General features: G+C 73.6%; 34 protein-coding genes and 1 pseudogene (1 of these 35 running past the window's edge). 12 read left to right on the forward strand and 23 right to left on the reverse strand.

Annotation, left to right across the window (positions count from 1 at the left end):
• The 4 genes from PV343_RS12370 to PV343_RS12385 all read left to right on the forward strand — a co-directional run.
• Window positions 1-720, forward strand: a 720-nt coding sequence (locus PV343_RS12370) for an MFS transporter (RefSeq protein WP_319146911.1), incomplete at its 5' end; no start/stop codon positions are given.
• Window positions 721-746: 26 nt separating this feature from the next.
• Window positions 747-1,772: a TolB family protein gene (locus tag PV343_RS12375; RefSeq protein ID WP_319146912.1), complete on the forward strand. Its 1,026-nt coding sequence runs from the start codon at window positions 747-749 to the stop codon at window positions 1,770-1,772.
• A gap of 155 nt (window positions 1,773-1,927) precedes the next feature.
• On the forward strand, window positions 1,928-2,599 hold the full coding sequence (locus tag PV343_RS12380) for a hypothetical protein (protein ID WP_319146913.1): 672 nt from the start codon (window positions 1,928-1,930) through the stop codon (window positions 2,597-2,599).
• A 91-nt stretch (window positions 2,600-2,690) separates the two neighbouring features.
• A complete protein-coding gene (locus tag PV343_RS12385; protein WP_319146914.1) occupies window positions 2,691-3,869 on the forward strand; it encodes a hypothetical protein in 1,179 nt (392 codons plus the stop codon).
• Between the two features lie 267 nt (window positions 3,870-4,136).
• Here the strand turns inward: PV343_RS12385 and PV343_RS12390 are convergent, their stop codons facing one another.
• A complete protein-coding gene (locus tag PV343_RS12390; protein ID WP_319146915.1) occupies window positions 4,137-4,871 on the reverse strand; it encodes a TetR/AcrR family transcriptional regulator in 735 nt (244 codons plus the stop codon).
• A gap of 59 nt (window positions 4,872-4,930) precedes the next feature.
• Between PV343_RS12390 and PV343_RS12395 the strand changes: the two genes are divergently transcribed.
• Together PV343_RS12395 and PV343_RS12400 are read left to right on the forward strand one after the other, a co-directional pair.
• Entirely contained in the window at window positions 4,931-6,583 is a 1,653-nt protein-coding gene (locus tag PV343_RS12395) for an FAD-binding oxidoreductase (RefSeq protein WP_319146916.1), read from the forward strand.
• A gap of 201 nt (window positions 6,584-6,784) precedes the next feature.
• Window positions 6,785-6,955: a hypothetical protein gene (locus tag PV343_RS12400; protein ID WP_319146917.1), complete on the forward strand. Its 171-nt coding sequence runs from the start codon at window positions 6,785-6,787 to the stop codon at window positions 6,953-6,955.
• Between the two features lie 73 nt (window positions 6,956-7,028).
• Here the strand turns inward: PV343_RS12400 and PV343_RS12405 are convergent, their stop codons facing one another.
• Window positions 7,029-7,502, reverse strand: coding sequence for a carboxymuconolactone decarboxylase family protein (locus tag PV343_RS12405; RefSeq protein ID WP_319146918.1), 474 nt, complete (start codon window positions 7,500-7,502; stop codon window positions 7,029-7,031).
• A gap of 258 nt (window positions 7,503-7,760) precedes the next feature.
• Between PV343_RS12405 and PV343_RS12410 the strand changes: the two genes are divergently transcribed.
• A complete protein-coding gene (locus tag PV343_RS12410; protein WP_319146919.1) occupies window positions 7,761-8,750 on the forward strand; it encodes a L,D-transpeptidase in 990 nt (329 codons plus the stop codon).
• Window positions 8,751-8,843: 93 nt separating this feature from the next.
• Here PV343_RS12410 and PV343_RS12415 read toward each other — a convergent pair whose 3' ends face one another.
• The 6 genes from PV343_RS12415 to PV343_RS12440 form a co-directional block, all read right to left on the reverse strand.
• The gene (locus PV343_RS12415; RefSeq protein ID WP_319146920.1) at window positions 8,844-9,464 is read right to left on the reverse strand and encodes an NUDIX domain-containing protein; all 621 of its coding nucleotides are present in this window, start codon (window positions 9,462-9,464) and stop codon (window positions 8,844-8,846) included.
• A gap of 67 nt (window positions 9,465-9,531) precedes the next feature.
• On the reverse strand, window positions 9,532-10,353 hold the full coding sequence (locus tag PV343_RS12420; RefSeq protein WP_319147084.1) for a class I SAM-dependent methyltransferase: 822 nt from the start codon (window positions 10,351-10,353) through the stop codon (window positions 9,532-9,534).
• An 84-nt stretch (window positions 10,354-10,437) separates the two neighbouring features.
• Window positions 10,438-12,414: a hypothetical protein gene (locus tag PV343_RS12425; protein WP_319146921.1), complete on the reverse strand. Its 1,977-nt coding sequence runs from the start codon at window positions 12,412-12,414 to the stop codon at window positions 10,438-10,440.
• A 206-nt stretch (window positions 12,415-12,620) separates the two neighbouring features.
• Window positions 12,621-13,073, reverse strand: a complete 453-nt coding sequence (locus PV343_RS12430) for an iron chaperone (protein WP_319146922.1) — start codon at window positions 13,071-13,073, stop codon at window positions 12,621-12,623.
• 107 nt (window positions 13,074-13,180) lie between these two features.
• On the reverse strand, window positions 13,181-13,330 hold the full coding sequence (locus PV343_RS12435; protein WP_319146923.1) for a hypothetical protein: 150 nt from the start codon (window positions 13,328-13,330) through the stop codon (window positions 13,181-13,183).
• Between the two features lie 54 nt (window positions 13,331-13,384).
• Entirely contained in the window at window positions 13,385-13,753 is a 369-nt protein-coding gene (locus tag PV343_RS12440) for a nuclear transport factor 2 family protein (protein ID WP_319146924.1), read from the reverse strand.
• 272 nt (window positions 13,754-14,025) lie between these two features.
• On the opposite strand from PV343_RS12440, the gene PV343_RS12445 reads away from it, so the two are divergent.
• On the forward strand, window positions 14,026-15,327 hold the full coding sequence (locus PV343_RS12445) for an MFS transporter (protein WP_319146925.1): 1,302 nt from the start codon (window positions 14,026-14,028) through the stop codon (window positions 15,325-15,327).
• Window positions 15,328-15,400: 73 nt separating this feature from the next.
• Here PV343_RS12445 and ddaH read toward each other — a convergent pair whose 3' ends face one another.
• From ddaH to PV343_RS12485, 8 genes are all read right to left on the reverse strand, one after another.
• The gene (ddaH, locus tag PV343_RS12450) at window positions 15,401-16,267 is read right to left on the reverse strand and encodes a dimethylargininase (RefSeq protein ID WP_365018523.1); all 867 of its coding nucleotides are present in this window, start codon (window positions 16,265-16,267) and stop codon (window positions 15,401-15,403) included.
• Between the two features lie 88 nt (window positions 16,268-16,355).
• A complete protein-coding gene (locus tag PV343_RS12455; RefSeq protein WP_319146927.1) occupies window positions 16,356-17,606 on the reverse strand; it encodes an MFS transporter in 1,251 nt (416 codons plus the stop codon).
• A 228-nt stretch (window positions 17,607-17,834) separates the two neighbouring features.
• Entirely contained in the window at window positions 17,835-19,046 is a 1,212-nt protein-coding gene (locus PV343_RS12460) for a KamA family radical SAM protein (RefSeq protein ID WP_319146928.1), read from the reverse strand.
• Between the two features lie 182 nt (window positions 19,047-19,228).
• Window positions 19,229-19,441: an MbtH family protein gene (locus tag PV343_RS12465; protein WP_319146929.1), complete on the reverse strand. Its 213-nt coding sequence runs from the start codon at window positions 19,439-19,441 to the stop codon at window positions 19,229-19,231.
• Between the two features lie 121 nt (window positions 19,442-19,562).
• Window positions 19,563-20,789 carry a cytochrome P450 gene (locus PV343_RS12470; protein ID WP_319146930.1) on the reverse strand — a complete coding sequence of 409 codons (1,227 nt, stop codon included), beginning with the start codon at window positions 20,787-20,789 and terminating at the stop codon, window positions 19,563-19,565.
• Entirely contained in the window at window positions 20,786-27,982 is a 7,197-nt protein-coding gene (locus tag PV343_RS12475) for a non-ribosomal peptide synthetase (protein ID WP_319146931.1), read from the reverse strand. The genes PV343_RS12470 and PV343_RS12475 overlap by 4 nt, the downstream gene beginning before the upstream one ends.
• Entirely contained in the window at window positions 27,979-36,060 is an 8,082-nt protein-coding gene (locus tag PV343_RS12480; protein WP_319146932.1) for a non-ribosomal peptide synthetase, read from the reverse strand. The genes PV343_RS12475 and PV343_RS12480 overlap by 4 nt, the downstream gene beginning before the upstream one ends.
• The gene (locus PV343_RS12485) at window positions 36,057-42,308 is read right to left on the reverse strand and encodes a non-ribosomal peptide synthetase (protein ID WP_319146933.1); all 6,252 of its coding nucleotides are present in this window, start codon (window positions 42,306-42,308) and stop codon (window positions 36,057-36,059) included. Before PV343_RS12485 ends, PV343_RS12480 begins: the two co-directional genes overlap by 4 nt.
• Before the next feature lie 557 nt (window positions 42,309-42,865).
• Here PV343_RS12485 and PV343_RS12490 point away from each other — a divergent pair.
• Window positions 42,866-45,598 (forward strand): LuxR C-terminal-related transcriptional regulator, encoded by a 2,733-nt coding sequence (locus PV343_RS12490; protein WP_319146934.1) that lies wholly within the window; start codon window positions 42,866-42,868, stop codon window positions 45,596-45,598.
• On the opposite strand, the gene PV343_RS12495 is transcribed toward PV343_RS12490, so the two are convergent.
• Window positions 45,592-48,222 carry a helix-turn-helix transcriptional regulator gene (locus tag PV343_RS12495; protein ID WP_319146935.1) on the reverse strand — a complete coding sequence of 877 codons (2,631 nt, stop codon included), beginning with the start codon at window positions 48,220-48,222 and terminating at the stop codon, window positions 45,592-45,594. The two genes, PV343_RS12490 and PV343_RS12495, sit on opposite strands and share 7 nt — an antisense overlap.
• Window positions 48,223-48,494: 272 nt before the next feature.
• Window positions 48,495-51,146, reverse strand: coding sequence for a helix-turn-helix transcriptional regulator (locus tag PV343_RS12500; protein ID WP_319146936.1), 2,652 nt, complete (start codon window positions 51,144-51,146; stop codon window positions 48,495-48,497).
• 525 nt (window positions 51,147-51,671) lie between these two features.
• Here PV343_RS12500 and PV343_RS12505 point away from each other — a divergent pair.
• Window positions 51,672-51,887 carry a hypothetical protein gene (locus tag PV343_RS12505; RefSeq protein ID WP_319146937.1) on the forward strand — a complete coding sequence of 72 codons (216 nt, stop codon included), beginning with the start codon at window positions 51,672-51,674 and terminating at the stop codon, window positions 51,885-51,887.
• Window positions 51,888-51,955: 68 nt separating this feature from the next.
• On the opposite strand, the pseudogene PV343_RS12510 reads toward PV343_RS12505, so the two are convergent.
• Window positions 51,956-52,186 (reverse strand): annotated as a pseudogene (locus PV343_RS12510) (LysE family translocator); the annotation flags it as partial.
• Between the two features lie 118 nt (window positions 52,187-52,304).
• The gene (locus tag PV343_RS12515; protein ID WP_319146938.1) at window positions 52,305-53,510 is read right to left on the reverse strand and encodes a diaminopropionate ammonia-lyase; all 1,206 of its coding nucleotides are present in this window, start codon (window positions 53,508-53,510) and stop codon (window positions 52,305-52,307) included.
• 117 nt (window positions 53,511-53,627) lie between these two features.
• Between PV343_RS12515 and PV343_RS12520 the strand changes: the two genes are divergently transcribed.
• The gene (locus tag PV343_RS12520) at window positions 53,628-54,548 is read left to right on the forward strand and encodes a LysR family transcriptional regulator (protein WP_319146939.1); all 921 of its coding nucleotides are present in this window, start codon (window positions 53,628-53,630) and stop codon (window positions 54,546-54,548) included.
• Window positions 54,549-54,559: 11 nt separating this feature from the next.
• Here PV343_RS12520 and PV343_RS12525 read toward each other — a convergent pair whose 3' ends face one another.
• The 3 genes from PV343_RS12525 to PV343_RS12535 all read right to left on the reverse strand — a co-directional run bounded on the left by PV343_RS12525 (window position 54,560) and on the right by PV343_RS12535 (window position 57,107).
• Entirely contained in the window at window positions 54,560-55,639 is a 1,080-nt protein-coding gene (locus tag PV343_RS12525; RefSeq protein WP_319146940.1) for a HAMP domain-containing sensor histidine kinase, read from the reverse strand.
• On the reverse strand, window positions 55,632-56,327 hold the full coding sequence (locus PV343_RS12530) for a response regulator transcription factor (protein WP_319146941.1): 696 nt from the start codon (window positions 56,325-56,327) through the stop codon (window positions 55,632-55,634). The genes PV343_RS12525 and PV343_RS12530 overlap by 8 nt, the downstream gene beginning before the upstream one ends.
• 72 nt (window positions 56,328-56,399) lie before the next feature.
• The gene (locus PV343_RS12535) at window positions 56,400-57,107 is read right to left on the reverse strand and encodes a VanZ family protein (protein ID WP_319146942.1); all 708 of its coding nucleotides are present in this window, start codon (window positions 57,105-57,107) and stop codon (window positions 56,400-56,402) included.
• 200 nt (window positions 57,108-57,307) lie between these two features.
• Here PV343_RS12535 and PV343_RS12540 point away from each other — a divergent pair, with 200 nt between their 5' ends.
• Window positions 57,308-57,671, forward strand: partial view of a hypothetical protein gene (locus tag PV343_RS12540; protein ID WP_319146943.1) — the 5' end (the start) only. It continues 533 nt past the right edge of the window; only the first 364 of its 897 coding nucleotides appear in the window; its start codon is at window positions 57,308-57,310; the stop codon falls past the right edge of the window.

Here is a 57,671-nt window from a genome sequence, read left to right on the forward strand (position 1 = left end):
CAGCCCGACAGCGCGGGCGCCCGGGGCGCCGGTCCGCGCGACGCGGGCATGCGGGACGCGCGGCCGGACGGCACAGGCGCCCAGGACGCACGGCCGGGCGGCGCGGAACTGCCGGACGGCAGGCCCCCCGTGCGCGTGCGCGAGGCGCTGGACCTGCTGCGGCTGCCGCGGCTGCGGGCGCTCGCCGGCTGTGCCGCGCTGCTCGGCCTGACCACGGTGAGCGACGCGTTCGTCTACCTGCTCCTCCAGCGCCGGGCGGGGGTCGGCGAGCAGTGGTTCACCCTGCTGCCGCTGGGCACCGCCGTCGTGTTCCTGCTGCTGGCCGTGCCCCTCGGCGCGCTCGCCGACCGGATCGGACGGCGCACCGTGTTCCTCGCCGGCCACGTCGGGCTGCTCACCGCCTACGGCCTCCTGCTGTGGGCCCCGGCCACACCGGCCCTGACCCCCGTCGTCCTCGCCCTGCACGGCACGTTCTACGCGGCGACCGACGGAGTGCTCCCGGCCGCCCTGGCCGGCCTCGTGCCCGAGCAGTTGCGCGCCACCGGCCTGGCCATCGTCGGCACCAGTCAGGCGCTGGCCCGGTTCTGCTGCTCGCTCGGCTTCGGCGCCGCCTGGACGGTGTGGGGCGACGGCCCGGCCCTGGCCGGATCGGCGATCGGCCTGCTGTGCTGCGCGACCGTCGCCGCCCTGGTGCTGCGACCGGCCGGCGGGACCCGATGACCACCACTCCAGCCCCGAGGAACCACATGACATCGCTCCGCCGCCGCCTGCTCGTACTCCTCGCGGCGGTCCTCGTACTGGCAGGCGTGGGAACCGGCGTGGTCCTGCACGCCGCCGCCCGCGCGGACCGGGCGAACCAGCCGCGGCCGGGCGGCCCCGCCGTCAGCGCGGGCACGTTCACACTCGCCCAGAAGCACCGTCTGGCCTTCGTCAACGCGGCCGCCGGCCCGCACCGCACCGCGGTGGCCTCGGTCCCGTCCGCCGACCCCGAGGGCGGGCGGATCGCCTCCGGCCTGAAGTGCGCCCGGTTCTACGCGGCCGCCGGCACGGGCATCTGCCTCCAGTCCAACCCGGGCGTCCTCAAGCAGAGCAATCGCGCCCTGCTCCTGGACTCTCGTCTGCGCACCAAGCGCACCTTCCCGCTGGCGGGCACGCCCAGCCGGGCCCGGGTCTCACCCAGCGGGCGCTTCGCCGCCTGGACCGTCTTCGTGTCGGGCGAGTCCTACTCCTCCGCGTTCTTCTCCACCCGGACCTCGGTCGTGGACACCCGCACCATGCGGCTGACGCCCAGCCTGGAGACGTTCTCCATCGTCAAGGACGGCAAGCCGTACCACGCATCCGACATCAATTTCTGGGGCGTCACCTTCGCCTCCGACGACGACACCTTCTACGCCACCCTCAACACCGCCAACAAGACGTATCTGGTGCGCGGTTCACTCTCCAGGCACACGGTCACCACGCTGGTCGAGAACGTGGAGTGCCCGTCCCTCTCCCCCGACGGCACCCGGGTCGCCTTCAAGAAGCGGGTGCTGTCCCGTACCGATCTGTGGCACGAGTACGTCCTCGACCTGCGCACCCTGCGCGAGACGCCACTGGCCGAACGCCACAGCGTCGACGACCAGGCCACCTGGCTCGACAACCGCACCGTCGTCTACGCCCTGCCCGCCGACGGCAAGGTCGGCAGCAGCGACCTGTGGAGCGTGCCGGCGGACGGCTCGGGCCGCCCCCACCTGCTGGTCGCGGGCGCCTCGTCCCCGGCGCCGCTCGGCTGAGCATCGCGTCCGGTTCCCGGCCCCGGCCCGTCACGAGTGCGCAACGACCGGCCGGTGCGCGGAACTGCGCCTGGCCGGAAATCATCCGTTCCTGCGACAGACACCGGCCCGGTCCCGCAGGGGGCCGCGACCAGCAGAACGGACAAGGAACCGCCATGACGAGCCTCAAGAAGAGCACCCGTCACAGACCCACCGCCGCTTTCCGTCCCACCGTGGTGAACGCCTGCGCCATCGCCGTCCTGGCGCTGACGCTCACCGCGTGCAACGGAGACGGTGACCCCGGGGCCTCCTCGACCTCCGGCAACACCGCGACAGCCGAGCCGGGTTCCGGCGGCGCGGGAACCGCCGCCACCACGGCCGGCGCCGAACCCGCCGGGACGCCCAAGGCCTCGGCCGGCACCACCAAGCCGCCCGGGTCCGGCCCCGCCACCGCCCCGGCGCCCGCCAAGCCGGCCGCCTCCGCCTCCGCAACCGCCGGCTGCGACCACAAGATGCCCATCTCGCCGGACGAGATCGCCGTCTACCGGTACACACCCGAGGGCGGGTCGCTGAACCTGATCGTCAAGTACGGCAACTGGGGCTGCGCACCGGCGGATTCCGACGGCGCGCCCTTCGTCACCGTGGGCAAGGAGACGTACCTGCCCATGGACCAGGCCGCGTACGTGACCGCCACCAACCCCATAGTGGAGAGCACGGAGAACCAGCACATCGGGGTGCAGGAGTTCCTCGACTGGCTGGAAGCGCACCCCGACAGCGGGCTGGTCTTCAAGTACCACCTCGGCGCCGACGGCGCCATCGACCGTCTGGAAGAGGTCTTCACGCCCTGATCCGTCGCGGAGGTTCTCTGGGCATCGCCGCCGGTGCCCCCTACCCTCTCTCACCGACCTCGGCCTCTTCCCCCAAGGAGGGCGTACGACGATGAGACGTGGAACCGACGGGACCCGCTCACGGCAGGCGGCGGCCGCTCTGGCCGCCCTGATCCTCAGTGCCGCCACACTGGTGATCGGCGGCGGACCGGCGCAGGCGGCACCCGCCGCGCCGGCCGGCCGCGCCCCGGCCGCGACGGTCGACCTGTCCCACTGGATGGGCGACATGCACGGCTACCTCGACGACCGGCCGCTGAACCGGATCGCCATGCCCGGCAGTCACGACTCGAGAAGCTGGAGCATCCCGGCCGATCCCGGCCTGTGCACCAGTGGCTGGTCCTACCAGGTCGCCTCGCTCGACCGACGACTGGCCGCCAGCATCTCCCGGGCCCAGAACGACAGTCTGACCGCGCAACTCGACGAGGGGGCGCGCTACCTCGACCTCCGGCTCTGCCTGGAGGGCGGTCAGTGGCGGACCTTCCACGGCGCCCCGATGGGAGACGTGTTCTTCGACGGCGCCACGGGCGAGGCGGCCGCGCTCCAGCGCTGGATCGACGCACACCCTTCGGAGGTCGTGGTCATCAACCTGTCCACCGCCGCCCCGGCGGGCGCCGACCACGGCGAGCCGCTGACCAGGCTGCGGGATCTGTTCGGCTCCCGCGTCGCCACCCGCACCGAGTTGTCCCCGACCGCGTCCTACGGCGACTTCGTGAAGGCCGGGAAGAATGTCGTGCTGGTCGACGCGTCGAACGCCGTCGACCAGCCCTGGGCCTGGCACGCGGACAGCGTCTCCGACCGCGGCAGTTACCCGACGGGAGACCCTTCCTGGTGGGACATCCTCAAGTCGTTCTTCAATGGAAGCCCGCCGCAACAGATCTACGACCAGACGCTCTCCCTGGACCGGGCGGCCCTCGACCGTGACCCCGGGCCCGACGCGGACCGGTTCTTCGTGCTGGCCGGCATCGTCCAGCCGGACGTGCAGATACCCCAGCTCTTCATGATCCGGCTGCTCTCGCCGTTCTTCCCCGCCGCCGTCCGGGACAACTACCTCATGTACCTCGCGAACGGCCTGAACCCCCAGCTCGTCACCGAGTTGCGGACTGACTGGCGGGCCCCCCGACCGGCGGGCAACATGAACATCGTGGCGATCGACGATTTGGGCCAGCGGCCGCAGGGCGACCTCCAGCGTGCGGTCATCGACATCAACACCCTGGCCGACCGCGCCACTTGACCGTCCCCGAGGTCCGTCGGGCCCGGCTCAGGGCCCGGCTCAGGGCCCGGCCGGCCCGTAGGTCGGCGGAAGCCGTCCGTCCAGGAGAACGCGCGGGTGGCGTCGCCGACATGGAGGTCTCAGAGCACACTCGCAGCTCGCCCACCGCGCACCCCACACACTCCCCTTACGCCGGACGCGTCACGTCCGCCCCACTAGCCCCCGTCCGCGCGCCCGCGCACCCGCGCGTTCGGGCGGGCGCCCCGGGAGCGGGCGCGCGGGACCTCCTCAGGCACCGATCCGGACGGCCGCGAGGAGCCGGGCGCAGCGAGCGCTCATGTCCTCGGCCGACAGTTCGGGGTGCGCGATCCACCACCCGATCAGTGCGCCGACCGTGCCCGTCCAGAGGTGTTTGAGCGCGTCCGCGTCCAGGGCGTCGTCGTTGCCCTGGGCTCGCAGCAGCGCGGCGGTGCCGGTGGCCGCCAGCCCGTCGACGGCCTCGCGGTGGCGTCGTGCCGCACGCCAGGGCTCGGAACCGGGCCGCAGAGTCCGGTCGTAGAGCACGAACCAGGCGTGCCGCCGCCCCTCCAGGGCCCGGAAGAGGGCCGTGAGCACGGCGTACGGCAAGCCCTCTTCCCCGGATCCCGATGCCGCTTCTCCCGATCCCGACGTCGCGCCCCGCGCCGTCATGGACTCTTCGATCGCCGTGAGCAGGCGCGGGCCGACGTCGTCCACGCAGGCCGCGTAGAGGCCGTCCTTGGAGCCGAAGTACGTGTACAGCAGCGGTTTCGTCACGCCGACGCGGGTGGCGATCTCGGCCATGGACGCCGCGGCGTGACCGCGCCTGCCGAACTCCTCCAGGGCCGCGTCGAGGATCTGCTGTTCCCGGTGGGCCCGCGGTACGCCCTTGGTCCCGGCGCGGGCGTGCGGACGGTCGCCGGGCTGATCCCCGTCCCGGTCGTGCCCCGGCGAGTCCGGCGGGTTCGGCGGGTCCGACGGGGTCGAGGCTCTTGCGGTCGTCATGGCGGAACTATACGTTACGGTAACTTACCCAGAGGTAAATTACCGAAAGGTCAATCCCCATGGCCGACACCAGCACGGCGAAGGCAGCACAGGCAGGCACCTCCCCGCTCCGCTCCTGGTGGGGCTGGGGCACCGTGGACAAGGCCCTGTCCGACGCCGAGTGCGGCGCGCTCGGGGAGCTGCTGCCCGGGGCCGCGGACACCCCGCTGCCCGTGCCCGACGTCTCCGCGCTCGCCCTGCCGAAGGTCCGGGTCGAGCCGCCGGCCGCGCTGGCCGCGCTGATGTCGGCGGCGCCCCGGGACCGGGCGTCGCACACGTACGGCAAGGCGTACCGCGATGTGGTCCGGGCCCTCTCCGGGGATCTGTCGGCGGCTCCGGACCAGGTGGCCCGCCCCCGGTCCGAGCAGGACGTCAGGGACGTCCTCGACTGGGCGTCCGCCGCCGACGTGGCCGTCGTGCCGTACGGCGCGGGCAGCTCGGTCGTCGGCGGGGTCGAGTGCCGTACCGACCGGCACCGGGGCGTGGTGTCCCTGGACCTGTCGTCGATGGACCGGATCCTGGAGATCGACGGGGTCAGCCGCGCGGCGCGGATCCAGGCCGGCGTGCTCGGCCCGGCCCTGGAGGACGGACTGCGGCCGCACGGGCTCACCCTGCGGCACTTCCCGCAGAGCTTCGAGTTCTCCACGCTGGGCGGATGGCTCGCCACCCGGGCGGGCGGCCACTACGCGACGCTCTACACACATATCGACGACCTGGTGGAGTCGCTGCGCGTGGTGACACCGGTCGGGGTCAGCCAGTCGCTGCGGGTGCCGGGGTCGGGGGCGGGCCCCTCACCCGACCGGCTGTTCCTGGGCTCCGAGGGCACGCTCGGCGTGATCACCGAGGCGTGGCTGCGGCTCCAGGAGCGTCCGCGCCACAAGGCGTCGGCCACGGTGGTGTTCGACGACGTCCACGCCGCCATGGAGGCGGTGCGCGCCGTCGCGCAGTCGGGTCTGCACCCGGCGAACTGCCGGCTCCTGGACCCGGGCGAGGCCGCGCTGGCGGGCGTCGCGCGGAACGGCGAGAGCGTCCTCGTCCTGGGGGTCGAATCGGCCGCCTCGCCCGTCGGGGGCCGCCTGGCCGAGCTCGTGACCCTGGCGCGTGATCACGGCGGCAGCCCGGCCCCGGGCGAGTCAGCCGGCGGGTCGACCGGTACGGACAGTGCCGCGAGCACCTGGCGCTCGGCGTTCCTGAGGATGCCGTACCTGCGGGACGGGCTCGCCCGCATGAGCGTGATCAGCGAGACCTTCGAGACGGCCTGCACCTGGGACCGCGCGCCGGAGCTGTACGAGGCGGTGCGCGGGCGGCTGGCCGCGGTGGTGAAGGAGGTGACGGGGACGGACGGCACGATCAACTGCCGGTTCACGCACGTCTATCCGGACGGCCCCGCGCCGTACTTCACGGTGATCGCGCCGGGCAGGCGGGGCTCGGAGGTGGCCATGTGGGACGAGATCAAGTCCGCGTCCCTGGGCATCCTGCACGAGCACGGCGCGACCGTCACGCATCACCACGCGGTGGGCCGCGACCACCGGCCGGGCTACGACCGCCAGCGCCCGGAGCCGTTCGCACTCGCCCTGCGTGCCGCGAAGCAGGCGCTCGACCCGGCCGGAATCCTGAACACGGGGGTGCTCCTCGACCCCGCGGTGGCGGACGGTCGGCGGCGCGCCGTCTGAGCCGACGCGTTCATGATGGGGTTTTGGCCCCCGCGTGGCCCGCCATCCCGGGATCGGCGGGCCGACCGGCGCCTTGGGGGGCGCCGACGCGGGGTAACCGGAACCTACGCTTCCGCCAGCCAAAACGGAAGCCCCTTTCTGTCTTGACCCCGGCCCTGCTCAGAAGCACCCTGAACCCCACGTGTCACAAGGGAGCACACCATGAGCCGAGCCACCGCCACCCACCGAGTCGTCGAGTACTGGACGGACAAGGGCACTCACGTGATCTTCCCCGTCCAGCGCAGCGAGGAGGTCGACCGCATGACCGACCAGCAGCTGATCTCGCGCTACGGCAACCCCGAGGACGGCGCGGTGGCACGCATCGCCCGCTAGCCCTTATCGCCCGGCTCGGGCAGGGGCACGCCCCGGTGCGGTGCCGCCGCCCCCGCCGTCGGACGGTGATCGGCTAGGCGAACCGCCCCGGCCGGTAGTCACCGGCCGGCTGCCGGACGATGAGGTTCCCGCGGTTGAAGGCGTTGATCAGGGCGATGGCGCACACCAGGGCCGCGAGCTGCTCCTCGTCGTAGTGCTTGGCGGCGTTCGCCCATGCCTCGTCCGTCACACCACCGGCCGCGTCCGCGATCCGCGTGCCCTGCTCGGTCAGCTCCAGCGCGGCCCGCTCGGCCTCGGTGAACACCGTGGCCTCCCGCCAGACAGCCACCAGGTTCAGCCGCGTGGCGGTCTCCCCCGCCTCGGCGGCGTCCTTGGTGTGCATGTCGGTGCAGAACCCACAGCCGTTGATCTGGCTGGCCCGCAGCTTGACCAGTTCCTGCGTCGCCGCCGGCAGAGCCGACTCGGCGAGCGCCCGGCCCGCGGCGACGAGATGCTTGCCGAACTGGGTCGCGACGGGGCTGGCGAAGAGGTTCAACCTGGCTTCCATGACGCACTCCTGTGTGCTCGTTACCGATTTCACCTCCTTGGACGGAACACGTCCCGCGGTTTGTGACACGTACGGAAGTGACGCGCCTCACCCCAGAGTGCACGAGGGCACCATGAGAGCGCTTCCGAGGCAGCCCGGCAGGCGAGACGCAGTCTTGGTAGACGCTTTACGCGACGCATGCAACTGCGAGCCGGGTGCACACTGTCTGACAGGGAGTCGGGCCCGTGAGGGTCGAGGAGCGAGAGAACGGGGCAGGGCGTGGGACGGCGCAAGGGCGGCATAGGGATCGCGCTCGTGACGAGTGTGGTGCTGTTGGGCGCGAGTGCCTGCGGCGGTGGCGGCGGCAGTGACAAGGCGGGCGGGGACGACGCGAAGGCGCCGGGCAAGCCGAGTGCGGGCGCCTCGTCGGCACCGGCGAAGCCCAAGGGCCCGCCGATGCTGCTGGAGACGATCACCCCGCAGACGGGCACCACCGTCGGCGTGGCCATGCCCATCTCGGTGGTCTTCACCAACCCGGTGTCCCAGAAGGCCCGGGCCACGGTCGAGAAGCACATGAAGGTGAGCACCTCGCAGCCGGTGGCCGGCGCCTGGCACTGGTTCGGCGACCGGCGTGCCGACTGGCGCCCGAAGGACTACTGGCCCTCCGGTACGACCGTGAAGATCGACGCCGACATGAAGGGCGTCAGCAACGGCAACGGGCGCTACGGCGTGCACGGCTACACACACACCTTCAAGGTCGGCGACGACGTGCGCGCGGACGTGTCGGTGACGGGCCACACCATGAAGGTGACCCGCAACGGCAAGGCGGTGCGCACCCTGTCGATCAACGCGGGCAGCCCGCAGTACCCGACGTGGAACGGCACGATGGCCGTCATCGACAAGCAGGAGAAGGTCCACATGACCTCCTGCAGCGTCGGCATCAGCTGCGACAAGGGCAGCCCCAACTACTACGACCTCACGCTGCCCTGGGACGTGCACCTGACCCAGTCCGGCACGTACGTGCACTACTCGACCGGCGACCCCAACCCGGGCAGCGGCAGCGCCCGCGGCTCGCACGGCTGCGTCCACCTGTCCATGTCGGACGCCAAGTGGTTCTACGGCCAGGTCAAGCAGGGCGACCCCGTCACCATCACCGGTTCGTCCCGCGCCAAGGCCTCGCCCGACAACGGCTACGCCGACTTCAACCTCGACTGGAACCAGTGGCTCGCGGGCAGCGGCTCCGGGGAGGGCACGACCGCGACCCTGTGACGCGCTCCCGGTGGCCCCGCGCCCGGCACCCGACGGTGCCCGGTGCGGGGCCACCGTCGTACCGGATCCCCTTCCCGATCAGGGGCCGCCATGTCACTCCGGCGGTCGGAGGCGCCTCGTGGCGCGGGCGTGCCGCAGCTTGCACACGAAACGGTGCATGTGGGGGTCCAGGGTTTCCTCCGGCTCCTGGAGCACCTGTCCCTCGGTCAGCCAGCGGATCGCGTCGAACTCGCCCTCGTCGTACGACGTGATGGTGTCGGCGTCCGCGTCGAGGAGGTACCAGAGTGAGACATCGGTGTGCGGACGCCGCTCCCTGGTCGGAGTGACGGTGAGGAAGAGGGGGTGTTCGCCGGTGACCGGCGACGCCACCGCTCCGACGCCCAGTTCCTCACGGCATTCCCGGGCCACCGTGGCCCAGGGGTCCTCACCGGGCTCGACATGGCCTCCGGCGGGCAGCCAGAGCCCGGCCTTGCGGTGGGCGACGAGGAGCAGTCGCCCGCTTCTGTCGTCGCGCACGACGAAGTAGCAGACCAGGTGGGTCGCCGGTACGTCCGGCTTGCGCACCCGGTACACGGGGGCTCCGCCGGCGAGCCACCGGGTGGCGGTCGTCAGGTGGGTCCGCTCCAGGGCGTCCCAGGGGGCGATGGCGCCGACCAGCTCCAGGAGGTGTGCGCGGGGCCGGTCGGTGGGGTCCGGTTGGTCCGTGGCAGGCATGCGGACAGTGTGGTGGTCGGCACTGACAGGCGCCCATCGCCCCACGTCGGGTGGCGCTCGGGCCTCGTCAGTGGCGTGCTCGGGCGAGCAGGGCCGCGTGGGGCAGGGCCAGCCGGCCGTCCTCGGTCGCGAACTCGGTGCTCAGGGCGTCGAAGTGGCGCTTGATGTCCGCCTGGACCTGCGGCGTCTGGCTGCGCACCAGCCGGCCGCCGAAGGCGACGCCGCCCGCGGGGCCGCTCCACCACTCCTCGGGGCTCGCGCGGTGGTCCCAGCGCAGGGTGCCGCATTCCGCCTCGCGCAGGTGCGCCGCCTCCAGCAGGCCGGTCAGGCCGCTCTCGTCCCGGCGGAAGTCGTCCTCGGCGGCGAGTCCTGCGGGCAGGTGGGGCGGGCGTACCGCGCCCGCCGCCTGGATGGCGCGGCCGATCAGGGCCTGTCCCGCGGCCGGCGGTGCCGCCCATATGGTCAGCGCGATCCACCCGCCCGGCCGTACGACGCGGCGCAGTTCGGCCAACGTGTCCTTGGGCCGACCGACGTGGTTCAGCACGAAGTTGGCGACGACGGCGTCGAATTCCCCGTTCGCGTAGGGGAGTTCGGGCAGCGCGGCCAGTCGTACGTCGGCCTCGGGGGCCGCCCGTCGGGCCAGTTCGACCATGGTGGGCTCCGCGTCGACGGCCGTCACGGTCGCGCCCCGCGCACACGCGGCGGCGGCGACCGTGCCCGATCCCGTGCCGACGTCCAGTACCCGCACGCCCGGTCCCACCCCGGCGGCGTCGAGCAACCGCGGTACGGGGTGGGCGCACAGCTTGGCGAAGCTGTCGGCGTAGGCGGGGCCCCGGCCCGCCCAGATCAGCCGTTCGCTCTCGTCGAAAGCCGTCGTCGGCACGGGCAGCCCTCCCGGACAGAAGTCAAGATCGATTTCGTCGGGACCGACCTTAACCCACTGTCCGGCCAGGGAGACGGCTCGTGGCTCCGCTCAGTGCGCGGTGACCGGCGCGGTCGGCGCCGAGCCGTTCGTCCAGCCGTGCCGGTGGGCGGTCACCTTGACGGTGATCCTGTGGCCCTTGTCCGCCTTCACCAGAACGTAGGTGGACTTGGTGGCGCCGGTGATGGTCTTGCCGTCGCGCTTCCAGGAGTAGGTGTACGAGGTGGCCGCGGGCGACCAGGTGCCGTGCGCGGCCGTCAGCCTGCGGCCGACCTCGGCGGTGCCGCTGACGGCGGGCGCCTTGGTGGGCTTCAGGACCGGACCGGCGGCGACCGTGACCGCCGTCGACGTGGAGTCGGCCGAACCGGCGCCGTTGCCGACGGTGACCTTGCACGAGATCTTGTGCCCGTAGTCGTCCCCGGTCAGGGTGCGGGTCGCGCCCGTGGCACCCGGGATGGCGCGGCCGTCGCGCAGCCACGTCCAGGTGGCGGTCGCGTTCTGCCCCGTCCAGGCCGCCGAGCAGGTCAGCTTGGAGCCGGTGCGGGCGGTCCCGGTCACCGTGGCCCTGGTGGTGACGCGCGGCTCGGCCAGCAGGGTCTGGGAGCGGCTCCACACACGGGAGGTGTAGCGGTCGGCGGACCCGGGGACGTACACGGCCGTCCGTCCCAGCACGGTGGCCCGGCCGTCCGGTCCGGCCGCGACCTCGCCGGTCAGGGCGTCGGCGTCGGGGACGTCGGCGACCGGCCGGGCGTCGAGTGCGGCGGCCTTGCTCCAGGTGCCGTCGGCCCGGACGGCCCACTCCAGGTAGTGGTCGTCGCCGTTGTCGATGCCGGGCGTCTGCGGCCACACCACGTGGACGGTCCCGTCGGCGCCGATGGACGCGTCGACCTGCCAGTCGACGTACCCGGTGGACAGCGTCTTCGGCGCGGACCAGGTGCCGGTGGCCGCACTGCGGGTGACGGCCTGGACGATCGGCGTGCCGGCGCCGGCGTTCCAGCCCGACCACACGTAGGTGAGGTCACCGTCGGGGGCCATGAGGGGGCCGCTGTCGTCGCCGCCCTGGTAGACCGGTACGGCGGTCTGCGGGGACCCCCAACTGCCGTTCAAAGACGCCCTGGTGCTGGATCTCAGGCTCTCGACGCCGTTGGTCCCGCCGCTCTGCCACAGCACCGTGGTGCGGCCCTCGGCGTCCATGGACACGCCGACGTCGCTGGACTTGGCGTCGGTGCCCGGCATGGCGGCCTGCTCGCTCCAGTCGCCGTGGGCGGTGGCCCGGGTGGCGGTGGAGATGGCGTGGACGTCGGCGAACCGGTCGTAGGCGTCCCAGACCGCGGTCGCCGATCCGTCGGGGGCCACGGCGAGGGCGAGTCCCCAGATGGAACCCTTCGCAAAGGACCCGAGGGGCCGGGAGGCCGACCATGCCTTCGCGCCGGGCGCGAGCGTGGCCGTGCGCACCTCGTAGGCGGTGGACCCGTCGCCCTGGTCCCATACGGCGGTGACGGTGCCGTCGGCGGCCGCGGCCAGCACGGGTACGGACATGTCCAGACCGTCGTGGCTCGTGAGCCGCACCGGGTCGGACCAGGCGGCCGTCGCGGGATCCCAGCCCGCCGAGACCGCGGCCAGCGATCCGTCGCTGCCGTCGCCGGTCAGCCAAGCCACGACGGCGTGCCCGTCCGCGGTCACCGCAAGCGTGGTCCGGGCTTCGGCATAGCCGCCGGCGAAGAGCGTGTGGGGCGCGGACCACGTGTCGCTGCCCTTGGGCCTGACGGCGGCCCGGACCTGCCAGTCCGACGCCCCGGCCGCCTTGTCGTGCCAGAGGGCGAACGCGGTGCCGTCACCGGCCACCTCGACGTCGATCAGGCTCTGCTTGCCGTCGGCGCCGGTCAGGTCGGCCGTGGGCCCCCAGGGGCCGGCCGACGCCTGGTACCCGGCGGCGGTGGCGGGTGCGGCGGTGCCCGTCGCGAGCGCCGCCACGGTAGCCGCGAGCGCGACGAACGCGGCTCCCGGTCGGCCAGCCCTGAGTGCCACGACGGCTCCTGTCTCGCCGGGGCGCGGGACGCGCGCACGGCCTTGTGTACGAAAACGGGGATCGAGTGGCCGACAGTACCCAGGCCAGGCACACTCCGCCTACCTGCGGAAATATCGAAATGATCAATATTTTCCGGGTCTGTTGTACAGCGGGAAGCGGGCGAGGGTCCCGCGGACAGGCACGGGACGCTCGCCACCCGGGTGCGCTAGCGCACCGCCTGCTTCACGAGCGCGGCGATCCGCGCCTCGACCTCGGGGGTCACCTCGGTCAGGGCGAAGCCGGCCGCCCACATGGGGCCGTCGTCCAGCTTCGCCTGGTCGCTGAATCCGAGCGTCGCGTAACGGGCCTTGAACTTCTCCGCGCTCTGGAAGAAGCAGACGACCTTCCCGTCCAGCGCGTAGGCGGGCATCCCGTACCAGAGCTTCGGGGCGAGGACCGGGGCGCCGGCCGTGACGACGGCGTGCACCCGCTCGGCCATGATCCGGTCCGAGTCCCCCATCTCCGCGATCTTCGCGAGGACGTCCCGCTCCGCCTCCGCCGCCTTGTCCGCCTTCGAACCACGGCGGGCCGCCTGCTTGAGCTCCCGTCCGTGTTCCTTCATCGCGGCCCGCTCCTCGGCCGTGAACCCGTCGTACGCGCTGCTTCCGGTACCGCTCATGGCAGCCGTCCCCCTCAGGATCTCGATGTACGGATCTTGGGACCGGACCCTATACCGGCGCCCCGACAACGGCCCGTCACTTCGCGATACGCCGGGCCGGCCCCCGCTCAGCCGACGTCGGTACGCCTTTCGAGGCGGGCACCGCCGTGGATGTCGCCGTCGAGGTGGAAGTGCAGTGCCGAGGCGAACAGGTCGACGCCGGTGCCCGTCGGGTCGGGACCGGTGCCGGCCCCGGTACGACCGGGCGGCCCGGTCACCGGCCTGACGCCCTGCCCTGCCGCGGAGCGGGGACCGCCCTCACAGAGTGCTCTTCATGCCTCGGGGAGCCGGTCGAGGAAGCCCAGGACGGAGGTGATCCGGCCGTCCTCGGCGAGGATGACGACGTCCGAGCCGGCGACCGGTGCCGAGCCGTCGGCGGTGGAGACCAGCTCCCAGCTGAAGCGGGCGATGTGGTGGTTGCCGTCCACCTCACCGGTCTGCCTGAACTCGAAGCCGGGGAACTGCTCGTGCACGGCGCCGATGACCGCGGCGATCTGCTCGTGGCCGCTCACGTCGGCCATCGGGTCGGTGTACGAACCCTCCTCCGACCACGCGGCTGCGACCGCCTTGGCCAGCGCGTCGGCGTCGGTGGCGTTCCACGCCTCGAAGTAGCGGGCGACGGCAGCGGTGTGGATCGTCATGGCGGAACTCCCGTTCTCGGTCGGCGAAGTGGCCTGTGTGTCAAGCCTGTTGGCACGGGCCCCGAGCCGGAGTGCGCCGGCTCGGAAACCCGATGCCCTCACCTTGCCGCGCGTCGCCCGGCCGCGCGATTACCGCTCAGGTAATGACGCGAGCGACCGGCCACTCGGTTGGGTATCGAACACCTTGCCCGGCCCGGCGCCGCCCCTCCTCGCGGCTCCGGGCGCCGTCCTGTCCCCCGGCCCCGGCCGCCTCACCGGAAAAGAGTCCGCCCGTGACGAGCACCGTCCCCTCCGTCGGCTCCGGCATAACCCCGCGGCCCGAGGCCCAACGCCGCGTCCTGACCGTCCTGGTGACCTCCCAGGTCCTCAGCGGTGCCGGGCTCGCGGCCGGCATCACCGTCGGCGCGCTGCTCGCGCAGGACATGCTCGGCTCCACCGGTCTCGCGGGGCTGCCCAGCGCCCTGTTCACCACCGGCTCCGCACTCACCGCCGTCGCCGTCGGCCGCCTCTCGCAGGCACGTGGCCGCCGCCCCGGGCTCGCGGCCGGCTACCTCACCGGCGCGATCGGCAGCGCCGGTGTCATCGCCGCCGCCGTCGCCGGCAGCCCCGTCCTGCTGCTCGTCGCCCTGTTCGTCTACGGCGCCGGGAGCGCCACCAACCTCCAGGCACGCTACGCCGGGGCCGACCTCGCCGCCCCCGCCCACCGGGCGCGTGCCGTCTCCACCGTCCTGGTCGCCACCACAGCCGGCGGTGTCGTCGGCCCCAACCTCGCCGCCCCCACCGGCGCCCTCGCCCGCTCCCTCGGCATTCCCGCCCTCGCCGGGCCCTTCCTGCTCTCCGGCACCGCCTACACCCTGGCCGCCCTCGTGCTGGCGCTCTGGCTGCGCCCCGACCCGCTGCTGCTCGCCCGCCGCCTCGACGAGCAGCGGCAGGCGGCCGCCGCCACGGCGGCGCGTACCACCGGACGCGCCGAGCCGGCCGCGCCGGAACGGCGCGGCCCCGGGCTGATGCCGGGCGCGCTGACGATGATCGTCACCCAGCTCGTCATGGTCTCGATCATGACGATGACCCCGGTGCACATGCGCGACCACGGCCACGGCACGGCCGCCTCGGGACTGGTCATCGCCCTGCACGTCGGCGCGATGTACCTGCCCTCGCCGCTGACCGGCTGGCTCGTCGACCGCTACGGCCGCACCGCGATCGCGGCAGCGTCCGGCCTCACCCTGCTCGCCGCCGGGATCACCGCCGCGGCGGCGCCCGGCGACTCCGTCGCCCTGCTGGCGCTCGCGCTCGGCCTGCTCGGCCTGGGCTGGAACCTCGGCCTCGTCTCCAGCACCGCGATGATCACCGACGCCCTGCCGCTCGCGACCCGCGCCAGGACCCAGGGCATGGTCGACGTCTCCATCGCCGTCGCGGGCGCCACCGGGGCCCTGACCTCGGGCGCCGTCGTCTCCGCCGCCGGCTACCCCGTACTCACCCTGACAGCCGGCGCCCTGTCCCTCGCGCTGCTGCCCGCCATCGCCGCGACCGCAACCGCCGCCGGCGCGGGCGCCCCCAGGGAGAGCGGGCGATGAAGCACAGCGGGCGGCGATGCGGCGCGGTGGGCCCGGCGCAGCCGCCAGCCGGCGCGCCCCGGTCCGGGTCCGGCTACGCCCTGATCTCCAGGACGCAACACTTCACACTGCCGCCGCCCTTGAGGAGTTCCGACAGGTCGATGCCGACCGGCTCGAAGCCGCGGGCCCGCAACTGTGCCGCCACTCCGCGGGCCGCCTCGGGGAGGAAGACCCGGTGTCCGTCGCTCACCGCGTTGAGGCCGAACGCCTCGGCGTCCGCGGTCTCCGCCTCGATGGCGTCGGGGAACAGCCTGCGCAGGACCTCCCTGCTGCCGGGGCTGAACGCCCGCGGATAGTACATGACTTCGTCGTGGTCGAGGACCGCGAGGGCGGTGTCGAGGTGGTAGAAGTCGGGGTCGACCAGTTCCAGGCCGATCACCGGGCGGCCGAAGAACTCCTGCACCTCCAGGTGGCTGCGGGTCTCGCTGCGGAATCCATGGCCGCCGAGCACATGGCTGCCGGTGAGGAGGAAGTCGCCCTCCCCCTCGTTGATGCTGCGGCTCTCCGCGGTGGGGAAGCCCCGCTCGTGGAACCAGCGCAGGTACGCGGCGCCTTCGGCGGCCCGCTCGGCGTGGCGGAACCTCGCGCCGAGCACCTTGCCGTCGATCACCAGGGCGCCGTTGGCCGCGTAGACCATGTCGGGCAGGCCGGGGACGGGGTCGACCAGTTCGACGCAGTGCCCGCTCTCCCGCAGGGCCGTGTGCAGCCGGTCCCACTGCGCGAGGGCCAGCGGCCCGTCGACGGGCTTGCCCGGGTCCATCCAGGGGTTGATGGCATACGTGACGTCGAAGTGTTCCGGGCGGCACATCACGTACCGTCGGGGGCGGGCGACGCGTTCACGCATCCGGCGTACCTCTCTCCTTGTCGTGGCCCGTGAAGTCGGTGCGGCGGGCCGGGGCACCCGCGGGCGGAGGCCGGCGGGGTCGTTCGCGCACACGGGATCGCCGCGCTCGCGCGAGCGGGGGCGTCCGGTCGGCTCCGGTGGCTGTTCAGGTCTGCGCCGGCATCGACTTGATCCCGGTGCTGAAGGTGGCCGCGACCGCGGAGACGGCGACGATCAGCGAGAACGCCAGCATCGTCGTCGCGCTCGTCAGGTGTGCCAGGAGCAGACCGGCGAATGCCGGGGCGAGTGCCGCCGCCGACGTCGCCACCAGCAGGACCACGCTGATGACGCGCCCCTGCAGGTGGTCGGGGGTGATGGCGGCCTGGTAGCCGAACAGGGCGGCGTTGGCGGTGGGCCCGAGGAAGACCGCGCAGGCCAGCGGCACCGCGGCCAGCACGCTGGTGGGGAACAGGGCGCTGAGCGCCATGAGCGTGGTGGTCGCCCAGCACAGGACCAGGATCAGCTTCGGCAGGGGCAGCCGGCGCTGCATGGCCGGTGCGGCGAAGGCACCCAGGAAGCCGCCGAGGCCGAAGATCATGCTGGCGCAGCCGACGACGAACGACGAGGTCCCGGCGCGCTGCAGGGAGACGATGATCGCGAAGATCATGCCGGTGAACGCCATGTTGAGCGGGGCGGCGATCAGCAGCAGCGCCCGCAGGAACGGGTTGCCCAGCACGAACCTCAGCCCCTCGGCACCGGCGGCGCGCCCGGACTCGGCCGGAGCGGTGCGGGGCCGCTGCAGGGGCCGCCGGATGCACAGGACGGTGACCAGCGACAGCAGGTGGCTGACCGCGTTGCCGAAGAAGGGCAGCGACCGTCCCAGGGCGAAGAGCAGGCCGCCGAGCGGCGGTCCGGCCAGTGACGTGCCGTAGGCGCGTGCCTCGTTGCGGGCCACCGCGGTGGGGAGCTGGGCGGTCTCGACCAGGTTGCGCACGGCGGCGTGCTCGGCGGTGCTGAACAGGGCGTTGGCCGCGGCTCCGCAGATCACGACGACCACGACGAGGACGATCCCGGCGGCGCCGGCCACGACCGCGGCGCCGAGGGCGCCGTAGGCGGCGAGCCGCAGCAGGTCGCAGGCGATCATGATCTTGCGCCGTTCGAAGCGGTCGGCCAGGACCCCGGCCGGCAGCCGGCAGGCCATGCCGACCAGCAGGCCGACGGTGCCGACGGCGCCGGCCTGGGTGGGTGACCCGGTCAGGTGCAGCACGAGCAGCGGCAGGGCCAGGTTGGCCATGGCGGTGCCGACGTCGGAGAGCGACTGGCTGCCCCAGAGGAGGTTGAAGTCGCGGTTGCGCCACAGACCCGGTGCGCGCACGGCCTCCGCCGTGGCGTCGGCGTCCTCGGTGGTCGAGGGCATGGGTGTCCTCCATACGGACGGGGTGGGAAGGCCTGGGCCGCGCGGTGCGGCGGCCGGTGGACGGCGGCGAAGGGCCGTGGCGCCGCCCGGTGGACGGCGGCGAAGGGCCGTGGCGCGGCTCGTGGGGCGGGGCGCCTCAGCGCTCCGTGGACGGTGCAGGTGCGGGGAACCGCGCGTTCGGCAGCGGCCGGGGCCGGGTGCCGCGTGGAACGGCGCAGCCGCCCACGGTCACGGCCACCAGGAGCCGAGCGCGGGTCGCAGGTCGTCGAGCCACTCGGCGGACGGGTCGTGGTGGGCGAAGAACTGACGGCCCACCAGGCGCGGGTCACGGGCCTGCAGCATCCGCAGGGTGAACACCTCGGTGCCGCCGATGTCGGCGATGCCGTCGACGAGGACCTTGCCCGGGGCGGCGGACATCACCGGTCCACGGGCGGTCCTGGCCAGTCCGGACACGCTCCGGACGGCGTCCGTGTAGATCCGCAGTGCCCGGGTCAGCGGCACGCTGAAGTAGCTGTGGGCGCCCGTGTCGCGCTCGACGAACATGTAGTAGGGCACGACGCCGAGTTCGACCAGCCGTTGCCACAGGCCGGCCCAGTCCTCGGCGCGGTCGTTGACGTGCGCGATGAGCGGAGCCTGGGCCCGGATGACGGCGCCGGTGTCGCGGATGCGCCGGATCGCCTTCTCCACCGCCGGGTTCTGCAGTTCCCGCGGATGGGAGAAGTGCGCCATCAGGGCCGCGTGACGGCCGCCGGCCACGATGCGCTCGAACAGCCTGAGCAGGTCGTCGGCGTCCCGGTCGGTGGTGAAGCGGTACGGCCAGTAGGACAGCGCCTTGGTGCCGAAGCGGATCGTGCGGATGTGGTCGAGGGCCGGGGTGAGCAGCGGGTCGACCCACCGCTCCAGCACCGCCGAACTCATGATCATGGGGTCGCCGCCGGTGAACAGCACGTCGGTGACGGCGTGTTGCTCCTCCAGGTAGGACACGACGCGGCCGACGTCCGGGGCGACCTGCCGTATCTCGGCGTTGCCGACGAACTGCGACCAGCGGAAGCAATAGCCGCAGTAGGAGTGGCAGGTCTGGCCCTGTGCGGGGAAGACCAGGACCGTCTCGGCGTACTTGTGCTGCACGCCGGCGAGCGGGTGCTCCTGGTGGGTGGGGACGTTGGCGGCCAGCTGCGCGCCGGGGTTGGGGTTGAGGCGGCCGTGGATCTCCCGGGCGGCCTTGCGGATCACATCGGGCGAGGCGGCCGTCAGGTGCAGTGCCGACATGCTGTCGAAGACGTCCGGGGGCAGCATGTCGCGGTGCGGGAAGGTGAGCCGGAAGATCGGGTCGTCCGGGGCGGCGGACCAGTCGATCAGTTCGTCGACGACGTACTGGTTGACCTTGAACGGCAGGACGGACGACACGACCCGCAGCTCGTGCAGGTAGTCCTCCGGCAAGCCCCGCTCCCGGGCGAGTCGTTCGAGTCGTTGTTGTGCATAGGCTTTCAACGCTGCCGCCTAACTGTGTGGTCCTGCTCGGTGAACGGGGGACGTCGGGGCACGCCCCGGCCCGGCCGGGGCGGAGGTCGCGGCGTCCGGCCCGGTGCCGGCCGCCCGCTCCGCCCCGGCCCGGGAGCGGGTCACTGCCCGGCGTCCGCCATCCGCCGGCGCAGGCTCAGGGGCCGCATGTCCGTCCACACCTCGTCGATGTGGCTGAGGCAGTCCTGCTTGGGTCCGTCGAAGCCGGTGGCCTTCCAGCCGTCCGGCAGGTCCCGGCCGGCGGCCCAGATCGAGTACTGCTCCTCGTGGTTGACGACGACGCGGTAGGTGCGGGTGTCCTCTTCTGCGGACATGTGTCTTCTCCTGTCTGGTGGAACTGCGTGTGTCGGTCGGGGCGGTAAGTACGGGAAGCGGCAGCGTCGTTGGCCGGCCCGCGGGGCGGGGCCCGGGGGCGGCGGGGCCGGGCGGGTGCCGTCACAGGCGTACGGGCAGTGCCTGGAGGCTGCGGTTGAGCAGGGACGGCTGCCATCGCGGCTCGCTTCCGGTCAGCGCGAGGCGCGGGGCGACGGCCAGCAGGTCGGTGAGGGCGGCTCCGGCCACCAGCCGGGCCAGGGGCGCCCCCAGGCAGAAGTGTTCGCCCTGGCCGAAGGCGAGGTGCGGGTTGTGGTGCCGGCGCACGTCCAGTTCGTCGGGGTGCTCGAAGCGGGACGGGTCGCGGTTGGCCGCCGCGGTGACCAGGTAGAGCCGGTCCCCGCGGCGCAGGGTCCGGCCCGCCAGTTCCCACTCGGTCCGCACCTGCCGCACGGACATCTTCGACGGCCCGTCGAAGCGCAGCAGTTCCTCCACCGCCAGGGGTGCCGTCTCGGGTTCCGCGCGCAGCGTCCGCAGTTGCTCGGGGTGGCGCAGCAGGTTCCACAAGCCGACGGCGATCAGGTTGCTGGTGGTCTCCCCGCCGGCGAACGCGATGTGGGTGAGCATCGCGGCGAACTCCTCCTCGCTGACCGTGTCGCCCACGACGCCGCCCGAGAGTGCCGCGCTGATGAGGTCGTCGCGAGGTGCGGCACGCCGTTCGCGGACCAGTGCGCGCAGGTAGGCGAAGAGGTCGAGCAGGGCCCGCTGGGAGTCCTCGTGCTCCTGGGCGGACTGCACCGAGCCGAGGGCCAGGTCGCCCACCTGGAGGGCCCAGCGCTGGAACCGCTCGGTGTCCCGTGCGGGGACGCCCATCCACGCGGCCGCGACGGTGGCGGGCAGGGGCCGGGCCAGGCCGGTCACCAGGTCGATGGCCTCGTGGCCGTCGCGGACCCGGCCGGCCAGCCGGGCCACGGCCTCCTGGACCATGGGCCGGTTGCGGCGGATCTGCTTGGGGCCGAAGGCACCCCGGAAGGCGCTGCGCAGGCGGCGGTGTTCGGGCGGGTCGACGAAGACCATCCAGCCCGCCATGATCTCGAAGGCGCGGGCGGCCTCCTCCCCGAGCAGGTGCCTCGGTGTGCGCTCCAGCATCGGGGTGATGCGGTCGGCGGAGACGGCGGGCTCGGTGAAGCAGGCGGTGACGTGGTCGTAGGCGGTCACCAGCCAGGAGCGGTGCACGGGGCTCCAGTGGACCGGATCGTGCGCGCGCAGTTCCGCGAAGTAGGGGAAGGGGTCGGCGACGACGGTGTCGTCCAGCAGGTAGCGGTCGGTGACCTGACCGGTGGTGGTCATGCCGTGCGCTCCATCAGCTCGGCGGCGATGGCGGCGATGGCCGCCACCTCCGGTTCGGTGACCATGCTCCGGTGGGTGCCGGGCAGGCGGTGCGGGGTGAGTGCGCCCGGGAACAGCTCCCGGCAGCGCCGCTCGTAGGCGGCGGGGCTGTCTCCCGCGACCACGGAAGGGCGGCCGGGGGCAGCGGTGAGCGCCTCGGCGGTGACCAGGAGGTGCACCGGCCCGCGGTAGGGCTCGGGGCGGTAGGTGGCGGCGGCGCGCAGCAGTGCCGTCCACATCGCCACCGGCCAGTCGGTCCCGAGGGCGGCTTCCGCCTCGTCGACGCCGGCGGCCAGGAGGGTCGCCACCAGCTCGCGTTCCTGGCTGATCCGTGCGGGGGTGCCGGGGGACAGTTCCCGGATCGCCTCGCGCAGGGTGACGGCCCGGTCGAGCTGGTCGAGGGCTTCGGTGACGGCGAAGAGGCCGCTCGCGTCGGGGACGGCCGGCTCCAGCAGGAGCAGGGTGTCCACCTGTTCCCCCGCGGCGGTGAGCTGGATGGCCATCTCCTGGGCGATGTTGCCGCCCATCGACCATCCGAGCAGCGCGTACGGGCCGTGCGGCTGGTGGGCGCGCAGCTCCCGGACGTAGTCGGCGGCGAGACCGCTCATCGTGTCGGCGTCGACGCCTCCGTCGAGTCCGCGTGCCTGCAGCCCGATCACCGGCCGGCCGGGCGGCAGGGCCCGGGCCAGCGGCAGGTACCAGGCGACGCTGCCGCCGCTGGGGTGCACGCAGTACAGGGGCCGCCGGGTGCCCTCGCGCAGCACGACGAGCACGTCGCCCTCCCGGCGCACCGACTGGTCCCGGGGCGGTGACTGTTCCTCCCGGCCGGTGACCGCCGCGGCCAGTGCGGCGACGGTGGGGTGCCGCAGCACGTCGGCCACGCCGACCGGCAGTCCGAGGTCGCAGGCGCGGGCCGCGACGCGGACGATGGCGAGCGAGTCGCCGCCGATGTCGAAGAAGTCGTCGTGCACGCCGACGCGGTCGAGGCGCAGCGTCTCGGCCCACAGTTTGGCCAGTCTCGCCTCGGTCTCGGTGCGTGGCTCGGTGTACGGGCGCTCGGCCCCGGCGGTGCCGCCGGGTTCGGGCAGGGCCGCCCGGTCGAGTTTGCCGTTGGCGGTCACGGGCAGCTCGGCCGTCGGCACGAACGCGGTGGGGACCATGTAGGCGGGGAGGCGGTCGCGCAGCCAGCGCCGCAGTTCGGCCGCGTCCGGGGCGGTGGCGCCCGCGGCCGGCACGACGTAGGCGGCCAGCCGGGCGTCGCCGGGCCGGTCGGTGCGGGCCAGGACGGCCGCCACGGCCACGCCGGGGTGCAGGGACAGGGTGGTCTCTATCTCGCCCAGTTCGATCCGGCGGCCCCTGATCTTCACCTGGCCGTCGAGCCGGCCGCCGTACTCCAGGACGCCGTCGGCCCGCTGTCGTCCTCGGTCCCCGGTGCGGTACAGCCGGCGGCCGCCGCCGCGCGGGTCGGGCACGAACCGGTCCGCGGTCAGGGCGGGTTGTCCGACGTAGCCCCGGGCGAGCGCCGCTCCGCCGAGGTGGATCTCGCCGCCCGCGCCCGCCGGTACCGGCCGCAGGTCGTCGTCCAGGACGAGTGCGGTGGTGCGGGCCAGGGGGCGGCCGATCGGCAGCGCGACCGTGTCCGCGCCGAGGGTTTCGACCTGGTGTGCGGTGGCGACGAAGAGACTCTCCACGGGGCCGTAGCCGTTGACGAGGCGCAGGTCAGGCCGCTGCTCGCGCAGGGCGCGGACGTGTGCGGCGGAGGCCGCCTCGCCGCCGAACAGGAGCTGCCGCAGGCCGTCCAGGCCCTGCCGTTCCTCCTCCACCACCAGGTTGAACAGCGTGGTGGTGAGGAAGGCGGTGGTGACCCGGTGACGGCGGACGGCCGCGGCGATGCCGACCGGGGTGATCGGCTCCGCGGGGTAGAGGGCGCACACGCCGCCGTGCAGCAGCGGTCCGAGGATCTCGAAGACGGCCGCGTCCCAGTTGAAGCTGCTCAGGTGCAGCACCGTCTCGTCCGGGCCGAGGTGGAAGGCGGTGTCCTGGTCGAGCAGGGAGTCGACGACCGAACGGTGTGCCAGCGCGGTGCCCTTGGGGCGGCCGGTGGTCCCGGAGGTGTAGAGGACGCAGGCGAGGTTGTCGGCGTCGGGGAGGTCGCCGGGATCGGTGTCCGGCTCGGTGGTGAAGGTCTCCTCGGTGAGCGTGATGACCGTGCCGATGCCGTCGGGCAGCGCCTGTCGCGCGGCCGGCTGGGCGAGCACCAGGTCGGCGCCGGCGTCCGCGGCGAGCCGGCCGAGGCGGTGGCCCGGGTCACGCGGGTCCAGGGGCAGGTAGGCCGCCCCCGACTTGAGGATGCCGAACAGGGCGACGACCAGGTCCACGGAGCGTTCGGCGCACAGGCCGACGACCCGCTCCGGCCCGGCGCCGTGCCGACGCAGGTGGTGGGCGATCCGGTTCGCCCGCGCGTTCAGTTCGGCGTAGGTGAGCGTGCCGCCGTCGGCGGCGAGCGCCACGCGGTGCGGGTGGGCTGCGACCTGGGCGCCGAAGACGTCGACGATGCCGCGGTCGTCGGGCGTGGCCGCCGTGTCCGGTGCCGCCTGGGCGGTGGCCGGCGCGGGGGTCAGGCTCGGGACGCCGTCCGGGTCGTCCACCATGGCGGTGAGTACCGCGCAGTAGGCGTCGGCGAGTCGTTCCACCTCGGCGCGTGACATGCGTGCCGCGTCGGCCTCGAACGAGACGCCCGTGGGTCCGGTGGTGACCATGAGGCCGAAGTTGGTCCGCGCGATCTCCTCGATCTCCTGCTTGTGTTCGCTGCCCAGGGCGTGGAAGTGCACGTAGTTGAAGGCGGTGTCGACCAGCACCTCGCCCGCCCAGCGGCCCCGCTGGAGTTCCGCGAGCGGGAAGCGCCGGTGCGGCAGTACCTCCTGTTCGGCGGCGAAGACGTCCCGCAGCAGCTCCAGCCAGCTCGTCGCGGTGGTACGTACCCCGAAGGGGACCACGTTGAGGAAGACGCCGCGCATGCCGTCCGCGCCGGCGCGTTCGGGGCGTCCGTTGGTCGCCATGCCGGTGGAGTAGGCGCTGCCGTGGGCGAGTTGACCGATCAGGTGGTAGTAGGCGGTGAACAGGACAGTCTTGCGGGGGACTTGGGCGCGTGCGGCGAGCGCGTCGATGCCGTCGCGCGGGAGGTCGTACTCACGCAGTGCCTCGTGGGTCGACTTGTCCGTCTGGCCGTCGCCGCCGGGGCGGGGCAGCCGCACCGGCGGGAAGGACTCCACCATCCGGTCCCAGAAGGCGCGGGCGGCCGGGTCGTCGACGGCGGCACGCTCCAGGGCGACGTACTCGGCGAAGCGGGGCACCGGGGGTTCGTCGGGCGGCTCGGCCGCGCCGGTGCGTGCGGACCGGTGCCGGTCCACGAGTTCCGCGATGAGGGAGGTGAGGCTCCAGCCGTCCAGCACGGCGTGGCAGTCGGTGATGGTCAGCCGGTACTCGCCGTCGTTCAGGACGTGTACGTGCAGCCTGATCAGCGGCGGGACGGACAGTTCGAACCAGCGGGTCGCCTCGGCTTCGAGGTGGGCGCGGACCCGCTCGGCCTGGGCCGCCTCGTCCATGCCCCGGAGGTCCTCCACGCCGACCGGGAGCTGTGCGTCCGCGTGGACCAGTTGCAGCGGCTCCTCGTAGCTGCTCCAGTCGAAGCCGGTGCGCAGGATCTCGTACCGGCGCACCACGGCGTCGGCGGCCCGCCGCATGGCCTCGGCGTCGAATCCGGCGGATTCCTGGATCCGGAAGCTCGTGACGTTGTGGTAGGCGTTCTTGCCGGCGTCGGCGAGCAGTTCGTACAGCATGCCCTGCTGCATGCGGGTGAGCGGGTAGGCGTCCTCGGCGTCCGCCGGGAGCCGTTCGCGGTCCTGCGGCGCGACCATGGCGAACCGCTCCACCGGTCCGTGGCGCCCGGCTTCCTGACGCAGGTCGGCGGCCGTGTCGACGGCGCGTGCCAGGTCGCCGAGTGCCTGGTGGGCGAAGACGTCGCGCAGCGCCACGGCCTGTCCGCGCCGTTCGGCCAGTCCCACCACCCGCAGCGCCAGGATGGAGTCGCCACCGAGATCGAAGAAGCGGTCCGTGACGCCGACGCGGTCCACGCCGAGCGCCTCGCACCACACGTCGGCCAGTACCCGTTCGGTGGGGGTCGCCGGCGGGACGAAGCCGCGGGCGGCCTCCAGGGCGGTGCCGCCGGCGGCGGGGAGGGCCTTGCGGTCGATCTTGCCGTTGGCCGTCAGGGGCATGGCCGGTACGACGGTGAACGTGGCCGGCACCATCGGCTCCGGCAGCCGCCGCAGCAGCCAGTGCCGCAGTTCGTCCCGCGCGGGTTCGTCGCCGGTCACCAGGTAGGCGTGCAGCCGGTACGCGCCGGTGCGGGCGCCGGCGGCCACCACGGCGGCCTGCTCGACGGCGGGGTGGCGCAGCAGTGCCGCCTCCACTTCGCCGAGTTCGATGCGGTGGCCGCGGATCTTCACCTGGTCGTCGGCGCGGCCGCGGTACTCCAGGCCTCCGTCGGGCAGCCTGCGGGCCCGGTCACCGGTGCGGTAGAGCCGCGCGCCGGGTGCGCCGCCGACCGGGTCCGGCACGAACCGGTCGGCGGTGAGGCCCGGCCTGCCCAGGTAGCCGCGGGCCAGGCCCGCGCCGCCGACGTACATCTCGCCGACGACCCCGGCGGGGACGGGCCGCAGGTGGTCGTCCAGGACGTGCACGGTCAGGTCGCCCAGGGGACGGCCGATCGGTGAGGTGGTCGCGCCGTCGAGGTCGGCGGGCGTCACGGTGTGATGGGTGACGTGCACGGTGGTCTCGGTGATGCCGTACATGTTGACCAGCCGCACGCCGGCGCCGGGCCCGTCGAGCCAGCCGTGGAACTCGGACAGGTCGAGTCTCTCCCCGCCGAACACCACCGTCCTGACGCCCAGTTCGCGCAGCGGCCGGCTGTCGAGGGCGGCACGCAGGTTGCGGAACGCGCCGGGTGTCTGGCTGAGCACCGTCACACCTTCGGCCTCCAGCAGCGCGGCGAAACGCTCGGGGTCGCGTGCGGTGGCCCGGTCGGCGAGCACCACGCTGCCGCCGCGGGCCAGCGCACCCCACAGTTCCCAGACGGAGAAGTCGAAGGCGTAGGAGTGGAACAGGCTCCACACCCCGCCGTCGGGCAGCTCCAGTGCGTGCGCACAGGAGTCGAGGAGCCGGACGACCTGCCGGTGCGGGACGCAGACGCCCTTGGGGCGGCCGGTGGAGCCGGAGGTGTAGATGATGTAGGCGAGCGAGTCGGCGTCGGTGACCGTGTCGGGGTCGTGGGTGGCCTGGTCCGCGAGCGAGGGGTCGTCGAGGGCCAGCCGGGCGCCGGGGTCGAGCGGCACCCGGTCGGCGAGGCCGGGTGAGACCACGGCGAGGCGTACCCCGGCGTCCCCGACGAGGTATTCCAGCCTCTCCCGTGGGTAGTCGGGGTCGAGCGGCAGGTACGCGCCGCCCGCCTTCAGGATGCCGAGCACGCCCACGGCCAGGTCGGCGTCGCGCTCGACGCACAGCGCGACCACGGTCTCCGGGCCGACCCCGGCGGCGCGCAGCCGGTGGGCGAGCTGGTTGGCCCGCCGGTTCAGTGCGGCGTGGTCGAGCCGATCCTCCCCGGCGACCAGGGCGGGCGCGCCGGGTCGTGCGGCGGCGTGCCGCTGGAACCGCTCGTGCAGCAGGTCGTCGCTGTCGTACGAGGCGGCGGGGGCGGTCTGTGCGGCGAGCCGGCGCCGTTCACCGTCCGGCAGCAGGGGCAGCCGTGACATCGGCGTGTCGGGGTGCGTGACGGCCAGCCGCAGGATGTGGAGGTAGTGCTCGGCCCAGCGCTCCACGGTCTCGGGGTGCCACAGGCCGGTGCGGTGGAAGAAGGCGGCGGCCAGGCCGTCGTCCCGGCGGGCCATCTGCAGGACGAGGTCGAACTTGACCGCGTCGAGGTCGAGCGGCAGCGGCGTTGCGGTCACCCCGGTGAGCCGTACGGGCCGGTCGTCGGGGTCGTCGTCCAGGGCGAACATCGTCTGGAAGAGCGGGTTGTGGTCGAGGGACCGGTCGTGTCCGACGGCGTCGACGACCCGCTCGAACGGAACGTCCTGGTGCTGGTACGCGTCCAGGGCGTCGTCGCGGACCCGGCCGAGGAGCTGGGCGAACGACGGGTCACCGGCGAGGTCGGCGCGCAGCACCACGGTGTTGGCGAAGAACCCGACGAGGTGTTCGGTCTCGGGCCGGCTGCGCCCGGACACCGGCGTGCCGATGCCGAAGTCGCTCTGCCCGCTCCAGGTGCCCAGCAGGACCTCGTAGGCGGCGAGCAGCGTCATGTACGGCGTCGCACGGTGGTCCCGGCCGAGTCGTTCCAGGCGCTGGAGCAGTTCGGGTCCGACGCGGAACTCGCGGACGTCTCCCGCGCTGTGCGCCTGGTCCGCGCGGGCCAGGTCGTACGGGAGCTCCAGCGGCGGCAGTCCGGCCAGCCGGTCACGCCAGTGGCCCGGGTCCCCGGTCGGCTCCCGGCGCTGCCAGGCGGCGAAGTCAGCCTGGCGGATGGGAAGTTCGGGCAGGCTGTGGCCGGCGTAGAGCGCTTCGAGTTCCCGGACGAGCACGCCCATCGACCAGCCGTCGGTGACGATGTGGTGGAAGGCCAGCAGCAGGACGTGCTCGTCGGGGGCGGTCCGCCACGCCGTCGCGCGGAAGAGCGGTCCGGCGGCCAGGTCGAACGGTTCCCGGGCCGCCGCCCGCGCGGCTTGCCCGGCCTCGGCGGCGGAGGCCGCCTCGCACCAGCGCACGCCGGTCCAGCCGGAGTCGACGTCCTGGTGCACTGTCCCGTCGGTCACCGTGAACCGGCTGCGCAGCGGCTCGTGGCGGGCCACCACCGTGTCGAACGCGGAGGACAGCCGGGCGCGGTCCAGGGGGCCGGTCAGCCGCCAGGCCACCGCGACGGTGTAGGCCGGGCCGGGGCCGTGGAGGCGGTCGAGGAAGACCAGGCGCTCCTGGTTGAAGGGGACCGGCAGCCTGCTCGTACCGGTGACCGGGGTGATCCGATCCGGGGTGGCGGGCCGCTCGGCGCGTCCGGCGAGCCGTCGGCGCAGCAGCCGCTGCTGTGCGGGGGTCAGGCCGTTCACGGGGTCTCCTCGGGTTCCTGGATGTTCAGCGTGCGGGCGAGGCCGGCGATGGTCCGGGCGGTGAAGAGGGCGCGGACGCTGGGCGCCGTCCCGAACCGGGAGCGCAGTCGTGAGATGACGCGCAGCGCGGTGAGCGAGTGGCCGCCGAGGGCGAAGAAGTCGTCCTCGACACCGATGCCGGGCCGGTTCAGCAGCTCCGCCCAGACCTCGGCGATGATCTTCTCCGTGGTGGTGCGCGGGGCGACGTGTCCGGTGCCGGCTTCCGTGGTGACCTCGGGCAGTGCGGACCGGTCGACCTTGCCGTTGCCGAGCAGGGGCAGGGTGTCGAGGACCGTCAGCCGTGCCGGGATCATCGTGGGCGGCAGCACGGCCTCCAGGTGGGTGCGCAGCTCGGTCACCGACACGTCCCTCCCCGGGGTGTGCCGGGCGTAGCCGGTCAGACTCCAGCCGTCGGTCCCGTCGGGGCGGGCGACCACGGCAGCGGCGCCGACCGCCGGATGCGCCGCGAGGGCCGCCTCCACCTCGGCGGGCTCGACGCGTACGCCCCGGACCTTCACCTGGCGGTCGAGCCGGCCGCGGTACTCCAGCGTTCCGTCCGCCAGCAGCCGCGCGATGTCGCCGGTGCGGTACATCCGGGTTCCGGGCGGGCCGAACGGGTCGGGCACGAAGGAGCCCGCCGTCAGGCCGGGCCGCCCGTGGTAGCCGCGGGTCACGCCGCGGCCGCCGATGCACAACTCGCCGAACACACCGATGGGTTGCGGGCGCAGCCGCTCGTCCAGCACGTGCACCGACGTGCCCGGCATCGGCCGGCCGAGGGACACCCTTTCGTGGGGCCGCGCCGGGTCGAGGTCCTCGAACGTGGTGGTGAGGGTGCATTCGGTGGGCCCGTACTGGTTGACCACGCGCCGCAGTCGGGGCAGCGCCGTGTGCAGCCGTGTCAGCAGGGCCGGGGTGCACGGCTCCCCGCTGAGCACCAGCAGCCGCAGGGCGGGGAGGTCGCGCGCCGTGAGGTCCCCGGCGTCGAGCAGTTGGTGGAGCAGGGACGGCACCATGCTGAGGACGGCGGTCGGTGCGGGTGCGCCGGGCAGGTCGGTGTGCAGGGTGGACAGGTCGGACCGGCCGGCCATGAGCACGGTCGCCCCGACGGTGAGGGGGCCGACCGCGTCGCGCAGGAAGGCGTCGAAGGAGGTGGAGGCACGCTGCAGGACGATGTCGTCGCAGTGCAGCCGGTAGTGCGCGAGGCTGGTGGCGAGGTGCTCGTCGATGCCGTCCCACTCGACGAGCACGCCCTTGGGTGTTCCGGTGGAGCCGGAGGTGTAGACGGCGTAGGCCAGTCGGCCGGGTGCCTGGGCGAGGTTCGGCGCGGTGGCGGGACAGTGGTCGAGCGCCGGGTCGGCGAGCGTGGCCGGGTCGACGACCAGCCGGATCCCGGAGTCCCTGCGCAGCAGGTGGCGGCGCTGTTCGGGCTGGTCGGGGTCGAGGCCGACGAAGGCTGCGCCGGCCTTCCAGATGCCGAGGACCGCGGTGAGGGTGTCGATGCCGCGCGGCACACACAGTCCGACCCGCGTCTCCTCGCGCACGCCGAGCGTGCGCAGGTGGTGGGCGAGGCGGTTGGAGCGGCGGTCCAGTTCGGCGTACGAGACCTGCTGGTCCCCGCTGATCACCGCCAGCGCCTCCGGCGCGGCTCGCACCTGGTCGGCGATTCGGTCGAGGAGCGGCTTCCTCCGGGCCGCGCGGGGTGTCACGAGGGTCGACACCTCGCCTGACAGGGTGGCCGGCAGGTCGCCGATCCGGGTGGCGGGGTCGGCCGCGACCGCGCCGAGCAGGGTCCGGTAGGTCTCGGCCATGCGCCGGACGGTGGCCGTGTCGAAGACGTCGGTGGCGAAGTCGATGGTTCCGGTCAGTCCGTGCGGGCCCCGCACCAGCTCCAGGGTGAGGTCCAGCTTCGCCGCTTCCCGGTCGACGGGCAGGCCCGCGCCGTGCGCCGTGCCGAGCCTGAGGGTGTCCAGGTCCCAGTCGTTGAAGCTGAACATCGCCTGGAACAGGGGGCTTTGACTCAGGTCGCGCTCAGGGCGCAGTTCCTCCACCAAGCGTCCGAAGGGCATCTGCTGGTGCTCGTAGGCGTCGAGGGCGTCGTCGCGCACCCGGGCCACGAGGTCGTCGAAGGACAGGTCGCCCGACAGGTCCGCCCGCAGGACGAGGGTGTCGAGGAAGAACCCGACGACGTCGCGGACCTCGGGCCGGTCCCGTCCTGCGACCGGGGTGCCGACCGCGAAGTCGGTCTGTCCGCTCCACCGGCCCAGCAGTGTCTGGTAGGCGGCCAGCAGGGTCATGAACAGGGTCGCATCGTGGCGCCGGCCCAGCCGTTCGAGGCGGCCCACCAGCCGGGGCCCGACGGTGAACTGCACCGAGGCGCCCGCGTGGTCGCGGGTGGCCGGGCGCGGGCGGTCGGTCGGCAGCTCCAGGGGCGGCAGGCCCTCCAGGCGCTTGCGCCAGTGCGCCATGAGGCCGGCCAGCCGGTCGTCGTCGAGTTCCCGGCGCTGCCAGGCCGCGAAGTCGGCGTAGCGCACGGGCGGCAGGGGCGGCTCGGAGCCGGCGTAGCAGGACTCCAGCTCGCGGACGAGGACGCTCATCGACCAGCCGTCCGCGATCGTGTGGTGCAGCGCCAGCGCCAGCACGTGTTCTCGGTCGTGCTCCTCGTGCCGGCCATGCTCGCGTTCGTGGCCGTGGCCGTGGTCGTGGTCGTGGCCGTGGTCGTGGTCGTGGTCGTCCACGGTGTACAGCACGGCCCGGAACAGTGGTCCCGCGGCGAGGTCGAACGGCTCGCGTGCCAGGTCGTGGACGCCGTGGACGGCTTCCTCCAGGGACCCGGCCCTGCGCCGGTCGAGGCCCACCCAGCCCGGGTCGATGTCCTGGTGCACGACGCCGTCGACGAGGGTGAAGCGTGTGCGCAGCGACTCGTGCCGGCTGACGAGCGTGTCGAGGGCGCGAGCCAGCCGGTCGTGGTCCAGGGCGCCGCTGAGCCGCCAGGCCACGGGGATCGTGTAGGCCGGGCCCGCGCCTTCGAGCTGGTCGAGGAAGACCAGTCGCTCCTGCCCGAAGGAGACAGGCAGCTCGGCGGTCTCCGCGCCGCGCGTGATCGCGGTGCCGGATTCCCCGGTGTCGCCCAGCAGGCGGGCGAGGGCGGCGATGGTGCGGGTGCGGAACAGGTCCCGGAAGGTGACCTGCCGGCCGGTGCGTTCGGCGATGGCGGCGACGGCCTTGATGGCGAGCAGGGAGTGGCCGCCGAGCGCGAAGAAGTCGTCGTCCCGGCCCGGCTCGGGAATCCCGAGGACCTGGCCCCACACGTCGGCCAGCCGCCGCTCCAGCTCGTTCGCCGGCCGGGCGCCGCCCGGGTTCGCCGGGTACGACGGCTCGGGCAGCGCGGCGCGGTCCACCTTGCCGTTGGGGGTGAGCGGCAGTGCGCCGAGCGTCACCACGGCCGCGGGCACCAGATAGCCGGGCAGCCGCTCGCCGAGGAAGTCCCGCAGCTCACCCGGCGCGACGCCGCCGGCGACGACGTACGCGACCAGGCTCAGCGCGCCGCTGCGGTCGGGGCGGGCGAGGACCACGGCGTCACGCACCGCCGGGTGGCGGCGCACCACGGTCTCGATCTCGCCCGGCTCGACGCGGAACCCGCGTACCTTGACCTGCCCGTCGGCGCGGCCCACGAACTCCAGCCGTCCCTGGGCGGTCCACCGTACGAGGTCACCGGTGCGGTACAGCCGGCCGCCCGGCGGACCGAAGGGGTCGGGCACGAAGCGTTCCGCGGTCGGGCCCGGCTTGCCGAGGTAGCCGCGGGCCAGGCCGGCCCCACCGAGCAGCAGCTCTCCGACGACGCCGACGGGGACCGGCCGCAGCCGCTCGTCGACGACGTGGGCGGTGGTGTGGTGCAGCGGCAGGCCGATCGGCACCGGCCGGCCGTCGGCCGGCTCGGTCACCGGGTGCCAGGTGGCGAAGGTGGTCGACTCGGCCGGGCCGTACATGTGGAGCAGCCGTCCGGGCGGGTCGGCGAGCAGGGCGTCGACGGCGCCGGGGTCCGCGGCCTCGCCGCCGAAGAGCACGGCGCGCAGGCCGGCCAGGGCGTCGGGGCGTTGCCGTACGACCTGGTTGAACAGGGCGGTGGTGAGGAAGAGGACGGTGACGCGGTGGTGGGCGAGGTGGTCGGCGAGCCCGTCCGGGGAGAGCGCGGTGTCGGGCGGGGTGACCACGATCGTGGCCCCGGCGACCAACGGCGCCCACACCTCGAACGTCGCCGCGTCGAAGACCGGGTTGGCCGCGAACGCGACCCGGTCGTCCGGGCCGAGGGGAAGGTAGCCGCCCTCGTGGACCGTGCGGAGCAGGCCGCGGTGGGTGAGGCCGATGCCCTTGGGTGTGCCGGTGGAGCCGGAGGTGTGGACGACAAAGGCGAGCTGGTCCGGGTGGACGTCCACCTCGGGTGCGGAGTCCGGAGGGGTCGCGGTGTCCGCCGCCCGCGCGGTGCCGGGCACCGTCGCGGTGCCGGGCACCGTCGCGGTGCCGGGCACCGTCGCGGTTTCGTCGAGCGCCCGGCTGATGTCGACCACCCGGCAGTCCAGGTCGTCGGCGCTCATGTGCCCGGCGGTGGTGACCAGGAGGCGGGCACCGGTCTCGGCGAGCACGTAGCGGCTGCGCTCGGCGGGCTGCTCGGCGTCCAGCGGCACGTAGGCCGCGCCGGCCTTGAGGACGGCCAGCTGGGCCGCGACCAGGTCGGCCCCGCGTGGCAGGGCGACCGCGACGGCCGTCTCCGGGCCGGCTCCCAGGGAGCGCAGACGGTGGGCAAGGCGGTTGGCACGCAGGTCCAGTTCGGCGTAGCTCCACACGGTGGTGCCGTCGACGACGGCGGGCCGGGTGCCGTGGCGGGCCGCCTGCTCGGCGACGAGTTCGTGCAGGGCGCGTTCGGGCAGCTCCGGGCGGGGCGCGGTGCCGGCCTCGACGAGCCGCTGCCGGGCTGCGGCGTCCAGGACGTCCCAGTCGCCGAGCCGGCCGCCGGTGTCCTCGGCCAGTGCGAGGAGCACCTGCCGGTAGCCGTCGGCGAGCCGACGCGCCGTGGAGGGGTCGAACAGTCCGGTGGCGTACTCGATGACGCCGGTGCAGGTGCCGTCGGCCGCCTGGTCGACGAAGAGGGTCAGGTCGAACTTGGCGGTCCGCCAGTTCAGCGGGATCTCCTCGGCTGCCGTGCCGGGCAGCCGCAGGGCGGTGGCGGTGCCGTCCCGCAGGGCGAACATGGTCTGGAACACGGGGGTGCGGCTGAGGTCGCGCTCGGGGTGCAGTTCCTCGACGACCCGCTCGAACGGGACATCCTGGTGGTCGTACCCGTCGAGGGTGGCCTCGCGTACGCGGCCCAGCAGCTCGGCGAGCGTGGGGTCGCCACTCAGATCGGCCCTGACCGGAAGGGTGTTGACGAAGAAGCCGACGACGTTCTCCACGTCGGCGCTCGACCGGCCGGCGACCGGGATGCCCACCACGAAGTCGGTCTGTCCGCTCCACCGGCCCAGCAGCACCTGGAAGGCGGCCAGCAGCAGGGTGTGCAGGGTGGCCGCGCCGTCCTGGGCGCGCCGGGTCAGCCGGTGCAGCGCCTCCTGCGGCAGGTCGAACCGGAACGTGTCCCCCTCGGTGCCGAGCAGCGCGGGGCGCGGCCGGTCGGTGGGCAGTTCCAGTACCGGCGCCCCGTCGAGCGTGCGCCGCCACCAGTCCAGTTGGGCGGACAGCCGCTCCTCGGACAGGGCGGCCCGCTGCCGGCGCGCGAAGTCGGTGTAGCGCACCGGCGGCGCCGGCGGGGTGCTCCCGGCGTACAGGCTGCCCAGTTCGCGGGCGATGACGCCCAGGGACCAGCCGTCCGCGACGAGGTGGTGCAGCATCAGCAGCAGCACGTCGTGCCGCGGCAGCCGTACCAGCACCGCCCGCCAGGCGGGCCCGGCGACCAGGTCGAACGGCCGGGCGATCTCCACCGCCGCCAGGTCGTCGCTCCACTCGTCGGCGTCGATCCGGCGCAGGTCCACGGTGGGCTCCGGCTCGACGACCGGCGGGGTGCCGACGCCCGGGAAACGGGTGCGCAGGGCGTCGTGCCGGGCGGCCAGGCGCTCCAGGGAGCGCCGCAGGATCGTCTCGTCGAGCCGGCCGTCCACCCGCCAGGCGACGGGGATGACGTAGCCGGCGCTGTCCGGGTTCATGTGCTGGAGGAACAGCAGCCGTTCCTGCCCGAACGAGGCGACGGCCGGTCCGTCGCCGCCGTCCGGTCCGTCGCCGCCGGACGGGGCGGGCGGTGCCGGCGCCGCGGCCTGCCCGGACCCGTCGGCCCGGGCGGCGAGTTCCGCGATCGTCAGCCCCTCGAAGAGGTCGCGGATCGAGAGGTGGAGACCCGCCTCGTCCCGCAGGCGGGCCACGAGCCGCACCGCGAGCAGGGAGTGTCCGCCGAGCGCGAAGAACGGGTCGTCGATCCCGATGTGCGCCATGCCGAACACCGAGGCCCAGACGGCCGCCAGCCGCTCCTGGAGCGGGTTCTGCGGCGCCCTGTACGGGACGGCCAACTCGGGCCGGTCGGGTGCCGGCAGGGCCTTGCGGTCCAGCTTGCCGCTGTTGGTCAGGGGCAGTTCGTCCAGCTCGACCAGTGTCGACGGCACCATGTAGGCGGGCAGCCGGCCGGCGAGCGCCGTCCGCAGCGTTTCCCGGTCCAGGCCGTCGCCCGACGCGACGACGTACGCCACGATGCGTGTGTCGGCGCCGGACCCGGTGGCCACGACGACCCCCGCCCGCACCTCCGGCTGGTCGTTGAGCACCGTCTGGATCTCGCCCAGTTCCACGCGGTTGCCGGCGAGCTTGAGCTGTTCGTCGGCCCGGCCGAGGTAGTCGACGACGCCCGGACCGTGCCAGGCCGCCACGTCCCCGCTGCGGTACATGCGGCCACCCGGTTCGCCGAACGGGTCCGGGAGGAAGCGCTCGGCGGTGAGGCCCGGCTGCCCGGAGTAGCCGCGGGCGAGCTGCACACCCGCCAGGTACAGCTCCCCCTCACCGTCGTCCGGGACGGGGCGCAGGTCCGGGTCGAGGATGTGCAGCTGCGTGTCGGCGACCGCCGCGCCGATCGGCACCGACGGCTCCTGCCACTCTGGCCGGCACCGCCAGGCGCTGACCTCGATGGAGGTCTCGGTGGGGCCGTAGAGGTTGTGCAGCTCGACGTGCGGCAGCGCGCGCAGCACCCGGTTCTGCACGTCGGGGGGCAGTGCCTCGCCGCTCGCCAGGATGCGCCGCAGGCTGGTGCAGTCCCCGGCCCCCGGCTCACCGGCGAACAGCGCCAGCATGGTGGGGATGAAGTGGACGGACGTGATCTCCCGGCGCCGGATGAGGTCCACGAGGTATCCGCTGTCCCGGTGGCCGCCGGGCCGGGCGATGACCAGGCGTGCCCCTACCATCAGCGGCCAGAACAGCTCGTGCACCGACACGTCGAAGGCGTACGGGGTCTTCTGCAGCACCCGCTCGTCCGCGGTCATCCCGTACTCGTGCTGCCCCCAGCGCAGCCGGTTGCAGACACCGCGGTGCTCGGCGACGACGCCCTTGGGCCGACCGGTGGAGCCCGAGGTGTACATCAGGTAGGCCGCGTTGCGTTCGTGGACGTCCACCCCGCAGGGCTCGTCCGGCTCTCCCGCGGTGTCGGCCGGGCGTACCTCGGGCAGGTCGGGCACCCCGAGGTCGAGGTCGGCGCCCGGGCCGCGGACCAGGGCCGCCGCGCCGGCCTGCCGGACCATGTACGACAGCCGTTCGGCGGGCAGTTCCAGGTCCAGCGGCAGATAGGCGGCACCGCTCTTGAGGACGCCCAGGAGCGAGACGACGAGGTCCAGGGAGCGTTCGGCGCCGACCGCCACGACCGTCTCCGGTCCGGCGCCGCGCCGGCGCAGGGCGTGGGCCAGCCGGTTGGCCCGGCCGTCCATCTCCCGGTAGGTCAGTTCTTCGCCCTCGAACTCCAGGGCCACGGCGTCGGGCGTGCGCCGGACCTGGGCCTCGACCAGCCCGTGCATCGTGCTCATGCCTGCTGCTCCTCGGTTGCCTGCTCGATGTCGTCTCCCACCTGGTCCGCCAGGGCGGCCTCCACGTCCTCGGTGCTCATCGCGGCGATCTCGCGCACGAGTTGCTCCTCGACCGCGTCGGCGAGCCGGGCGACCGTCGGCCGTTCGAAGAGGGTGCGGACACCGATGTCCACACCGAACGCCGTGCGCAGCCGGAGGGTGGCCCTGGTGGCCAGGAGGGAGTGGCCGCCGAGGTGGAAGAAGTCGTCGTGGACGCCGATGCGGTCCAGTTGCAGCACTTCCCGCCAGACGTCGGCTATGGCCTTCTCGGTGGGGGTGCGGGGTGCGGTGTAGTCGTCGGTGAGGTCGGGCCGGTGGCCGTCGGGGTCGGGCAGCCGCCCTCGGTCGATCTTTCCGCCCACGGTCCGGGGCAGTTCCTCGAGCGTGACGAACAGTGCCGGGACCATGTAGTGGGGCAGTCGGTCGGACAGCCAGTCGCGTACGTCGTCGGCGGCGAGGTCTGCTGCTCCGGTGAGGTAGGCGACCAGCCGGTCCCGCCACGCCACGACCACCGCGTCCTCGACACCCGGATACTCGCGCAGCCGGGCCTCCACCTCACCGGTCTCGACGCGGAAGCCACGGACCTTGACCTGGTCGTCGGTGCGCCCGCAGAAGGCCAGTTGCCCGTCGTTGCGCCAGCGCACCAGGTCACCGGTGCGGTACATCCGCGCCCCCGGCTCGGCGGCGAACGGATCGGGCAGGAAACGCTCACCCGTCAGCCCCGACCGACCCACATAACCTCGCGCCAACTGCGTTCCACCGACGAACAGTTCGCCCACGGCCCCGGCCGGCACCTGCCGCAGCCCCCCGTCGAGCACATACAGGGACCGCTCCCCCACGGCACGCCCGACCGGCACACCACCGTCCACATCACTGGCGTCGGCGTCCGCGGGAATGTCGAACACCGTCGACGTCACCACCGCCTCCGTCGGACCGTAGGTGTTCACCACCGCCATGTCGGGGAAGCGCCGGCCCCACCACGCCAGGTCGGCGGGCCGCACGACGTCACCGCCGAGGACCAGCAGGCGCAGGTGCGGGGGGTTCCAGTCGAGCCCGGAGGTGGCGGACAGGTCGGTGATCAGTTCGGTGAGATAGGCGGGTACCAGCTCCATCACCGTCACGCGGTTGTGCTCGACCTCGGTGAGGAGTTGGGTGGGGGCCACCAGCCCGTGCTCGGGAAGCACCAGCGCCGCACCGCAGGTCAGCGCCGGGAAGATCTGCTCCACCGACGCGTCGAACGCCAACGAGGCGAACTGCAGCACCCGGTCACCGGGGCCCAGTCCGAACCGGGCCCGCATCCGCCCCACATGAGCCGCCCACTGCCCACGGGCCACCCCCACACCCTTCGGCCGCCCCGTCGACCCGGACGTGTAGATCACATACGCGAGCTGACCATCGGCGATCGGCAGGCCCGGATCGTCCTCACGACCGCCGGCCGGAACCTCCTCCACCACCACATCCGCGCCCACGTCCGAGCAGATGAACTCCACCCGCTCACCCGGCCACTGCGGATCCAGCGGCACATACACACCACCGGCCTTCAACACCCCCAACACCGCCGCCAGCATGTCCACACCCCGCCGCAACCGGACCCCCACCGGCACCTCGGCACCCACACCACGCTCCACCAACCACCACGCCACCCGGTTCGCCCGCGCGTTCAACTCCCCATAAGAAACCGGCACACCGCCACACCACACCGCCACCGCGTCCGGCGCCCGCCGCGCCCGCTCCTCGAACAACGCCACCGGATCACCCACCACACCCGACGGCACCTGCCCCGCACCCCACCGCCGCACCAGACCCGCCTCATCCACCGGCAGACCCAGCCCACTCACCCGAACCCCCGGCTCAGCCACCACCGCCGCCAACAACTCCCGGCAGCGCCGCACCAGACGAGACACCGACACCTCGTCGAACAGATCCGTCCGGTACTGCACGAACCCGCCGGCGGCTTCGGGGTCGGTGGTGAAGGTGAACATGAGGTCGTACTTGGTGACGTCGAAGGGCACCTCGACCGGGTGCAGTCGTGCGGCTCCGAGTCGCGGAGCCGCGATGGAGCGGACCTCCAGGTCGAACATCACCTGGAACAGCGGCGAGCGGCTGAGATCGCGGTCGGGGCGCAGTTCCTGGACCACACGCTCGAAGGGAGCGTCCTGATGACCGAGCGCTTCGACGGTGCGGTCGCGGACGCGGCCGAGCAGTTCGGCGAAGGTCGGATCGTCCGCCAGCTCGGCACGCACCACCAGCGTGTTCACGAACAACCCGATGAGGTTCTCCACCTCGGGCCTGGACCGACCCGCCACCGGCGTACCGACACCGAAGTCCCGCTGCCCACTCCACTGCCCCAGCAACACCTGGAACACCGCCAGCAACGTCATGTACAACGTCGCCCCGTGCTCCCGCCCCAACCGCTCCAGCCCCGCCACCAACTCCGGCTCCAACCGGAACCCGTACGTCGCCCCCGACCACCCCGCACGCACCGGACGCGGACGATCCGTCGGCAACTCCAACGCCGGCAACCCACCCAACCGCTCACGCCAGTACGCGAGATCACGGGCGAGGGTGTCGCCGCGCTCGCGGCGCTGCCAGTCGGTGTAGTCGGCGTACTGGATCGGCGGTTCGGGCAGTCGCGCGCCGTCGTAGAGCTCACCGAGTTCGCGGACGAGGACGCCCATCGACCAGCCGTCGGTGACGATGTGGTGCATCGCGACGATCAGCAGGTGGTCGGAGGGGCCGAGCTGCCAGACGAGGGTGCGGAAGAGTGGTCCGCTCTCCAGGTCGAAGGGCAGGTGCAGTTCGTCGGTGGCCTGGCGTATCGCCTCGTCGAGGGGGTGGGGCAGGTGGCTCAGGTCCCGCCATGTGCTGGTCGCGTCACAGTGGGCGGCGACGCGCTGGACGGGCTGGGAGTCGACGCACGGGAAGGTCGTGCGCAGGGTTTCGTGCCGGTGGACGAGCTGTCGCAGGGCCTCGTCCAGCCGCCGACGGTCGAGGGGGCCGTCGACCCGCCAGGCCAGCGCCGCCATGTAGTCGGGCGCGTCGGGTTCGAGGCGGTTGAGGAACCACAGTCCCTCCTGCGCGTGGGAGAGGGGGAAGTCACCGCTGCGGGCCTGCCGGCGGATCATCGGCTGCGGCTCGGCGGGCGTGGCCGGCAGTGCCGCGGCGAACTCGGCGATGGTCGGGTGTGCGAAGAAGTCCCGGATGTCGACGGGCTGTTCCAGCGCCTTGACCAGCCGTGCCACGGCCAGGGTCACCAGGAGGGAGTGGCCGCCGAGGTGGAAGAAGTCGTCGTGGACGCCGATGCGGTCCAGTTGCAGCACTTCCTGCCAGACGTCGGCTATGGCCTTCTCGGTGGGGGTGCGGGGTGCGGTGTAGTCGTCGGTGAGATCGGGGCGGTGGCCGTCGGGGTCGGGCAGCCGTCCTCGGTCGATCTTTCCGCCCACGGTCCGGGGCAGTTCCTCGAGCGTGACGAACAGCGCCGGGACCATGTAGTGGGGCAGTCGGTCGGCCAGCCAGTCGCGTACGTCGTCGGCGGCGAGGTCTGCTGCTCCGGTGAGGTAGGCGACCAGCCGGTCCCGCCACGCCACGACCACCGCGTCCTCGACACCCGGATACTCGCGCAGCCGGGCCTCCACCTCACCGGTCTCGACGCGGAAGCCACGGACCTTGACCTGGTCGTCGGTGCGCCCGCAGAACGCCAGTTGCCCGTCGTTGCGCCAGCGCACCAGGTCACCGGTGCGGTACATCCGCGCCCCCGGCTCGGCGGCGAACGGATCGGGCAGGAAACGCTCACCCGTCAACCCCGACCGACCCACATACCCCCGGGCCAACTGCGTACCAGCGATGAAGAGTTCGCCGACCGCGCCGGCCGGCACCTGACGCAGCCGCTCGTCGAGCACGTACAGGGACCGCTCCCCCACGGCACGCCCCACCGGCACACCACCGTCCACGTCACTGACGTCCGCGGGAATGTCGAACACCGTCGACGTCACCACCGCCTCCGTCGGACCGTAGGCGTTGAGCAGCGGGACACCGGGGGCGTGTTTCGACCAGCGGAGCGGGTCTCCCGGCCGCACGGTGTCACCGCCGAGGATCATCAGGCGCAGCGAGTCCGGCACCGACCGGCTCCGTTCGTCGAGCCGGTCCACCAGCTCACCGAAGTAGGCCGGGGGCAGGTTGGCGATGGTGACCCGGTGCCGTTCGAGGTCGGTGAGGAGTTGGGTGGGGGCCACGAGCCCGTGCTCGGGAAGCACCAGCGCCGCACCGCAGGTCAGCGCCGGGAAGATCTGCTCCACCGACGCGTCGAACGCCAACGAGGCGAACTGCAGCACCCGGTCACCGGGGCCCAGTCCGAACCGGGCCCGCATCCGCCCCACATGAGCCGCCCACTGCCCACGGGCCACCCCCACACCCTTCGGCCGCCCCGTCGACCCGGACGTGTAGATCACATACGCGAGCTGACCATCGGCGATCGGCAGGCCCGGATCGTCCTCACGACCGCCGGCCGGAACCTCCTCCACCACCACATCCGCGCCCACGTCCGAGCAGATGAACTCCACCCGCTCAGCCGGCCACTGCGGATCCAGCGGCACATACACACCACCGGCCTTCAACACCCCCAACACCGCCGCCAGCATGTCCACACCCCGCCGCAACCGGACCCCCACCGGCACCTCGGCACCCACACCACGCTCCACCAACCACCACGCCACCCGGTTCGCCCGCGCGTTCAACTCGCCATAAGAAACCGGCACACCGCCACACCACACCGCCACCGCGTCCGGCGCCCGCCGCGCCCGCTCCTCGAACAATGCCACCGGATCACCCACCACACCCGACGGCACCTGCCCCGCACCCCACCGCCGCACCAGACCCGCCTCATCCACCGGCAGACCCAGCCCACTCACCCGAACCCCCGGCTCAGCCACCACCGCCGCCAACAACTCCCGGCAGCGCCGCACCAGACGAGACACCGACACCTCGTCGAACAGATCCGTCCGGTAGACGACGGTCATCGCCGTGCCGTCGTCGCCGGGCTGGGCGAACAGGGAGAGTGCGAACAGGGCGTTGGGGCGGTCGCTGTCGAAGTCGGAGAACTGAAGGGTTCCGGTCCGCGGGCCGGCGTCGGGGAGGTTCTGCATGGCGAACCAGGCGTCGATGAGCGAGTCGGTGTCCTGGCGTTCCGGGCGCAGTTCGCGCACGACCCGCTCGTAGGGCACGTCCTGGTGGTCCAGGGCGTCCAGGGTCTGGTCGCGGACGCGGCGGAGCAGTTCGGCGAAGGTCGGATCGTCCGCCAGCTCGGCACGCACCACCAGCGTGTTCACGAACAACCCGATGAGGTTCTCCACCTCGGGCCTGGACCGACCCGCCACCGGCGTACCGACACCGAAGTCCCGCTGCCCACTCCACTGCCCCAGCAACACCTGGAACACCGCCAGCAACGTCATGTACAACGTCGCCCCGTGCTCCCGCCCCAACCGCTCCAGCCCCGCCACCAACTCCGGCTCCAACCGGAACCCGTACGTCGCCCCCGACCACCCCGCACGCACCGGACGCGGACGATCCGTCGGCAACTCCAACGCCGGCAACCCACCCAACCGCTCACGCCAGTACGCGAGACCCTCCGACAGACGTCCGCGGTCGAGCTCCTGCCGTTGTTCCTCGGCGTACTGCGAGTAGGTGAGCGGGAGTTCGGGCAGCGCCGCGCCCTCGTGGAGGGTGGCGAGTTCGCGGACGAGGACGCCCGTCGACCAGCCGTCCGAGACGATGTGGTGCACAGCCGCCAGGAGGACGTGCGTGGTCTCGCTGAGCTTCCACACGACGACCTTCAGCAGGGGGCCCGTGCTCAGGTCGAAGGGCCGGGCGGCCTCGACGCGGGCCTCTTCGTCGATCTGTTCCACGGAGGTGGCCCGGCGCCAGTCGACGGTGACGTCCGCGCTCTCCGCCACCAGGCTCCAGGCGGCGCCGTCACGCTCGGTGAAGCGGGTGCGCAGCGTCTCGTGGCGGGCCACCAGCAGGGACAGCGCCCGCTCCAGCGCGGCCGGTTCCAGCGGGCCGCGCACCCACCACATCGGCGTCGTGACGTAGGCGGTGCTGCGCCCGCCTTCCAGCCGGTCGAGGAACCACATGCGCTCCTGTGCGAAGGACGGGCGGCGGCCGATCTCGTGGTGCCCGTCCGTCCGAAGCCTGTTCGTCCCTGATCGCTGCACGAGCGCTCCTCTCCCCAGCCCAGAGCCGCTGCCTGGTGTCGTCGTTCAGGAGGATCACCGTGGGAAGCGGGGTGCCGATAGGGGAACCACTACTCGTCGTGCGTCGCCCGCGACGCGCCGTGGCTCGATACGAGCGGCCGAACAACGCTGTCCGGGAAGCCGGTTGACGGTGTTCACACCCCGGTGACCTGGGGCCGACGCGGCCGTCCTCCCCTTATGCCAACGGTCTTGCCACTACGTCGCACGAATGGTTCAGTGGCTCATCCACTGACCACGACGAGCACTTGGCCGGGGTACGGCAGGCTCTTCCGGACGTGTGCAGGTGTGCCGGCGGCGTCCGGTCCGGAACCGCGCCGGCGGGTGTCACAGCGGTGCCTTCCCCGTCGTGCGCGACCGCAGCGCGGGCCGTGCCACGGAGTAGGGAGCCCGAGGTGATGTCCCAGAATCCAGCGCCGACGCCCGGCGGTCACGGTCCGCGGCCGTTCCATCCGAGCCCCGGCCCCGGCCCAGGCTCCGGCTCCGGCTCCGGCTCCGGCTCCGGCTCCGGCTCCGGCGCGATGCCAGACACCACGCCCGGCGACGGTGACCGGGCCCGTCAGTGGCCCTTCGTCGGCCGTGAGACGGAGCTGGCGGCCTTCCGCACCCACCTGTCGGCCGACGGCGTCGGGGCCCTGCTGGTGGACGGGCCCGCCGGTGTGGGCAAGTCCCGGCTCGCGGAGGAGTGCCTGACCCTGGCCGCACGGGCGGGTCACCGCACCGAACGCGTGACCGCCGGTGGGGGCGACACCGTGCTCCCGCTGGGGGCCCTCGGCCATCTGCTGCCGCCCGAGGCACCCGGACACGATCCGGCGCGGCTGTTCCGTACCGCCATGGCGGCGTTCGACGGGCGCGCCGACGGCGGGCGGCGGCGACGCGTGGTGATCTGGGTGGACGACCTTCCGCTGCTGGACAACGCGTCGGCCGTGCTCCTCGGTCATCTCGTCCGGGCGGGAACCGTGTTCCTGCTGGGTACGGTGCGCACTCCCGCCCCGCCGTCGGACGTGGTCGACTCCTTCGCGCTCGGTGACTCCACCCGGCGTCTGGAGGTCGCGGCCTTCGCTGCCGGTGAGACCGCCGAGGTGCTGCGCGCGGCCCTCGGGGGCCCGGTGGAGCACGCGAGCGTGCGCACCCTGGCCGACCACTCCCGCGGCAACCTCCTGTTGCTGCGGGAACTGGTCAACGGTGGCCTGGCCGCGGGGCGGCTGGTGCACGACAACGGCCTGTGGCGGCTCATCGGCGCTCCGGCGCAGCCGCCGCGGCTGACGGCCGTCGTCACGAACCGGCTCAAGGGGCTCGGCGCGCGCCGGCGTCACGTCCTGGAGCTGCTGGCACTGTGCGGTCCGCTGCCGCTGGCCGCTCTCGCGGGGACGCGCCGGCAGCAGGAGGACGTGGAGGCGCTGGAGGAAGCGGGACTGGTCCGTGTCCGCACGGAGGGGCGGCGCACCGTCTGCGCCCTGGACCACCCGCTGTTCGGGCAGGTGGTGCGGCACGGCATCCCCGCCGACCGGCGCGTCGCCGTGTACCGTGCGCAGGCGGCCCGGCTGGCCGCGCTCGGCACCCGGCGCCGCGAGGACGCGCTGCGGCTGGCCTCGTGGCGGCTGGCCGCCGGTCTGACCGTCGGCCTCGACGTCCTGCTGCCCGCGGCTCGCATCGCCCGGCACGTCCGCGACTATCCCACCCTGCTCAGGCTGCTCGACGGCGTCCCGGCGCACGAGGCGGTCCTCGAGGTGTGGCTGCTGCGCGGCGAGGCCCACCACCACACGGGTGACTGGGCGGCCGCCGAGGAGTGTCTCGTCACGGCGGAGGGCCTGGCCGAGCGTGACGAGGACCTGGTGACCGTGGTGATGGAACGCACCCAGAACCTGTTCTGGGGGTTCGCGGACACCCGGCGGACCCTGGAGGTCAACGCGCGTGCCGCCGCACGGCTGGACGCGGTCGGGCGCCGTGTGCTCCGGATCAACGAGGCCGGCTACCGGCTCTACGCGGGCCGTGTCCCCGACGCCCTGCGCCTGCTGTCCGACGCGGAGGACGTCGCCGTACCGCGGTTGCGGATGTGGGCCCAGCTCCAGCGGTCGCTCGCGCTCTGTTATGCCGGGCGCGCCGACGAGGCGGCCCGGCTGGCGCGCGCGGTGCACGAGGAGCTGATCGCCGCCGAGCGTGCCCAACTGCCGGGGTGTGCCTCGTCGCACGCCAGCGGGCCGGCCATCTACCGTGTCGCGGCGCTGACCGAAGCGGGGCGTGGGCAGGAGGCACGCGCGGTGGGCCGGGAGGCGTTCGACCAGGCCGTGGCGGCGCGGGCACTGGCGCCGCAGATCTGGCTGGCGGCCCATCTCGGCCGGTGCGAGCTGGTCGCGGGGCATCTCCCGCTGGCGCGGGACTGGTTCACCGAGGCGCTGGGTTTGGCGCGCAGCCACGGTTTCCGGCGGGCGGCCGTGTTCGCCGGCGCGGGTCTGGCCGCGGTGCACGCCCAGGCGGGCCGCGAGGCGGAGGCCGTAAGGGAACTCGCCGCGCTGGACGGCGACCAACTGCAAGTGCAGCAGGCGGCGTTGTTCCTGCAGCAGCTCGCGGTCGCCTGGCTGAGCGCCCTTCGCGGGGCCCGGGAGCCGGCGGTCCGGGTGCTCGTCGAGGCGGCCGGACGAGCGCGGGAGGCCGGGATGGCCGCCTACGAGGGCTGGCTGCTGACCGACGCCGCCAGGCTCGGCGCCGCCGCACTGGTCCGGGTGCGGCTGACCCAGCTCGCGGCGCGGAGTGAGGGTCCGCTCGCCGGGGTCCGGGCCCAGCTCGCCGCGGCGCTCGCCGCGCGGGACCACCGCGCGCTGCGCGGGACGGCCGAGCGGTTGGAACGACTGGGTATCGACATGGCCGGGGCGGAGGCCGCCCGCGAGGCCTCGGCTCTCGCGGCCGCGGTGGACGAGGCCAAGGCGGCCACCTATGCCGCCGTGTTGTCCCGGCGTCTCCTCGACCGTTGCGGCACCGACCGCGTCAGCACCGAGCGCGTCGGCACGCCGTCCCGGCAGCGTCCCGAGATCCGGCCGCTGACGCGCCGCGAGCGGGACGTCGTACGGCTGGCGGTGGAGGGGCTGAGCAGTCAGGAGATCGCCGACCGGCTGGTGCTGTCGGTGCGGACGGTGGACAACCATCTGCACCGGGCGTACGCGAAGGTCGGGGTGTCCTCACGGCACGAACTCACCTCGGCCGTACGGTCCTTCGAGGCGACGCGGGCCGACGCGCCGGCCCGGCCGGCTCACTGACCGGCGCGGGTCCGGACCGGTGCCGCGGGCGCCGGCCCCGGGTACAGCACGGCCCGCATCCCGCGGACGTCCCTGACCCCGAGTTTCGCGCGGATCCGGTGCAGGTGGTTGACGACGGTGCGTACCGCGAGGGACAGCTGCCGGGCCGTCTCCTCCTGGGTGAGGCCGGCGGTCGCGGCCAGGGCGACCTGGAGTTCCCGCCCGGTCAGCAGGGCACGCGCGTCAGGATCCACCAGGCCCGGCGTCCTGGCGGCGCTGCCCGCCGGGTCCGTCAGGTCGCACACGCGCCCCCTGGTCCGGCGAGCCGCGTCCGGAGCAGGGGTGCGCAGGTGCGCGGCGGTGGCCGCGTTCCAGGCCTCCGCCGCGAGCAGCCGGGCGCCCAAGCGCTCCAGCCCGGCGGCGCACGCCTCCATCGCGGTGCCGTCGTCGGAGGCCGTCGTGCGCGCGAAGTCGGCGCGGGCGCCGGTCAGCGCGCTGTCGGAGGACGCGGCGAGCCGGGCGAGGGGGGCCACGGCCTCCCGTGCGCCGCCGAGCCGGGCCACGTCGCACCACAGATGGGACTGGCTGGTGCGCATGCCTCGCCGGGCGGCGTCCTCGGCGGCCTCCCGCAACCGCTGCCGGGCTTCGGCGATCCGTCCCGTGGCCGCCGCGAGCCAGGCGCCGGCGAGGGCTTGCTCCGGCCGCCACCACGCGCCGTCGCCCAGCTCCTGGGCCTCCCGCCACCGGCGTTCGGCCTCGGCGACGTCGGCGCGTACGGCGGCGACGAGGGCCAGTCCGCAGGTTCCCGCCCAGGCCCCGGACCGCAGCCCCGCCTCCCGGGCGTGGGCCAGCGCGCTCGCGTACCAGATCCGCGACTCGTCGAGCCGGCCCTGGAGGTAGTACGTCCATCCCAGGTGCTCGGCCAGCCAGGTCTGCGCTCTCAGCGCCCCGGCATCCACGGCCCGGTCGTAGCCGTGCTCGGCCAGCCGGCCGGCCGCCCGGAGTGCTCCGGACTCGGCCAGGGCACGGGCCTGGGCGCCGATCAGCAGGGCGGGGTGCGCGAGGGTGTCCGTGCCGGGCGTCGGCGGGCCCGGCCACGGTCGCCGGGCGAGGTGGGCCGCCGCCTCCGTCAGGCCCGATTCCCTCAGGCAGTGGCTGCGGGCCAGTTGGGCGAGGTGGTGGGCCGGGCCCGGTGCGTGGGCGGGCATGCCGGTCAGGACCCGCAGGGCCCCGGTGATGTCGCCCATTCGGCATCTCAGCGCGGATTCAACGGCGTCCAGGACCGCCGTCTCGGGCGCGCCGGGGCAGGCCCGCCGAGCCTCGGCAGCGGCCGACAGGGCCTCCGCGGCGCTCATCCGCCCTACGGCCAGGTGCTGTACGTGCAGCGCGGTGGCCGCGACCCGGTCGGCAGGTGAGGTGGCGTCCCGCGCCGCCCGTTCCAGCGCGGCCTCGGCCTCCTGACAGTGACCGCGTTCGAAGAGCTGTTCGGCGAGGGTCAGCACGCTGTGCGGGCCGGGTCGCAGGCGGGGAAGTTCACGGGCCAGCCGCAGGGCGGTGTCGTGGTCCGGGGTACGCCGGGCCACGGCGACGGCGTCCTCCACGTCGGCCTCGTCGAGGGGCTCGGCCGCGTCCGCGCGCCAGCGCACGATGTCCAGCAGGACGCCCGGGTGCGTGCGCAGGTGCCGGGAGCGCGCCGCCTCCTCCCGCAGGATGCGGCGCACCCGCTGGCTGGGCAGGCGGGACCGCAGCACCTCACCGTGCAGGGCACTGCACAGCTCCACCTGCGTGTACGGTCCGCTGGGCACCAGGCGCACCCAGCCCTCCTCGGCGAGTCGCCCGAGGTCGGCGTGGCGTGCCGGGTCCAGGGTGAGGCGCCCGCACACCGACACGCGTTCCAGGAACTCCGCGTGCCGCGCGGAGAGACGGCGCAGCCGGCTCTCCACCAGGGCGCGGAGCCGGGAGGTCGCCGTGAGCGGGCCGGTGAGGCGCCACACCAGACCGTCGTGCGCCAGCACGCCCCGCCGCAGCGCGCCGTCCAGCACCTCCTCCAGCTCGCGCGGCCGTCCCCCGCTGGCCTGGCGGAACAGGCGTACGGTACGGCGTTCCACCGCACCGCCCAGCGCGTGCCGCAGCAGTTGGTCGACCACGTCCAGGGGCAGGGGCTGAAGGCGTACGGGAAGGAGACCATGCTCCCGCCAGGGCAGGGGGCCCTGGGGCTCGGCGGTGACCACCAGCGAGACGCGGCCTTCGTGCATCAGTGCGGCGAGCATCCGGGCGGAGGCGTCGTCCAGGTGAGGGGCGTCGTCCAGGAAGAGGACCGGCCGGGGCCGCCCCGGCCCCGGCGCAAGCGGGGCCGACAGGCCGGGCGTGCCGTCCGGGCCGGGTCCGAGCACGGGCGCCAGGGCGCCCAGGGGTATGGACCGGGCGGCGGGGGTGGCCGCCGCCTCGAGACACGGGTGGCCCCGGCGCCCGGCCTCGGACCAGCACTCCCGCGCCAGTCTGCTGCGTCCGGTCCCGAAGGGCCCGGTCACCAGGACCCCGGCGCGGTGCGGGTCCCCGAGGGCGCGGTTCGCCTCGGCGAGTTCCCGGGCACGGCCGAGCAACGGCCAGGGCTGGGCCCGCGTGCCATCGTGAGTCCCGCTCATCGGTTTCCTGCGCTTCGGTGACGTCGGCTTCCACATGGCCGTTGCGAGGTTCGGCGGCCCCTCGGCCGAGACGGGCGTCACCCGTCGTGCGGGCGTCGGCCGAATCGCCGCTCCGGCGTGACTGTCGCACATGCGCGGGCCGCGCGGAAGGCGGCCGACGGCCGGGGCGGCTGCCGGCCGGGGAACACCGTAGCGTCCCGTCAGGGAGCCCTGGTGTGGAGCCGCCGCGGCCGGAAGGCGTCGCGGCCGGTACGGCGGAGGGGTCCGTCCCGTCAGGTGGCGCCGTCGGCGCACGTCATGAGCAGCTGCAACTCACGGCGGTTGGCCGCGCCGATCTTGCGGTAGACGCGGGAGAGCGTGTTCCCGACCGTGCGCACCGACAGACACAGACGCTCCGCGATCTCCTTGTCCTGCAGACCGCGGGAGGCGAGCCCGGCGATGGTCCGCTCCCGGTGGGAGAGCGGGGCCGGCCGGCCCAGGAAGCGCAGCGGAGGGGTTTCCACCGGCCCGCACCGGAGGAGCAGTTCGCGGGCCTGCGCGGTGGCGGCGGTCGCCGCCTTCGCGCTTCCGAGTCGTTCGTGCAACCGGGCCTGTTCGGCGTACGCCTCGGCGGCGAACAGGAAGGCGCCCAGTTCGGCGAAGGTCGCGGCCGCCTCTCCCATGAGCCTGGGGTCCGACGCCTCGTACGCCCACACGTAGTCCGCCCTGGCCACCAGGAAGGCTCCCTCCAGGTGCAGCTCGGTGTGCGCGACTCCGGGGCCCGGCAGGGCGAGTCGCGCGCACTCGTGCAGTCCGGTCACGGCGTCGGCGTGCGCCCCCTCGGCCATGGCGGCGGTCACCGCGTCGTGCAGGATCCGGGTGGCCGCCCGCGGTTCTCCCTGCTCATGGTGGCGCCGCGCGCGCACCACGGCCAGGAACACGGCGCAGTGTCCGGCCTCGTCCATGGTCAGCCCCTCGGGCAGCGGGTCGGCCGGCCGCCGGTCGGCGGGCAGCGCGGTCGCTGCCAGAGCGGCGTGGATCCCCGCCTTGACCTGCCACTGCCGCCAGCCCACGCGGTAACTGGAGGTGAACGTGGCGCACTTCAGGGACCCCTCGATGATGCCCCGGTCGTAGAGAAGATGGCCCAGCGCCAGGCCCCGCTGTGCCTCGACGCGGACGTGGTACTTCTCCAGCGCCTGCGTGTACTCGCGCCAGTAGATCCCCTCGGCCTCGTCCAGCCGGCCGCAGTAGTGCAGGGCGGAGGCGTGCAGTTCCTCCAGCGAGTCGGCGTGGAACCGCGTCGGCCCGCCGGGCGTACGCTCCAGCTCCGCGCGCAGCGTGTGGTACAGCGACAGCGCCTGCCGGGGCAGGCCCATGTGGCACATCGACCCCATCATGATGAGCCCTGCCTCCAGGGCGTGCGCCTCCGGCCCGTTCCGCCGCAGCGCCTCGGCGCCCGCCCGCGCCCGGGCGAACCTGCCCTGGAAGTAGTCGGACACCATGCGGTAGTAGGCCTGTTCGCCCTCCGGGAGCTGGGGCAGCACGGTGTGCAGCTCCGCGTAGCGCCCTTGCAGGAACAGTCCGCGTGCCTCGGCCTCCCGCAGGGCATGGGCGTAGGCGGGGCCACGGCTGCGCACGCCGGTGACGAAGGAGGCGAGCCCTTCGAAGTCGGCGGCGGCGGTCAGCGCGCGGGCGTGCAGTTCGGCCGCCGCCCGGGTCGGATAGTGCTGCCAGCCTGCCTTGGTGAGCTGGACGGCGCTCGGCAGTGCCTGCTCGCGCAGACTCTGTTCGATCGCCCGGTCCAGCAGTTCGCGTGGCGGCGTCTCCAGCGCGTCCAGATGCCAGTGGGCCAGCCGGAGGCAGTCGTCGTGCTCGATGAGTTCGGCCGGGCCGTGGGCGTCCAGCCAGTCCCTCAGCAGCCGACGGCGGCGCAGTGCGGGCAGTGAGCAGGACAGGGCGTGGCGGATCAGGGCGTGCGCGATCCGCACACGCGGACGGCCCGGTCCGTCACCGGCGTCCTCGACGATGCGCAGGAGGTTGCGCTGCTCCAGCCGTTCCAGCCGCAGGGCGTCGCAGAACATCTCCACGGAGGCCAGGCGGGGCTCGCCGGCCAGAGCGACCAGTTCGAGGATCTCCCTGTCGGCCTGGCTGAGTGCGCCCAGTTCCGGATCGATCATCTCGAGCACGGAGACCGGCAGCGGGAGCCGCGCGTCGGTGAAGTGCCAACTGCCTTCGGCGCGCGTGACCATACGCTGCTCGACGGCCGCGCGGGTGACTTCGAGCAGCAGGCGCGGGTTGCCCTCGCACATCCGGGCCAGCCGGGCCGCGCTGCTCTGGCCGAGGCCCCCGCTCAGCAGCGAGTCGGTCAACTGCTTGACGTCCGCGGCTTCGAGAGGCCGCAGGTCCATGCGGACCAGACCGCTGTCGCACCACAGCGCCCGGATGCCGGGGGGCAGTGCGGTGCCGTCGCTGGTGACCGAGACAAGCAGCTTGACGGACGGGTGGCGGGCGGCCTCGTTGAGGAGGGGCAGCAGCGCCGGCGCCAGCAGGTCGGCGTCGTCCACGCTCACCAGCCAGGATCCCGCTCGGGGCCGCTCCAGGGAGCCGAGCAGTTCGGTCAGCGCGCGTGCGGTGGCGGGGATGGCGGGAGGCGCGCCGTGCGGGCGCGACGCGGTGCCGCCGGAGGCGGCGGACGCGACGTCCGCACGGCCGTGGAGGCTGACGGTCCGCCGGTCGCCGGCGAGGCCCTGGGCCTCGTGCAGCAGGCGGGTCTTCCCGATACCGGCCGGGCCGGCGACGAGGACGCCGTGTGCCCGGTGCTCGGACGTCATGATCCGGCGGATCTGTTCCAGTTCACCCACCCTGCCGACGAACGTGGGATCGGTGGTGAGACACGGAACGGTGCCGGGCAGGGGGGTGCGGGGAGAGAGGGGTGAAGGCTTCATGGGTTCCTTGGTCGAAGTCATTACCCGGCCCGGCGACGTCCGGATGTCCCGCGGTGTGCGGGCCGGTGTGTCGGGCTCTCGGCTGTGCAGGTGTGGGGGGATGACGCCGGGTCCGTGGACCGCGGCGCTCGGACGGCGGCCCGAGGACGGCCGGCCGGGCCGGGCGGCGGTGGCCGTGGCCGCGCCCGCCGGCCGGGTCCGCGACCGCCCGCGGACACGTTCCGAGCCGGTGGGTCACCCCGGCTTCGGCCCCGCGCCGGCGGTCACGGCCATCCGGCCCTCCCCCGGCGCCCCATACCTCGGGGACGTGGTGGTCAGTTGGTCCCGCACAGTCTCCGTGGGCCGTGCCCGGCCGACCAGGGATGGGAACTACTCAACTTGTCCTCCGCCGCCCCTGTGCCGAAGGCGGTGGGCGGCGCTCAGGGCCATCAGGGTGGCCCCGGGCCGTGTCGGCGCCGACGGCGCGGGGGCCGTTCGCCATGCTGGGCCGGAGCGGCACCCTTCCCGGGCGACAAGGAGAACAGCATGCCGACGGACCCGGTCTCGCGATTCCTGGCGGCCCTGGACCCCGAACACCGGCAGGCCGTCGGCGACAGGCCGCGCGAGGAGCAGGAACAGCTCGCCGCGGCCTGGGAACGCGAGCTGGAGGCGGACGACGAACTCGACACCCTCGACGAGCTGTCGCCGCCGGCGGCGGAGGCCGAGGCCGCCCGCCGGGTGCTGGCACGCGAGACGGACTAGGGCGCTCGCCCCGGAGCCACCCCGCCCCGCGGCGGCGGGCGGCGCGCGAGGTGACGTCAGGGCTCCACAAGGAGCAGTACCGCGAACGCTGTTCGGGCTCTGGCGGCCGGCACCGCCGCGAGTCCGGCCACAGTCGGCGCGCCCCGGAGCAGCAGGCCCGTCGCGATGCCGCCCACGGTCCGTAGCGCGTCCCCGGAACCCGCCGGCAGCGCGCGCCGGGTGACCACCGCCATGTCGGGGCCGGGTACGACGGTGAGCAGGCCCAGGACTCCGGCGGCGGCCATGAGGTGGGTCAGCACGCCCCGCCCCTCCTCGTGGACGGGGTGACCGTCGAGCCGGTCGGCGGCGGGCCGGGGAGACAGGGGTTGCTCAGCACGGGGATTCTCCGGGCTTTCCGGTGGTACGGCTTGCGGGTGATCAGTCGCCGGTGGTGGGGGCCGTGTGGCCTGCGGCGGAGTGCGGGTGGTCTGCGGCGGGGTCCGGGTGGATTGCGGCGGAGTGCGGGTGGCCTGCGGCGGAGTGCGGGTTCGCGGCCCTGCCCTCCGTGCTCAGCAGCACGACCACCGAGGCCGCGTCGAGCCCCAGGGCCGTGCGGCGCTCTTCGAAGCCCGTTCCGGTGAGTGCGGCGCGCAGGCCGGCGAGCGCCGCCGCGCCGCACGGACCCGAGGAGACGCCCAGGGCGGCGAGACGGGCGGCCGCGCGGGCCGCGGCGGCGTCGGGGACGGCGGTCGCGGCGTCCAGGCCGCCGTGCAGGAAGGGCCAGGCGATGCCGGAGGGGGTCCCGCAGTTCAGACCCGCCATGGTGGTCTCCCCGGTGGGCACGCTGACGGGCCCGCCGCTCGCGAGGCTCTCCAGGACGCAGGCGGCGGTCTCCGGTTCCACCGACAGCAGCGCGGGCGCGGGTGCGCAGCGGCGGCTGCGATAGTGCGTGACCACGGCCTGGGCCAGTGACCCCACCCCCACCGGTACGGCGACGAGGCCGGGGCCCGGGCCGGCCCCCGCGTCCGCCAACTGCTCGTCGATCTCGGCGCACAGGGTGGAGTAACCCTCGACGATCCACGCCGGGACGCGCTCGTAGCCCGGCCAGGCGGTGTCCTGGACGAGGACCGCGTCGGGCCCTGCGGCCGCCTCGGCCGCCAGGCGGACGGCCTGGTCGTAGGCCCCCGGGACCTCGGTGACCTTCGCCTGCTCGGCGACGATGGCCGCCACGGCCTCGGGGTGCACGCCACGGGGGACGAAGACGTGGGCGTGCTGCCCGAGCCGGCGTGCCGTCCGGGCCACCGCGCGGCCGTGGTTGCCGTCGGTGGCGGTCACCAGGGTGACCTGACGCGACCCCGCCCCGTGCGCCGCTCGCTCGGCAAGGATGCGGTGGACCGCCCAGGACGCTCCCAGCGCCTTGAACGCGGGCAGGCCCAGACGGCACGACTCGTCCTTGACGAAGACGCGCCCGACACCCAGTTCCCCGGCCAGCCCGGGCAGCTCGGTCAGCGGTGTCGGGAAGTAGTCGGACAGCGCGGAGTGGAAGGCGCGGACCGCCGCGGGCGCGGGCGCGCACCGCCAGCGGCGGGCAGCGGGCCGCGCGAGCCACGGCAGCGTGCGGGAGGGGAAAGCGTTGTCGGACACACGTACAGACTCCGCCGGCTTCTACGATCGGTCCAGCGGATGTTTCCGACCTATACTCATCGGAAGAACCGACTGTTCCGCAGGGCCGTGCGGGCGGGGGAAGTGAGTGGCCCGCCCATGTTCGACCTGCACCGGCTGCGCCTGCTGCGCGAGCTCAAGCACCGGGGGACGCTCGCGGCCGTCGCCGCCGCCCTGTCCTACGCGCCGTCCTCGGTGTCCCAGCAGCTCTCCCAACTGGAGTCCGAGGTCGGCGTCCCGCTGCTCGAACCGGTCGGGCGGCGCGTCAGGCTGACCGAGCAGGCGGAGATCCTCGTCGCCCACACCGAGGCCGTTCTCGAGCGTCTGGAGCGGGCGGAGGCGGACATCGCCACCTCGCTGACCGACCTCACCGGCACCCTGCGCGTCGCCTCGTTCCAGACCGCCGCCCTCACCCTGGTCCCCACCGCGCTCGGGCTGCTGCGTGACCTGCACCCGCACCTGCGCGTCCACGTCACCCACATGGAACCAGAGCGGGCCCTGTCCGCCCTCCAGGCCCGCGACTTCGACCTCGTGCTCGCCGAGGAGTACCCGGGCAACCCCGATCCGCGGCCCGCCGAGCTCGAACAGCAGGACCTGCTCGACGACCCGCTCCGCCTCGCGGTGCCCGGAGCGGGCGGAAAGGCGGGCACCGAGACGCCGATGGCGGCGCTGCGCTCCCTCGCGGACCACCCCTGGGTGATGGAACCCGAGGGGACGGCCGCACGGCACTGGGCCATGTCCCTGTGCCGGTCCGCGGGCTTCGAGCCCGACGTCCGGTACGAGACCACCGACCTGCTGTTCCACCTGCGCCTGGTCGAACAGGACCACGCCGCCGCCTTCCTCCCCGACCTCCTCTGGAACGGACAGCAGGCGACCGTGGCGCTGCGACCGCTCCCCCGGGGCCGGCGCACGCGTCGTATCTTCACCGTGGTCCGCCGGGGCCGCAGCCGGCACCCCGCCGTCCTGGCCTGCCGCGCCGCTCTCCTGCGCGCGGTCGCGCTCCGCACCGCCCAGGTCTGAACCGTGGCCTGTCAGGGGCCGCCGGGGAGCCGGACCGTGACGACGAGGCCGCCCGTCTGACGGGGAACGAGGTCGAGGGTCCCGTCGTGGGCGCGGACGACACTGCGCACGATGGCCAGGCCGAGACCGACACCGGCGTGCTCGTCGGTGCGTACCCGCTCCGCTCCTCGCTGGAAGGGTTCGGTGAGGGTCGGTACCCGTTCCGGTGGGACCGGCGGGCCCGTGTTCTCGACCCGCAGCACGCTCGTGCCGCCCTCCGCCTCGGTGTGGACCGTCACGGCGCCGCCGGAGGGGAGGTTGTGGACGACGGCGTTCTGGACGAGGTTCGTCACCATCCGCAGCAGAAGCTCCGCGGAGCCGCTGGTCCGGGCCGTCCCTCCGGTGACGTCGAGAGTGGTCCGGCGCTGTTCGGCGAGGGGAAGCAGCGTTTCGGCGGCTTCCTCGGCGAGGAGGGAGAGGTCGACCTCCTCATGGGTGAAGTTTCCCCGGTCCCCGCGGCTGAGCAGCAGGAGCGCCTCGGTGAGGTCGATGGCCCGGGTGTTGACCGCCTGCAGGCGGTCGATGAGTTCACCCCGGTTCCGCGCGGGGTCCTTGCGGGCGACGTCGAGGAGCGTGCGCGAGATCGCCAGTGGGGTGCGCAGTTCGTGGGAGGCGTTCGCGGCGAACCTCCGCTGCTCGGCGACATGGGCGTCGAGTTGTTCCAGCATCGAGTCGAACACGTCGGAGAGTTCCCGGAACTCGTCCTGGCGGCCCTTCATCCGGATCCGGTGGGACAGCGACCCGTTCGCGGCCGTCCGCGCCGCGTCCGTGATCCGGGTGAGGGGCGCGAGCATCCGGCCGGCCAGGACCCATCCCCCGACCAGGCCGAACGCGAGCAGGAACACCATCGCCACGGCCGCGGCGGGGGCGAAGGTGCGCACGAGGAGGTAGCGGTTGGGCGAGACCCCGAGCAGCCCCTGGCTGTTGTCGGGTACGTAGCGCAGCAGGAACACCCACACCACGGCCAGCAGCAGGGCGCCCGCCACGGCGAGGAAGCCCGCGTAGCTGAGAGTGAGTTTCAGCCGGACGCTGAGCCCCGCGCGTCTACGCATGCCGGGTGCCCGGGGCCGCCGTGCCGGGACCGCCGTCGATACGGTAGCCGACACCCGGCACGGTGGCGATGACCCATGGCTCGCCGAGCCGTCTGCGCAGCGCGGACACCGTGATGCGGACGGCGTTGGTGAGCGGGTCCGCGTTCTCGTCCCAGGCCCGTTCCAGCAGCTCCTCGGCGCTGACGACCCCGCCCTCGGCCGCGACGAGGACTTCCAGTACCGCGAACTGCTTGCGGGTGAGCGCCACGTGGCGGCCGTCGCGGAAGACCTCCCGGCGGAAGGGGTCGAGCCGCAGGCCCGCGATCTCGCGGACCGGCGGCCGGGCGTACGCGCGTCGGCGGTCGAGCGCCCGCAGCCGCAGCACGAGCTCGCGCAGCTCGAACGGTTTGGTGAGGTAGTCGTCGGCGCCGAGCCCGAACCCGGACGCCTTGTCGTCGATCCGGTCGGCGGCGGTGAGCATGAGGATCGGGATGCCGCTGCCGGACGCGACGATCCGCCGGGCGACCTCGTCGCCGGAGGGGCCGGGGATGTCACGGTCGAGGACCGCGAGGTCGTAGGAGTTGACGCTGAGCAGTTCCAGGGCGGAGTGTCCGTCGCCGGCGACGTCGGCGGCGATCGCCTCCAGCCGCAGACCGTCACGGACGGCCTCCGCCAGGTAGGGCTCGTCCTCCACGATCAGTACGCGCATGTCCGAAGCCTAGGCAGCGCACCGTATCGCCGGCGTATGCGGAGCCGTGTCACACCGGACACTCGGCTCAGCTCAGGCCGCCGGTACCGGGTCGGGGCGGGACCGGTCCGAAGGCGTCCCGGCCGGAGTGCGCCACCAGCGGCGCGACGCCAGCGCGGCCAGCACGGCACCGGCGGCGTTGACCAGGACGTCGTCCACCGAGGACACCCGGTCCAGACGCAGCACGTACTGCGCGGTCTCCACCAGGGCGGAGCAGCCCGCCCCGAGCGCCAGGACCCGCGGCAGGGACGCCAGCGCCGCGCACCGCATCGGGGCGAAGAACCCCAGCGCCGCGAAGACGAGCAGGTTGCCGGCGATCCCGAGCGGCCCCATCGTCACCAGGTCCCGCAGCGGTACCAGGCTCACCCGGCCGGGGACGGCACCGGCTCCGGCACCCGGCATCATGGTCAGCCACACGAACGGCACCGTCCCGTGCACCATGCCCACCTCGGCCAGCGACGTCCGCCACGCCGACGTGTCCCCGGCGGCCCGCCGACGGGATGCGAGAGCCCACACCACCACAGCCGACAACGGCACGGCGACCAGCATCATGAGCACCACACCGTTGAAGGTGTCGTAACAGCCGTGCCATCGCCCGGCCATGCACGTCGGGGCGGACATCATGAGCGGTCTGCGCACGACGAACAGGGCGCCCGCCAGTCCGAGGACCGCCAGACTCGGGAGCACGACCCCGCGGACACGGCGGCGGGGCGGTACCGACCGCGATGATGTGTGGTTCATGCCTTCCATGGAAGACGGAAGGCGGTTGCGACGGCGTATGGGATTTCCGATACACCCGCGATACACGCAGTCCGCACCACCCGTCGTGCGGACATCTCCTGGACAACTCGCAGACGGAAACGACCCACCGAACGGAGGGCGTTTTCCCGGACAGGGGGAAAACGGGTTGCCTCACCCGTACTATCGCTGCCCTGGGACAGTTGCGCAGTTCTTCTCCGAATCGCCGCACCGCCCATAGGGGGGATCCGACCCGGCTACCGACCGAGGAGCGAAGGATGTCCGAAAGCACTGCTCGCGCGACCGAGTTGACGGCACAGTACGTCGACCAAGTCGCAGCGGACCTTGAGCGCAACGTCAAGGAACAAGACCGTATTGCCGCCGAACTCGCGGCATTGCAGGAGCAATTGGTGGCTCTGCAGCATGACCACACCGTGCTGGTGAACATGCAGCAGGCGCTCGGCCTCGTCGTCCCGGCCGTCGCACCCCGACCCGGCCCGGATGACGGAGCCGTCGTACCGTCGCCGCGGAAGAGGACCGCCGGAACAGCGACGGCCGAGAAGTCAC

Source organism: Streptomyces sp. WI03-4A (assembly GCF_033792105.1).
Lineage (GTDB): Bacteria > Actinomycetota > Actinomycetes > Streptomycetales > Streptomycetaceae > Streptomyces > Streptomyces collinus_A.

Excerpts from the sequence above, each read along its gene's own strand:
- PV343_RS12375 (WP_319146912.1), top strand. The coding sequence starts at position 747 with ATGACATCGCTCCGCCGCCGCCTGCTCGTACTCCTCGCGGCGGTCCTC.
- PV343_RS12380 (WP_319146913.1), top strand. The coding sequence starts at position 1,928 with ATGACGAGCCTCAAGAAGAGCACCCGTCACAGACCCACCGCCGCTTTC.
- PV343_RS12385 (WP_319146914.1), top strand. The coding sequence starts at position 2,691 with ATGAGACGTGGAACCGACGGGACCCGCTCACGGCAGGCGGCGGCCGCT.
- PV343_RS12390 (WP_319146915.1), bottom strand. The coding sequence starts at position 4,871 with ATGACGACCGCAAGAGCCTCGACCCCGTCGGACCCGCCGAACCCGCCG.
- PV343_RS12395 (WP_319146916.1), top strand. The coding sequence starts at position 4,931 with ATGGCCGACACCAGCACGGCGAAGGCAGCACAGGCAGGCACCTCCCCG.
- PV343_RS12400 (WP_319146917.1), top strand. The coding sequence starts at position 6,785 with ATGAGCCGAGCCACCGCCACCCACCGAGTCGTCGAGTACTGGACGGAC.
- PV343_RS12405 (WP_319146918.1), bottom strand. The coding sequence starts at position 7,502 with ATGGAAGCCAGGTTGAACCTCTTCGCCAGCCCCGTCGCGACCCAGTTC.
- PV343_RS12415 (WP_319146920.1), bottom strand. The coding sequence starts at position 9,464 with ATGCCTGCCACGGACCAACCGGACCCCACCGACCGGCCCCGCGCACAC.
- PV343_RS12430 (WP_319146922.1), bottom strand. The coding sequence starts at position 13,073 with ATGAGCGGTACCGGAAGCAGCGCGTACGACGGGTTCACGGCCGAGGAG.
- PV343_RS12440 (WP_319146924.1), bottom strand. The coding sequence starts at position 13,753 with ATGACGATCCACACCGCTGCCGTCGCCCGCTACTTCGAGGCGTGGAAC.
- PV343_RS12455 (WP_319146927.1), bottom strand. The coding sequence starts at position 17,606 with ATGCCCTCGACCACCGAGGACGCCGACGCCACGGCGGAGGCCGTGCGC.
- PV343_RS12465 (WP_319146929.1), bottom strand. The coding sequence starts at position 19,441 with ATGTCCGCAGAAGAGGACACCCGCACCTACCGCGTCGTCGTCAACCAC.
- PV343_RS12470 (WP_319146930.1), bottom strand. The coding sequence starts at position 20,789 with ATGACCACCACCGGTCAGGTCACCGACCGCTACCTGCTGGACGACACC.
- PV343_RS12480 (WP_319146932.1), bottom strand. The coding sequence starts at position 36,060 with ATGAGCACGATGCACGGGCTGGTCGAGGCCCAGGTCCGGCGCACGCCC.
- PV343_RS12490 (WP_319146934.1), top strand. The coding sequence starts at position 42,866 with ATGCCAGACACCACGCCCGGCGACGGTGACCGGGCCCGTCAGTGGCCC.
- PV343_RS12495 (WP_319146935.1), bottom strand. The coding sequence starts at position 48,222 with ATGAGCGGGACTCACGATGGCACGCGGGCCCAGCCCTGGCCGTTGCTC.
- PV343_RS12500 (WP_319146936.1), bottom strand. The coding sequence starts at position 51,146 with ATGAAGCCTTCACCCCTCTCTCCCCGCACCCCCCTGCCCGGCACCGTT.
- PV343_RS12505 (WP_319146937.1), top strand. The coding sequence starts at position 51,672 with ATGCCGACGGACCCGGTCTCGCGATTCCTGGCGGCCCTGGACCCCGAA.
- PV343_RS12520 (WP_319146939.1), top strand. The coding sequence starts at position 53,628 with ATGTTCGACCTGCACCGGCTGCGCCTGCTGCGCGAGCTCAAGCACCGG.
- PV343_RS12525 (WP_319146940.1), bottom strand. The coding sequence starts at position 55,639 with ATGCGTAGACGCGCGGGGCTCAGCGTCCGGCTGAAACTCACTCTCAGC.
- PV343_RS12530 (WP_319146941.1), bottom strand. The coding sequence starts at position 56,327 with ATGCGCGTACTGATCGTGGAGGACGAGCCCTACCTGGCGGAGGCCGTC.
- PV343_RS12535 (WP_319146942.1), bottom strand. The coding sequence starts at position 57,107 with ATGAACCACACATCATCGCGGTCGGTACCGCCCCGCCGCCGTGTCCGC.